At 61.7% G+C, this 57,671-nt stretch carries 47 protein-coding genes and 1 pseudogene (2 of these 48 only partly in view); 26 read left to right on the top strand and 22 right to left on the bottom strand.

Annotated features, from left to right (window positions below; translation table 11 throughout):
• The 3 genes from CLV65_RS08895 to CLV65_RS08960 form a co-directional block, all read left to right on the top strand.
• Positions 1–221 carry the final stretch of a hypothetical protein gene (locus CLV65_RS08895; RefSeq protein WP_211278431.1) on the top strand. Its footprint begins 247 nt before the window's first position, so 221 of the gene's 468 nt are visible here — the last part of the coding sequence; its start codon lies beyond the left edge, outside the window; the stop codon is at positions 219–221.
• A 726-nt stretch (positions 222–947) separates the two neighbouring features.
• Positions 948–1,223 carry a hypothetical protein gene (locus CLV65_RS08965; protein WP_244569182.1) on the top strand — a complete coding sequence of 92 codons (276 nt, stop codon included), beginning with the start codon at positions 948–950 and terminating at the stop codon, positions 1,221–1,223.
• 32 nt (positions 1,224–1,255) lie between these two features.
• On the top strand, positions 1,256–1,483 hold the full coding sequence (locus tag CLV65_RS08960) for a hypothetical protein (RefSeq protein WP_244569180.1): 228 nt from the start codon (positions 1,256–1,258) through the stop codon (positions 1,481–1,483).
• Positions 1,484–2,056: 573 nt separating this feature from the next.
• Here the strand turns inward: CLV65_RS08960 and CLV65_RS01295 are convergent.
• The 3 genes from CLV65_RS01295 to CLV65_RS01285 form a co-directional block, all read right to left on the bottom strand.
• A complete protein-coding gene (locus tag CLV65_RS01295; protein WP_094691596.1) occupies positions 2,057–3,136 on the bottom strand; it encodes a DMT family transporter in 1,080 nt (359 codons plus the stop codon).
• On the bottom strand, positions 3,133–4,926 hold the full coding sequence (locus tag CLV65_RS01290) for a glycosyltransferase (protein ID WP_157847185.1): 1,794 nt from the start codon (positions 4,924–4,926) through the stop codon (positions 3,133–3,135). The genes CLV65_RS01295 and CLV65_RS01290 overlap by 4 nt, the downstream gene beginning before the upstream one ends.
• 181 nt (positions 4,927–5,107) lie before the next feature.
• The gene (locus tag CLV65_RS01285) at positions 5,108–6,265 is read right to left on the bottom strand and encodes a glycoside hydrolase family 5 protein (RefSeq protein WP_157847184.1); all 1,158 of its coding nucleotides are present in this window, start codon (positions 6,263–6,265) and stop codon (positions 5,108–5,110) included.
• Positions 6,266–6,665: 400 nt separating this feature from the next.
• Between CLV65_RS01285 and CLV65_RS01280 the strand changes: the two genes are divergently transcribed.
• On the top strand, positions 6,666–7,235 hold the full coding sequence (locus CLV65_RS01280) for an NAD-dependent epimerase/dehydratase family protein (RefSeq protein ID WP_094691593.1): 570 nt from the start codon (positions 6,666–6,668) through the stop codon (positions 7,233–7,235).
• 153 nt (positions 7,236–7,388) lie between these two features.
• Here the strand turns inward: CLV65_RS01280 and CLV65_RS01275 are convergent, their stop codons facing one another.
• Positions 7,389–7,976 (bottom strand): GNAT family N-acetyltransferase, encoded by a 588-nt coding sequence (locus tag CLV65_RS01275; protein ID WP_157847183.1) that lies wholly within the window; start codon positions 7,974–7,976, stop codon positions 7,389–7,391.
• Positions 7,977–8,161: 185 nt separating this feature from the next.
• Positions 8,162–9,250, bottom strand: a complete 1,089-nt coding sequence (gene asd / locus CLV65_RS01270; protein WP_094691591.1) for an aspartate-semialdehyde dehydrogenase — start codon at positions 9,248–9,250, stop codon at positions 8,162–8,164.
• A 671-nt stretch (positions 9,251–9,921) separates the two neighbouring features.
• Here asd and CLV65_RS01260 point away from each other — a divergent pair.
• The 4 genes from CLV65_RS01260 to nrdF all read left to right on the top strand — a co-directional run bounded on the left by CLV65_RS01260 (position 9,922) and on the right by nrdF (position 14,337).
• On the top strand, positions 9,922–10,200 hold the full coding sequence (locus CLV65_RS01260; protein ID WP_094691589.1) for a glutaredoxin domain-containing protein: 279 nt from the start codon (positions 9,922–9,924) through the stop codon (positions 10,198–10,200).
• Positions 10,197–10,757 (top strand): class Ib ribonucleoside-diphosphate reductase assembly flavoprotein NrdI, encoded by a 561-nt coding sequence (gene nrdI / locus CLV65_RS01255; protein WP_094691588.1) that lies wholly within the window; start codon positions 10,197–10,199, stop codon positions 10,755–10,757. Before CLV65_RS01260 ends, nrdI begins: the two co-directional genes overlap by 4 nt.
• Before the next feature lie 131 nt (positions 10,758–10,888).
• Positions 10,889–13,144, top strand: coding sequence for a class 1b ribonucleoside-diphosphate reductase subunit alpha (gene nrdE, locus CLV65_RS01250; protein WP_094691587.1), 2,256 nt, complete (start codon positions 10,889–10,891; stop codon positions 13,142–13,144).
• Positions 13,145–13,341: 197 nt separating this feature from the next.
• Entirely contained in the window at positions 13,342–14,337 is a 996-nt protein-coding gene (nrdF, locus tag CLV65_RS01245; RefSeq protein WP_094691824.1) for a class 1b ribonucleoside-diphosphate reductase subunit beta, read from the top strand.
• Positions 14,338–14,486: 149 nt separating this feature from the next.
• Here the strand turns inward: nrdF and CLV65_RS09065 are convergent, their stop codons facing one another.
• From CLV65_RS09065 to CLV65_RS01220, 5 genes are all read right to left on the bottom strand, one after another.
• Entirely contained in the window at positions 14,487–15,101 is a 615-nt protein-coding gene (locus CLV65_RS09065) for a type II secretion system protein (RefSeq protein ID WP_094691586.1), read from the bottom strand.
• Positions 15,102–15,495: 394 nt separating this feature from the next.
• Positions 15,496–16,101 (bottom strand): GNAT family N-acetyltransferase, encoded by a 606-nt coding sequence (locus CLV65_RS01235; RefSeq protein ID WP_094691585.1) that lies wholly within the window; start codon positions 16,099–16,101, stop codon positions 15,496–15,498.
• 410 nt (positions 16,102–16,511) lie between these two features.
• The gene (locus CLV65_RS01230; protein WP_094691584.1) at positions 16,512–19,007 is read right to left on the bottom strand and encodes a phosphoketolase; all 2,496 of its coding nucleotides are present in this window, start codon (positions 19,005–19,007) and stop codon (positions 16,512–16,514) included.
• 306 nt (positions 19,008–19,313) lie between these two features.
• Positions 19,314–20,876, bottom strand: coding sequence for a glutamine-hydrolyzing GMP synthase (gene guaA / locus CLV65_RS01225; RefSeq protein ID WP_094691583.1), 1,563 nt, complete (start codon positions 20,874–20,876; stop codon positions 19,314–19,316).
• 230 nt (positions 20,877–21,106) lie between these two features.
• Positions 21,107–22,090, bottom strand: coding sequence for a 3-hydroxyacyl-CoA dehydrogenase family protein (locus CLV65_RS01220; protein ID WP_094691582.1), 984 nt, complete (start codon positions 22,088–22,090; stop codon positions 21,107–21,109).
• 471 nt (positions 22,091–22,561) lie between these two features.
• On the opposite strand from CLV65_RS01220, the gene CLV65_RS01215 reads away from it, so the two are divergent.
• The 6 genes from CLV65_RS01215 to CLV65_RS01185 all read left to right on the top strand — a co-directional run bounded on the left by CLV65_RS01215 (position 22,562) and on the right by CLV65_RS01185 (position 29,763).
• Positions 22,562–23,818: a chloride channel protein gene (locus CLV65_RS01215; protein ID WP_158216105.1), complete on the top strand. Its 1,257-nt coding sequence runs from the start codon at positions 22,562–22,564 to the stop codon at positions 23,816–23,818.
• A gap of 216 nt (positions 23,819–24,034) precedes the next feature.
• Positions 24,035–24,946: an ADP-ribosylglycohydrolase family protein gene (locus tag CLV65_RS01210; RefSeq protein ID WP_094691580.1), complete on the top strand. Its 912-nt coding sequence runs from the start codon at positions 24,035–24,037 to the stop codon at positions 24,944–24,946.
• Between the two features lie 611 nt (positions 24,947–25,557).
• Positions 25,558–27,039, top strand: coding sequence for an APC family permease (locus CLV65_RS01200; protein ID WP_094690975.1), 1,482 nt, complete (start codon positions 25,558–25,560; stop codon positions 27,037–27,039).
• Between the two features lie 45 nt (positions 27,040–27,084).
• Complete coding sequence (locus CLV65_RS01195) at positions 27,085–27,870, top strand: AzlC family ABC transporter permease (protein ID WP_094690976.1); 786 nt, start codon at positions 27,085–27,087, stop codon at positions 27,868–27,870.
• Between the two features lies 1 nt (position 27,871).
• Positions 27,872–28,204 carry a branched-chain amino acid transporter permease gene (locus CLV65_RS01190; RefSeq protein ID WP_094690977.1) on the top strand — a complete coding sequence of 111 codons (333 nt, stop codon included), beginning with the start codon at positions 27,872–27,874 and terminating at the stop codon, positions 28,202–28,204.
• A gap of 98 nt (positions 28,205–28,302) precedes the next feature.
• Positions 28,303–29,763: an MATE family efflux transporter gene (locus CLV65_RS01185; RefSeq protein WP_094690978.1), complete on the top strand. Its 1,461-nt coding sequence runs from the start codon at positions 28,303–28,305 to the stop codon at positions 29,761–29,763.
• Between the two features lie 118 nt (positions 29,764–29,881).
• Here CLV65_RS01185 and CLV65_RS01180 read toward each other — a convergent pair whose 3' ends face one another.
• From CLV65_RS01180 to CLV65_RS01165, 4 genes are all read right to left on the bottom strand, one after another.
• A complete protein-coding gene (locus CLV65_RS01180; protein WP_094690979.1) occupies positions 29,882–30,562 on the bottom strand; it encodes a hypothetical protein in 681 nt (226 codons plus the stop codon).
• 2 nt (positions 30,563–30,564) lie between these two features.
• Positions 30,565–31,251, bottom strand: a complete 687-nt coding sequence (locus CLV65_RS01175; protein ID WP_094690980.1) for an SMI1/KNR4 family protein — start codon at positions 31,249–31,251, stop codon at positions 30,565–30,567.
• A gap of 98 nt (positions 31,252–31,349) precedes the next feature.
• Positions 31,350–32,006 carry an SMI1/KNR4 family protein gene (locus tag CLV65_RS01170; RefSeq protein WP_094690981.1) on the bottom strand — a complete coding sequence of 219 codons (657 nt, stop codon included), beginning with the start codon at positions 32,004–32,006 and terminating at the stop codon, positions 31,350–31,352.
• A gap of 61 nt (positions 32,007–32,067) precedes the next feature.
• Positions 32,068–32,913, bottom strand: a complete 846-nt coding sequence (locus CLV65_RS01165; protein WP_094690982.1) for an SMI1/KNR4 family protein — start codon at positions 32,911–32,913, stop codon at positions 32,068–32,070.
• A 284-nt stretch (positions 32,914–33,197) separates the two neighbouring features.
• On the opposite strand from CLV65_RS01165, the gene CLV65_RS01160 reads away from it, so the two are divergent.
• On the top strand, positions 33,198–33,932 hold the full coding sequence (locus tag CLV65_RS01160) for an HAD family hydrolase (protein ID WP_157847182.1): 735 nt from the start codon (positions 33,198–33,200) through the stop codon (positions 33,930–33,932).
• 143 nt (positions 33,933–34,075) lie between these two features.
• On the opposite strand, the gene CLV65_RS08850 is transcribed toward CLV65_RS01160, so the two are convergent.
• The 7 genes and pseudogenes from CLV65_RS08850 to CLV65_RS01130 all read right to left on the bottom strand — a co-directional run bounded on the left by CLV65_RS08850 (position 34,076) and on the right by CLV65_RS01130 (position 42,861).
• Positions 34,076–34,615, bottom strand: a complete 540-nt coding sequence (locus CLV65_RS08850) for an FMN-binding protein (RefSeq protein ID WP_169713379.1) — start codon at positions 34,613–34,615, stop codon at positions 34,076–34,078.
• A gap of 159 nt (positions 34,616–34,774) precedes the next feature.
• A pseudogene (locus CLV65_RS08845) lies at positions 34,775–35,557 on the bottom strand (ABC transporter ATP-binding protein); the annotation flags it as partial.
• A 330-nt stretch (positions 35,558–35,887) separates the two neighbouring features.
• Entirely contained in the window at positions 35,888–37,234 is a 1,347-nt protein-coding gene (locus CLV65_RS01150) for an ABC transporter permease (RefSeq protein ID WP_094690984.1), read from the bottom strand.
• Positions 37,224–38,531 (bottom strand): ABC transporter permease, encoded by a 1,308-nt coding sequence (locus tag CLV65_RS01145; protein ID WP_094690985.1) that lies wholly within the window; start codon positions 38,529–38,531, stop codon positions 37,224–37,226. Before CLV65_RS01145 ends, CLV65_RS01150 begins: the two co-directional genes overlap by 11 nt.
• Positions 38,532–38,555: 24 nt before the next feature.
• Complete coding sequence (locus CLV65_RS01140; RefSeq protein ID WP_094690986.1) at positions 38,556–39,881, bottom strand: DUF2318 domain-containing protein; 1,326 nt, start codon at positions 39,879–39,881, stop codon at positions 38,556–38,558.
• Positions 39,882–40,091: 210 nt separating this feature from the next.
• Positions 40,092–40,730, bottom strand: coding sequence for an iron transporter (locus CLV65_RS01135; protein WP_094690987.1), 639 nt, complete (start codon positions 40,728–40,730; stop codon positions 40,092–40,094).
• A 115-nt stretch (positions 40,731–40,845) separates the two neighbouring features.
• Positions 40,846–42,861 carry an FTR1 family iron permease gene (locus tag CLV65_RS01130; protein WP_244569118.1) on the bottom strand — a complete coding sequence of 672 codons (2,016 nt, stop codon included), beginning with the start codon at positions 42,859–42,861 and terminating at the stop codon, positions 40,846–40,848.
• A 173-nt stretch (positions 42,862–43,034) separates the two neighbouring features.
• Here CLV65_RS01130 and CLV65_RS01125 point away from each other — a divergent pair, with 173 nt between their 5' ends.
• From CLV65_RS01125 to CLV65_RS01100, 6 genes are all read left to right on the top strand, one after another.
• On the top strand, positions 43,035–44,168 hold the full coding sequence (locus tag CLV65_RS01125) for an FAD:protein FMN transferase (RefSeq protein WP_144441860.1): 1,134 nt from the start codon (positions 43,035–43,037) through the stop codon (positions 44,166–44,168).
• A gap of 252 nt (positions 44,169–44,420) precedes the next feature.
• Positions 44,421–45,155, top strand: a complete 735-nt coding sequence (locus tag CLV65_RS01120) for a GTP pyrophosphokinase (RefSeq protein ID WP_244569119.1) — start codon at positions 44,421–44,423, stop codon at positions 45,153–45,155.
• 1 nt (position 45,156) lies between these two features.
• On the top strand, positions 45,157–45,894 hold the full coding sequence (locus CLV65_RS01115) for a response regulator transcription factor (protein ID WP_094690989.1): 738 nt from the start codon (positions 45,157–45,159) through the stop codon (positions 45,892–45,894).
• Positions 45,891–47,615: a sensor histidine kinase gene (locus CLV65_RS01110; RefSeq protein WP_094690990.1), complete on the top strand. Its 1,725-nt coding sequence runs from the start codon at positions 45,891–45,893 to the stop codon at positions 47,613–47,615. The genes CLV65_RS01115 and CLV65_RS01110 overlap by 4 nt, the downstream gene beginning before the upstream one ends.
• A 178-nt stretch (positions 47,616–47,793) precedes the next feature.
• The gene (pta, locus tag CLV65_RS01105) at positions 47,794–49,467 is read left to right on the top strand and encodes a phosphate acetyltransferase (RefSeq protein ID WP_094690991.1); all 1,674 of its coding nucleotides are present in this window, start codon (positions 47,794–47,796) and stop codon (positions 49,465–49,467) included.
• A gap of 84 nt (positions 49,468–49,551) precedes the next feature.
• Positions 49,552–50,781 (top strand): acetate/propionate family kinase, encoded by a 1,230-nt coding sequence (locus CLV65_RS01100; RefSeq protein WP_094690992.1) that lies wholly within the window; start codon positions 49,552–49,554, stop codon positions 50,779–50,781.
• A gap of 1,412 nt (positions 50,782–52,193) precedes the next feature.
• Here CLV65_RS01100 and CLV65_RS01095 read toward each other — a convergent pair.
• Positions 52,194–53,504, bottom strand: a complete 1,311-nt coding sequence (locus CLV65_RS01095; protein ID WP_158216094.1) for an RNA-guided endonuclease InsQ/TnpB family protein — start codon at positions 53,502–53,504, stop codon at positions 52,194–52,196.
• A gap of 35 nt (positions 53,505–53,539) precedes the next feature.
• On the opposite strand from CLV65_RS01095, the gene tnpA reads away from it, so the two are divergent.
• The 5 genes from tnpA to CLV65_RS01070 form a co-directional block, all read left to right on the top strand.
• Entirely contained in the window at positions 53,540–53,980 is a 441-nt protein-coding gene (tnpA, locus tag CLV65_RS01090; protein ID WP_094690994.1) for an IS200/IS605 family transposase, read from the top strand.
• A gap of 179 nt (positions 53,981–54,159) precedes the next feature.
• The gene (locus CLV65_RS01085; RefSeq protein ID WP_094690995.1) at positions 54,160–54,687 is read left to right on the top strand and encodes a carboxypeptidase-like regulatory domain-containing protein; all 528 of its coding nucleotides are present in this window, start codon (positions 54,160–54,162) and stop codon (positions 54,685–54,687) included.
• Positions 54,688–55,796: 1,109 nt separating this feature from the next.
• On the top strand, positions 55,797–56,642 hold the full coding sequence (locus CLV65_RS01080) for an MptD family putative ECF transporter S component (protein WP_157847181.1): 846 nt from the start codon (positions 55,797–55,799) through the stop codon (positions 56,640–56,642).
• Between the two features lie 75 nt (positions 56,643–56,717).
• Complete coding sequence (locus tag CLV65_RS01075; protein ID WP_094690997.1) at positions 56,718–57,452, top strand: energy-coupling factor transporter transmembrane component T; 735 nt, start codon at positions 56,718–56,720, stop codon at positions 57,450–57,452.
• On the top strand, positions 57,449–57,671 hold the 5' end (the start) of the coding sequence (locus tag CLV65_RS01070) for an ABC transporter ATP-binding protein (protein ID WP_158216095.1). Its footprint extends 1,460 nt past the window's final position; only the first 223 of its 1,683 coding nucleotides appear in the window; the start codon lies at positions 57,449–57,451; its stop codon lies off the right edge, out of view. The genes CLV65_RS01075 and CLV65_RS01070 overlap by 4 nt, the downstream gene beginning before the upstream one ends.

The raw sequence follows: 57,671 nt of genomic DNA, 5'->3' as shown, positions 1-57,671 counted from the left end.
AAGAAAAACCAAGAAGACAGCATGCCAAGCTCTGGCTGAATTCATCTACTGAGTTTGTCATATGCTTCATGGCCGGGGCCACGCGTAAGATACGTGACCCCAGCCACTACGGCATAAAGTGCCCAAGCGCCCATGAAGAAGACCAGGTTTTCCTGCCAGTCCCCGGCGAAAATCTCGTGTGTGTCAGTATCGCGATAGAACGAGTACGTGACGACAAGTAGCAATGCTGCTGCCCCACTTGACAAGAGCCGCATCCACAGTGCTTTCACTCGCGGTTGTGGCCATCGTCGTGGCGGGTCAACTATCAAAAGAACCAGGCCAGTGAGGAACGTTCCATAAAGCGGAAGAACCATCAAAAGAGTGCCAGCTGCGGCGAGTCCCGCGGCGGGGATATAGAAAATCCCGTAGCAGATTCCTATCCATGTCGCGTAGATACGGATCGCGTCCCTGATCGTGTGAGCAGGTGCGCCAGATCGGGCGGAGCTGCCCATGAGCATGTGCCCTACCACCGTGAAGACAATCCAACCGAGACCGAAAGATAGGAGCGTCTCACTCCAGTGTTGGGATCTATAAACTACTTCAAACGCGATGAGCATGGTGGCTGCAAATCCTGCACCCGATGCTCGGATCAGTAATGCTCGCCAAAGTGGCGGCTCCCATGTTGATGGCCGATCAATGACAAAAAGCAGCAGCCCGGCGAAAGGTACAAGCCACAATGGAGTATTCACCGGAGCGACTCCAGCAGTGAAGAGCAGAGAACCGGGCACTATCGCGAAGCCAAGGATGAGCCCTACCCAATATACGTAGGTCCGGACGAATAGTTTTACGAATAGTTTTAAAGACTCAACCATTCACACCTCCCATGGACTCCAGCACCGAAACCATGACGATTCTACGGTGGGGAGGCGAACCATGACCAAAACGGCACCAACGGGGGCAGACGCCGCGTGCGTACAGGCGCGAAGCCCGACCCGTTGGGCGAGAAACTCGCCGCCGGACGCCCTGCCATCCGTCTGGAAGACCCGTTCAACGAACCCTTCGACTTCGCAGGTAATGACATTGGCGACGGTGCGGTGCTTGCCGGGGAGACGATGCCCGAACCATCGGACTATCTGTCGGAGATTCAGCGTAACGGCAAAACGCTTGGCGCTGACCTCGTCTATCGGGAGACGTGGCAGTGGTTTGATCAACGTGGCTGTTCCCAATTGTGGCGCCTCGCCTGATTGAGGCGTATGTGCAGGCGCTTGCCCGGTATATGCAGTGCGAGCAGGTGATTCCCAAGTTCGGCCTGCTCGGCAAACACACCACCACCGGTGCCGCCATCGCCATCCCGTTCGTCGCCACGTCCCAGAGTCTCGGGAAGCAGGCGAAAGTGCATTGGTACGAGATTTACGAGATTGTGCGTGTCACCTGCACCACCGACTACGCGGGCACCACGCCCGGCGACGAGGTGATGGAGCAGCTGCTCAACGCCTGCTCATAACCGCCCCTCATGATCTTCACGTCCGCCCGCGACCGCGCACAACCTCCACCATCGGCGACCGGTTCAGGATTCGCCGAAAACGGAGGTTAGACGGATCAAAAAGGGGTTCCAAACCTCCGTCTTCGGCGACACAACCAACCACTCGCCGAAAATGGAAGTTAAACGGATCAAAAAAGAACCCCAAACTTCCGTCTTCGGCGACATTCGAAACCGCCGCCGAAAACGGAGGATGCACGACACTCCTCCAACATCCAAACCTCCGTCATCGGCGACACAACCAACCACTCGCCGAAAACGGAAGTCAGACGGTCCGCAACCGAGACTCTAACTTCTGTCTTCGGCGACACATTCAGTATTCGCCGAAAACGGAAGTTAGACGGATCAAAAAGGGGTTCCAAACCTCCGTCTTCGGCGACGCATTCAGGATTCGCCGAAGACGGAGATTAGACGACCCCAAAAGGAATCCCAAACCTCCGTCATCGGCGACACACGAACCACTCGCCGAAAATGGAGGTTGGGTTCCACCCGATTGGAATCCACCAGGCTAGGTTCCGCTTGGTGCGACGGGCCGCGCTATAGACGTGCGAGCGTCACGAGCACGATTCCCAGCGCAATCCAGGCGACACCGCCGAGACGCCAGCCGTCAAGCCGCACCTTGGGCGTGCGCAGCAAGCCCAGCCCGTCGATGACCATGCCGCCGGCAAGCTGGCCGAGCATCTCGCAAGCCATGAGCAACCCCACGCCGATCGCCGGCGTGGCGAGAATGGCGGCGATCACGATGACCACGCCATACAACCCGCCCACATACTGCCAGGGGCGTGTGCGCCGCAGCACGCTGCGCGGCGGCACCGGCTTCTCCCCTCGCCTCACGCACCGCACAACCAGCACGACACAGGCAATCACAAGCCCCACCGAAAAATTGACGAACGACGCCTCGAGCGACCCCACGTGCCGCGACAGTGCCGTGTTCGTAGGCGACTGCATGGAACTGACAACACCGGCAACCAGCACAAGCAGCAGGTAGCGCACCGCACGGGCCGCATCGCCGCGCAGTCCCGCCACGTTTCGCGCACTCGCACCATCCTGCCGCGCCTCGCCCGCCGCAGTCTCGCCGGTCGCAACCTTATCTACCGCGGTCTCGCCCGCCGCGATCTTACGAACCGCAGCCTCACTCACCGCAGCCCTACCAACCGCCGCGGCCTTGCCCAGCTTCCACCGGCTCACATACACGAACGCGATGCCCACCGCGACGGCAAGACACCCGGCGGCGCGCAACGGGCTGAAAGGCAGGCGCGCCACGTCGAGCAGCCCCAACGTATCGATGACCATGCCGGCGGTCAGCTGCCCGAACATCACGGCCATGAGCGTAAGCGCCACCCCCAGCACCGGCGTCGCCGCGGACACCGCGAGCACGATGTAGATGCCATACACGCCGCCGAGAAGCTGCCACCACGGTGCATGCGCCGCAAGCGCCAGGTCGCCGGTGCCCGCAAACGCCACGAGCAGCGCCAGCAGCAGCCATCCACCGAGGAAGTTCACGACGCTCGATCGTTCCACTGCGCACAGCACGCCGAGCGATCCGTTGGTGGGTGTCTGCACTGCCATGGCGAGGCCGGCGAGCAGCGCAATGGCAATGGCGAGCGCGGTGTTCATTGTTCGTTCATCTCCCTCTGTTCGCCCACTTCCCTGGCGGCTTCCTCACAGGCTTCTTCGAGCGCTTCCTCAGCCGCCTGTTTCAATGACTTGTGGACGTGGCGTTCCCTGCGGGGCGCCGTGTGCGATTCTCTGTCCGGTTCCTTCGACGACGTGTCGTCCGAGTGCGAATTGCCCGGATGCGAATTGTCGCCCGGATACAAATCACTCAGCCGCACGTCGCCCGGATGCGAATCACCCAGATACATGCCTGCCAAACGAGAACCGTCCGAATGGGAATCACCGGCATAAGAATCACCGGAATGGGTGGCCTTCTGCGCCTTGAGGTTCGCCGCTTCCTTCGCCACGGCGGTTTGCTTGGCGAGTTGCATGGTGGATGATTTGTTCAACGCCTGCGCCAGCGCGGCAAAACCGTCATTGAGCAACCGCTCCGCCGCGGCGCGAGCATCCTGTGCGCTGCTGTATTGCGCGCCGTCGGTCGCATCCGCACGGCGAGCACCCGCGCCTCCACGTTCCGCCGCGACACGGGCACCATCCCCACCCGCACCGCCCGCAGCACCCAGCACCGGTGCGAGCATCGACTCGAAATCCGCAGCGACATGGTCGATACCGGCAGCCACCTGCTCGCCGCGCGGCACACAGAACGATGCCTCGAACCCACCGTCACGCCACTGCAGGTCGATGAGCCCCGACATGTTGAGCCGCTGCAAATCCACCATCGTGGTGGCGCGCGTCTGCTGCAAGAAGTCCGCAAGCGCTGCCATGTCCACCACGCCGGGGCAATAGCGCAGATACGCCATGATGCGCGCCTGCTTGAGGGTCAGGTCATTTTGCTCCGCCACGCGATCGAGGTAGCGGTCGAGCACGCGCTGCGCCCAATACACGCCGAGGAACGGGTTCGGTTGCGCGCCTGCGGGCACGTAGCCGGGCACCCGTTCCCTGCCTAGCTTCGTTGTGCCGGGCATGCCGCCGATTGCCGAATCGTCGGTGGCGAACGACACGAGGTACCGGTAGATATCGGTGCGGCGCCGCTTGTATTCGTCCTCATCGAACACGCTGCGGTAGAAGTCCCGGTAATAGCCGAGCACCGTGCGCTTCATGCGCACCACGTCCGTCAGGTCGGTGTGCGAGACGAGTGAGCCTTCGGTTTTGACGTAGTAGTAGATCGGCGAGCGCAGCACCGCCACCGTGCGCACGTGCAGCACGTATTCGAGGTTGAAGATGAAATCCTCACACCAGTTGAGGGTCTCGTCCATGCGCACGCCATGGTCGCGGATGATGCTGGCGCGATACAGCTTGTTCCAGATGACGCCGTAATAGAAGTCGGCCGGGTCCTTCATCATGAGGTCGGCGTATTCCTGCCGGCTGAGGCTGGTCGCGTCCCCGCCGATCTGCCCTTTGCGCGCCACGTCGTCGCCCACCACGCGGTAGAAGTCGGCGATCACCATGTCGGCGTTGTTTTCGAGCGCGGATCGCACGAGCAGTTTCGTGGCATCCTCGGTGATCCAATCGTCGGCGTCGAGGAATTGGATGTAGGTGCCTTTTGCCTTGCCGAGGGCGAGGTTGCGAGTGGCGGAGACGCCGGAGTTGGGCTTGTGGATGACGGTGACGCGCTGGTCTGCGGCGGCGTAGGCGTCGAGGATGGCGGGCGAATCGTCGGTGCTGCCGTCGTCGACGAGCAGCAGTTCGAAATCCGTGAATTCCTGTCCCAGTATGGAATCGACGCAGCGGCGTATGCCTTTCTCGGCATTGTAGACAGGCACGATGATGCTGACGGTCGGCTGATGCATGGGGTTTCCTTTCCATGGACTGATTTTCATCATAGGCGGCGGGGCGCGCGTATTGGCGACCTGTGCCACACCAGCCCTGCAGGCATCCCTTGCCGGGTCAGGCCGTGCCTGCCTCCCCCCGTGATCAGCCCCGCGCAGGCAGCCTCACAATGAAGCCCCGCAATCAGCCTCCATAAGCCCCCTACAGGTCCGACGGCAGCCATCCGTGCATCATGGCGCGGCGGAAGTCCCAGCATTCCTTCCACATCGCGTCCGGCGCGGTGTGCTGGGATGGCTCGAGCTTCCAGCTCCAATACACCCACCCCGAGCATGCAGCGAAGCATTCCAACTGCATGCGCGTGACAAGGGCGAAGCGCCGCTGCTGCTCGTCATCGAACTCGTCGTCCGTCAGCTCGCCGCGGTCAAGGTCCTTCGCCCAGTCGTTCTCCACGCACCATTCGCCCACGATCACGGGCACATGCCGCTGCATGTCGCGCAGACGGTGGCGTTCAAACGCCAGGATCAGCCGATACGCAAGCGGATTGTGCATCCTCACCGCGCGTTCCGCGGCGGACAGGTAGATGTGGGCGTCCACATACACGTTCGACATATGGTGCTTGGCGAAGAACGTCTTCCAATGCGCCAAGCGGAAACCGTCATGGAACACGATCGCCTTGTCCGGCGGCAGGCACCGGCGCAGCCGCTTGTAGCATGCCAGATAGTATTGCCGCAGGAACCGCAGCGGCACATAGGTGGAGATCGCCGCATCCTTGGGATTGCGCGGCGCATAGCGTTTGCGTGAGGAACGAAACACCGTGTAGCTGATCGGCTCGTTGATCACCTCGATGCCGAACAATCCTTCCCGCGTGCCATACCGACGCGCCAGACCCTCAAGCACTTCGATGGCCTGCTCGACCTTCTGCGGCTTTAGATGCCAGGTGACTTTGCCGATCACGCCAGAGCTGTCGAAGCCGTTTTGCCCGCCGGGCGCGGTGTGCAGGTCGATGAGCAGCTTGAGACCGTATTTCTCGCACCAGTCCATCGCCTTGTCGACGTAACGGTAGCATCCGCCCAGCGGCGGTTTCTTCGACAGCACCGTGTAGGGCACGGGCAGGCGCACGAGGTTCAGCCCCGACTGGGCAATCTGGCGAAAGTCATCCTCGGTGATGTACAGGTCGCGATGATGCTTGATGCGCTGCTGCAGCCACTCGGGATCCGCTTCGCGCGCCAGTTCGTTCTCGTCGTCGGCGGCGAGACCTTCGAACAGGTGCGGCTCCATCCATTTTTCGAGCACCAGCCAGTTGCCCAGGTTCACGCCATGCCATTGACGGGACTGTGACGCCTGCGTCCGCTTCTCCATGGCTGCCCCTTCCCTTCTCGACTTTCGGGCGTATGCCCTCGTGTAGCCCGCCGCTGCGGGTATCTGCGCTGTTGCAGGCACCATGTGCTATCGCGGGCATTGCGCACTCTAGCGGGCACATGCACTGCGTGTGCTTTCTGCCGTGCGCCTTCTGCCTCCATTATGCAACGTTCAACATGCGACACTGCCACATGACACCACCATCACATCACCATGCAACTCCCCTCCCTCAAGCAACGCCTGCCATGCGCCGCCGCCAAACATCCTGCTGTGGAACCGTGCCACCGCGGAACCTGTTGCAAAAATCAGCAATCTGAACCTACAGTTAAGTAATTAAGTAACCCGCTGGTGACAGAGGCGGCGCGATGCAACGATTGCGAATGAGAGACGGGAGGAGATCATGCGCAACATCATCATCTTGGGAGGCAACGGATACGTGGGGCGCGAACTGACTGCGCAATGGCTCGCCCACGATCCGCGCGCAGAATTCTGGATCGTGTGCCGTTCGGGGAAGAATTGCATCAACAACCCGCGCGTGCACGTCATCGAGGCGAACGCCCGCGACGTCAAGACCGTGGAGTCGATGCTCCCGAATGATACGCAATTCGCGGCAATCATTGACCTTGTGGGAGACCAGACGAACATGGCGCGCAACGTGCAGGCAGCCAAAAGCACGCTCGCCCTCGCCAAACGCCACGCAATCCCGCGAATCGGCTATATCGCCGGATGCGCAGGGAACGCACGGTACCGGCGCACGAAACGCTCGATTGTGAAACATCTGCGGGACTACGACCCGAACGTCGTCATCATCAACCCGTCGATAATCTATGGCAAGGACCGCAATGATGCGCTCGTCAGGCTCGTGCCCCTGTTCCGCAGGCTGTCGAGGGTGTGCCCCTGCATGGCGCCGCTCACCGTGGACGATGTGGCGAGCGAGCTGCTCCGCGGCCTCACGCCGCTGGGCAAATGACACACAGACATAAATAACACAGACAGGTGCAGCGATAGGCAGACGCAACACAACGTCAGCACAGTGCCTCGGTACAAAATGGCCGCAGTGTAGAGTGTGGAATCGCTGCCGCGCCTCGCACGCCTCAGTGCAGCGTGACCTGCAGTGCAGCCCTCAGTACAACGTGACGGCGAAGGGCTTGCCCTCCTGCCCTGCCCGCCGCTGGCAATATTGCGGCCACCGGTCGCGGGTCAGGCACATCTGGTGGCGTGCATGGTTGCCGGTGGTCGTGTGCACCCACGGGTCGGTCTGTTCGTAGATGAAGCCCATGCGGGAGAGCACCTTGTTGGCGCGTTCGTTGTCGTCGAAATAGCAGCCCCACACCGCCACGCAGTCAAGCACGTTGAACGCACGGTCGATAATCGCTTCGGAGGCCTCCTCCGCGTAACCGAAACCCCAGAACGGCTCGCCGATCCAGAATCCGATCTCAGGCTCCAGGTCGTCACGGGTGAAGGTGTTGCGGTGGAAGCGCAGCGAGACGCATCCGATGATCATGTAGGTGTCCTTGAGCACCACGGCGTAGGATTCGGGCGCCATGAGCACGTTGCGCAGCACGACGCGGCTTTCGGCAACGCTTCGGTGCGGTGCCCATCCACAGGCCGGGCCCACGGCGGGGTTGCTGGCGAGAAGATAGAGTTCCTGCGCGTCGTCGAGCGTCCACGGCCGCAGGATCAGCCGCTCGGTGTCGAGCACCACATTCATGAGAAACGTTCTCCTTCGTTCCGTTCGTTCCGGTTTATTCCGTTGAAATGATTCCGCAAACATGCCGCACACAACAAGGAACGCCATCGCATCCACAAGTCCCGCTCACCGAAAAGAAAGGAAAACAACAAAGCCGAGCGTGACCCTTATGTGGATGCGATGGCGTCCTTACATCACCATGGTACTTACTTCTTGGTGATGTAACCGATCGCCTTGAGCATCTCGGCGCTTTCGAGAGCGCCGCCGGCGGCACCGCGCAGCGTGTTGTGCGCCAGGCCGACGAACTTCCAGTCGAAGATGGAATCCTCGCGCAGACGGCCGATGGTGATGCCCATGCCGCCTTCGTAATCCACGTCGAGCTTGACCTGCGGACGGTCGGGTTCCGTGCGGTACTGGATGAACTGCTTGGGGGCGTGCGGCAGGCCGAGGCGCTGCGGTTCGCCGGAGAAGTTCACGAGCTTCTCGATGAGCTGCTCCTTCGTGGGCTTCTTGGCGAAGTTCACGAACACCGTGGCGGTGTGGCCGTTGAGCACGGGCACGCGGATGCACTGCGAGGTGATGCGCAGGCCGTTGTCGAGCTTGACGATCTTGCCATCCTCGATGTGGCCGAACACCTTGAGCGGCTCCTGCTCGGACTTCTCCTCTTCACCGGAGATGAAGGGGATGATGTTGCCGATCATCTCAGGCCAGTCCTTGAACGTCTTGCCAGCGCCGGAAATGGCCTGGTAGGTGCTCACGACGACCTCGCGCGGCTCGAATTCCATCCATGCGGCCAGGCACGGGGTGTAGGCCTGGATGGAGCAGTTCGGCTTGACGGCGATGAAACCGCGGGTGGTGCCCAGGCGCTTGCGCTGGTCCTTGATGACCTCGTAGTGCTGCGGGTTGATCTCGGGGATGACCATCGGCACGTCGGGGGTCCAGCGGTGGGCGGAGTTGTTGGAGACGACGGGGGTCTCGGTCTTCGCGTATTCCTCTTCGATGGCGCGGATCTCGTCCTTGCTCATGTTGACGGCGGAGAAGACGAAGTCGACGTCCTTGGCGACGTTCTCGACGTCGGATACGTCCTTGACGACCATGTTCTTGACGAACTCGGGCATCGGGGTCTCCATCTTCCAACGGTCGCCCACCGCCTCCTCGTAGGTCTTGCCCGCGCTGTGGGCGGATGCCGCCACCGTCACCAGCTCGAACCACGGGTGGTTCTCAAGAAGCGTCACGAAACGCTGACCGACCATGCCAGTGGCTCCCAGAACGCCGACCTTCAACTTCTCAGACATGTCAACCTCTCACTTGATGCCGGTCACCCGGCCGCTACGGATGTCTTGGTCATTGCACGAGGTCGCGGCACGCTTTGCACAACGCGCGCAGCACCGCACATTCGTCACCATGATACGTTCACCCGTGGGCAGATTCCACGGAATGCCCGCTTTTCGAACCCTGCTCTGTGGATTGCCGCCACTGACGATGCCGTTGCCCTGGGGCAGAGCGATGACTCATACGGCATACCCTGTCATCAAACCAGTGCGGGATGCAACAACGTCCGGATGTCGAAACAGCCGACACGCCGCACGCATCTCAACCAGCCGCTATCCGACACGTCGCATACATCTCAACCCACCGCTTCTTGCCGCGCCGCAGGAACCTCAACCTGCCGCCGTCCGCCGCGCCGCGAAAGGCACCGCCGCCTCGCGCGCAGCCGCCCCGATACCGCATGGCACCGCCGAATGCAAGCGACTGTCATCTTTATCACACTCCCCCATCGCCTCCCAGTGGCGGCGCAGCAGCCAAAAGCCGTTCTCCTGACTGTAAAACAGCTCACTAGATATGGGCGTGTCTGACTGTCTCACCAACACATCTAGTGCCTTTCGTCCCTCGAAGGGCGGTGTAGCGTGACTATCACCCGCCGCGCAACACCGCGCGACGCCCACCAATCATGCAAGGAGACCACATGGGCATCACCGTGTTCGACAAACCGAACTGCCCGCAGTGCGCCGCGACGGAACGCCGTCTCGCGCAGCTGGGCATCGAATTCGACGTCGTGGACCTGAGCCGCAACCCGCAGACCCTGGCACAGCTTGTTGACGCAGGCTACCGTCAGGCTCCCGTCGTCATCACCCCATATGCGACGTGGTCGGGCCACCGACCGGACCTCATCGATGACCTGGCACAACAACTCGAAGCGCACCGTCTCGAAACCTCCGCCGCGCAGCAAGGACGGCTGGCGTGAACGCCGTCGATGCAGCACCCCGCCAGTCCGCGTCGCCTGCTCCGGTCACGTGTCCTGAGGCGCCGGCGGAGGGCACGCGCATCGGTGCGGTGGTGTATTTTTCGTCAGCCTCAGGCAACACGGCGCGCTTCATCGCCGGTTGTGCCCTGCCCGCTGAGGGAATCGCCGTATACCGCATCCCCCTGCGCCCCGCGGAGGGAACGCTCGAGGTGCGCGAACCCTACGTGATCGTGGTGCCCACGTATGGCGGAGGTGATGCGACGAAGGCCCTGCCCCCGCAGGTGCGGCGTTTTCTCAACGATCGGGCGAACCGCCGGTTCCTGCGCGGCGTCATAGCCTCGGGCAATACGAATTTTGGCGACGCGTACTGCGCTGCGGGAGACATCATCGCCCGCCGCTGCCACGTGCCGTTCCTCTACGGATTCGAGCTGACAGGCACGCCCGAGGACCGGCGCGCGGTGAGAGTCGGGCTGCGTGATTTCTTCCGCTCCGCCCCAACAGAAAGCAAGCGACAAGAAAACACGCACAAAGAGACCACAGGGCGCGAGACCACGTAACCGGCCGAACCGCCCATCCGACTGGAACCATCCGACTGAAACCATCCCGCACCGAAAATCCCATCCCATTCCCCCATTCCATTTTCCCCGTTCCATTCCACCATCCCATCCCCCATCTCAATGGAGAAACCATGACATCAGCACTGCAAACCGCCACAGCAACGCCAACCGAGCCGGCGCACACAGCGGCGAACGCGACGTCCGCGAATGCCGCAACCTCCACCACGACCCCTACGGCGGTTCCCGCCGCGATTCCGCCCGCCACACTGGACTACCATGCGCTCAACGCGCTGCTCAACCTGTATGACGAGCACGGCCGCATCCGGTTCGAAGCCGACACCGAGGCCGTGCGAGCCTACATGCGCACAGCCGTCGAGCCTGCCACGCGCCGCTTCGCCTCCGCCCTCGAACGCCTGCGATTCCTCATCGACAACGACTACTACGACCCGGCCGTCTTCGCCGCCTATTCAGATGAGTTCCTCGATTCGTTCTATGCCCACGCCCACGGCATGGGCTTCGAATTCGAAACCTTCCTCGGAGCGTTCAAATTCTATGCGTCGTATGCGCTCAAGACCTTCGACGGGACGCAGTATCTCGAGGACTTCCCCGAGCGGTGCGCCGCCGTGGCGCTCGCCTTGGCAGGCGGCGACGAACACGCGGCCATGGGTTATCTCGACGCAATGGTGCAGGGTCGATTCCAGCCGGCGACCCCCACGTTCCTCAACCTCGGCAAGGCGCAGCGCGGCGAGGCGGTGAGCTGCTTCCTGCTACGCATGGAAGACAACATGGAGTCCATCTCGCGCGGCATCAACGCTGCGTTGCAATTGTCGAAGCGGGGCGGCGGCGTAGCGCTGCTGCTGACGAACCTGCGCGAGGCGGGCGCGCCGATCAAGCGCATCGAACACCAGTCGAGCGGCGTGGTGCCGGTCATGAAGCTGCTCGAGGATTCATTCAGCTACGCCAACCAGCTGGGCGCACGCCAAGGCGCCGGCGCGGTGTATCTCAACGCACACCATCCGGACATCATGCGCTTCCTCGACACGAAGCGCGAGAACGCGGACGAGAAGATCCGCATCAAGTCGCTGGCACTGGGCGTCGTGATTCCCGACGTGACGTTCGAACTGGCGAAGCGGCGCGAACGCATGGCGTTGTTCAGCCCATACGACGTGGAGCGCGTGTATGGCGTGCCGTTCGCTGACATCTCGGTGACGGAACGCTATGACGAGATGGTGGCGGATGAGCGCATCCGCAAAACGTACATTGACGCGCGCGAATTCTTCATGACGCTGGCGGAACTGCAATTCGAATCAGGCTACCCCTACATGCTGTTCGAAGACACGGTGAACCGCGCGAACCCCATCCACGGGCGGGTGACGATGAGCAACCTGTGCTCCGAGATCCTGCAGGTGCAGGAGCCGAGCACCTACCGGGAGGATCTCAGCTACGAGCATGTGGGACGCGACATCTCATGCAACCTGGGGTCACTCAACATCGCGAAGGCGATGGACGGGGGTCTCGCGGGCAGCGTCGAGACAGCGGTGCGTGCGCTGACCGCGGTGAGCGACACCACCAGGCTGGACTGCGTGCCCTCCGTCCGGCGCGGCAACGAAGAAAGCCATGCCATCGGGCTGGGGCAGATGAACCTGCACGGATTCCTGGGGCGCGAAGGACTGCGCTACGGCAGCGAGGACGCACTGGATTTCACCGACATGTATTTCATGACGGTGGCCTACCATGCCTACCGCACGTCGCATGCCATCGCAGCCGAACGCGGCGTGCGTTTCGCAGGTTTCTCCGACAGCGCGTATGCGAGGCCGGCGGGCGAAGGCAATTACTTTGACCGGTATGTGGACGGCACGTACCGCACCAAGCCGCGCACCGATGCCGTGCGGGCGATCTTCGATCGGCTTGGCGTGGCGATTCCCTCGGCGCAGGACTGGCGCGCCCTGCAAGAGCAGGTGCTGCGCGACGGCATCTACAACGCGTACCTGCAGGCGGTGCCGCCGACCGGGTCGATCTCATACATCAACCATTCGACGAGCTCGATCCACCCCATCGCCGCACGCATCGAGATCCGCAAGGAAGGCAAGACCGGCCGCGTCTACTACCCCGCGCCATACATGACCAACGACAACCTCGGCATGTTCGAGGACGCCTACACGATCGGCTGGAAAGCGATCATCGACACCTACGCCGAAGCCACAAAACACGTGGACCAAGGGCTGTCCCTCACGCTGTTCTTCCCCGACACCGCGACGACGCGCGATCTCAACAAAGCACAGATCTATGCGTGGCGCAAGGGAATCAAAACGCTGTATTACATCCGCATCCGCCAGCAAGCGCTAGAAGGCACGGACGTCGAAGGCTGCGTCAGCTGCATGCTGTGAGACATGCGGTCACCCAATCCCTGCCATCGACAATTCCGTCGCCGAAAACCACATCAGTGAAAACCACATCAGCAATACCCACGTCAGCGAACATCACTCCCAACCGAAGGATCATCATGACCGAAACCACAACAATCCCCACCGCACCCACGCAGGCATCCACGCGCCGCACCGTCCGCATCGCAGACGAAGCGACCATGGCCGCTTCGATCACCCCGGCGCAATACCGCTATCATCATGGCGCCCGCGTGCGCCCGATCAATTGGAACCGCATCATTGACGACAAGGACCTCGAGGTATGGAACCGCCTCGTCGCCAACTTCTGGCTGCCCGAAAAGGTGCCGCTGTCAAACGACACCGCTGACTGGCGAGCCTTGAGCGAACGCGAACGCACCACCACGGTGCGCGTGTTCACCGGCCTCACCTTGCTCGACACCACACAGGCCACCATCGGCGAAATCTGCCAGATCGAACATGCGCGCACCGAGCACGAGCAGGCTGTGTACACGAACATCGCGTTCATGCAATCCATCCACGCACGCTCGTATTCGTCGATTTTCTCCACGCTGTGCTCCAGCGAGCAAATCGATCAGGCGTACCGCTGGGCGGTGGGCAACGACATCCTGCAGGAGCGCGTTGATACCGTGCTCGAGCAGTACGAGAGCGATGACCCGCTCAAGCGCAAGGTCGCCGCGACGCTGCTGTCGTCGCTGCTACTGTATGCGGGGTTCTATCTGCCGTTGCATTTCGCGGCGCGCGGCACGATGATGAACACCGCGGACATGATTCGCCTGATTTTGCGCGACAAAGCGATCCACGGGTATTACTCGGGCTACAAATTCCAGCGCGGCCTCGAGTTGCGCAGCGCCGAGGACCAGCGGATGCTGCGCGATTTCACGAACGGTCTGCTCGACCGTCTCTACGAATTGGAGATCGAGTACTCCGCGGACGTGTATGCAGGCTTTGACTTCATGCCGGATGTGTTTGCGTTCGTGCGATACAACGCCAACAAGGCACTGATGAACCTCGGGTATCCTACGCGGTTTGCCGCGGAGGAGACGCACGTGAGTCCGGAAATCCTTGCAGCGCTCTCACCGTCGGCCAACGAAAACCACGACTTTTTCTCCGGCTCGGGGTCGTCCTACGTCATGGGCAAGGCAGAGGAGACAGACGACGACGATTGGGATTTCTAGGGTGCTGAGCGCGTTTACACAGTGAATGAGCACGGCAGGTCATAAAACGGACGGTGCGCCGGAGCAAACAACTCCAGCGCACCGTCCCTCTACACACTCAAACCCTCTACTCGGATGGGAGAGAGACCATCAAGCCTGCCTCTCCGTCATCATGCGCTGGGCGGACCGTAGTGCTGTTCGATTGGACATTTAGTAAGTGGTGTTTTGTGCCACGGTCTCCTGTGCCCGTTACCAGCGGGATTCCACTGCATCTGCTCTTGGGTAGACGTAGCAGCAGCAATCTTGTCGGGGTTGTCCTCCTTTAGTACTTGACCAGTCGCCGAATCATACACGTAGTAGACACTCAGATTGTTGCTATTGGTCGTATATATCCGGTAGGTGTTGCCAGTTCCAGTTGTTGCGTAGCACATCGACACGCCTGAGGAAAGCGTAACCGTCGTTTGAGTAGGGTTTACTTTGCTGCTGTAGGAATATCTGACGTTGCTCGCTATCTGGTGCTTCTGTGCCCCGGTTCTTGCTGCAACCATGAAATTCGGAGGCAGATTACCGCCGAGTTCAACGCTTGCGTTCTCAATGGAGTCTGCTGCGTGCTTCAAATCGGATTCGGTTGCGCTGTTCCATGCCGCCTTGCGCACATTCAAATATATCGGCACGCTCGCGGCCGCAAGGATGCCGATGATAATCACCACGACAAGCAACTCGACGAGTGTAAAACCGGATTGCCCGCGGCTACGACGTCCCAAAGATCTATATATACCACGCATGGTTTCACCTCTCTTCCCTCTCGTGCGCCCACCATTGGGCGCGCGGAACCACGACATCGGAGTCGCGCTATCTAGCTGGATCGTTCCGATTCGTCTCCTGTCTTCGGCTGCGTTACCAAAGACCTATAAGTTAATTATAAGACCATTTTAACCATTCCGTTACACCCCTGATTTACGCAGCGCCCTGGTCTACGCAACGAAACTGGCCTACGCAACGCTCCGGTCTACGCAACGCCCCCTGATTTACGCAACACCCTGATTTACGCAACACCCTGATTTACGCAACACCCTGATCTACGCAACGAAACCGCATTCCACACACTGCGCGCGCTCAGAAACTGGACGCGCGCCCTTCTGTGGACGCGCGCGTTGTGCTCATTATGCTTCGATCTTCTTATGCTTCAGGCTTGAGCGCACCGACGGTGTTCGCGACCTCAAGGAAAGGACGCACCGCAGGCTGATCCGTCACGTGCTGGCCGATGATGCGCTCCATCCACACCATGTCATACCACGTGCGGAACTTGTAACCGCACTGTTCAAAGCGTCCCACCATGCGGTAGCCGAGCTTATGGTGGAAGTCCACCGATGCGTTGCCCAAGTGCTCATCTGGGTGATTTGTCACGGCGATGCAAGCCTCCATGTTGGTGATTCCCATCGCCTGCAGGCTCTGAAAGAGTGCATTGTGCAGCGCGGTGCCCAAACCGAGGCGGCGCACGTCGTTATCAACGTAAATCGAGGTTTCCACCGCCCAGTCATAAGCGGGACGCGCATGGAAGGGACCAGCGTACGCGTAGCCGAGCAGCGTGCCGTTCGGGGCTTCCGCCACGACCCACGGGTAGAACGACAGCGTGTTGTGGATGCGGGTTGCGAATTCCGAAATGCTCGGCACGTCGTATTCAAAAGTGATGGCGGTGTCGCGCACATAATGAGCATAGATCGCATCAAGCTGGCCGGCGTCGCGCGGGGTGGCGACCCTGATGAAGAAATCCGGTGATGACATGCGTGCGTCCTTCCTCTGGTTCGCTCGGCGGCTGCGGGAGGTTCGAGAGGCTGCGAAGAGTCTCGAGGGGTGCGGAGAGCCTTTCGCAACTGCCCTGTGTCTTTCCACCTTATACCACCGCGGCAAGCAGCACGCGAGTTCTTTCAGCTGAATTTCTAGCACGAAGGTGCACGAGGCACGCACGACCTCACGACCTCACGACCTCACGACCCTCTCAACCTCACGACCCTCACACCCCGAACGACGCATGCGATTCACCAGGCGCACAAGACACACCAGGCGCACAAGACACACAAGACAAACTGAGAGTTTGTAACAGACCTGGGGAACATACGAAAAGGGCTCCCGACGAATCGGGAGCCCTAGATTAGCCAATCAGATGAACTCGATCGGCTGTCGAGCAAGAAACCTTACTCGTTGTCGCCAGCGGTTGCCGCGGTAGCGGTCACAGCGCCAGCAGCCTCGGTCTTGGCCTTGGCCTCGTGCCACACCCAGTCGGTGTACTCCGGCGCATCTTCGCCGTTGTCGCATGCGTACTGGAAGGTGTCGATACGATGCTGCTCGAGGTAAGCGATACGATCGGCGAACTTGTCGGCGTCGATTGCACGCAGAGCCTCAGCTTCGAGCTCGAAGCGGTCGAGGTCGTTCACACGCACCATGTCGAACGGCGTGGTGGTGGAACCCTGCTCCTGGTAGCCGTGCACGATGAAGTTGTCGTGGTTCGGGCGGTTCCAGATGAGGGAACGGATCTCGCGAGCATATGCGTGGTATGCGAACAGAACCGGCTTGTCAGCGGTGAAGAGCTCGGTGAACTCTTCGTCGGAGATGGCCTCGTCGTTGTCCTGAGCGTTCTCGATGGAGAGAAGGTCCACAACGTTGACGACCTTGAACTTGATGCCTTCGGCGTCAAGCTGCTCGGCCGCAGCGAGGGTCTCCTGCACCGGGATGTCACCGCAGGTGGCGAGCACGATGTCGGGCTCTTCGCCGTCCTTGACGTTGGAAGCCCACTTCCACTCGGCAACGCCCTTCTCGAGCTCTGCGCGAGCCTCGTCGAGGGTCAGCCAAGTGGCAGCCGGCTGCTTGCCAGCGATGATGGCGTTGATCTTGTTGGTGGACTTGAAGCAGCGCTCAGCAACAGCGAGCAGCATGTTGGCATCGCACGGGAAGTAGATGCCGATCACGTGGTCGTTGTTGAAGTTCTTGTTGAGCAGGATGTCGATGACACCCGGATCCTGGTGCGAGAAGCCGTTGTGATCCTGACGCCACACGTGAGAGCTCACGAGCAGGTTCATGGAGGCGATCGGCTTGCGCCACGGAATCTCACGCACGGTGGCCTCGAGCCACTTTGCGTGCTGGTTCAGCATGGAGTCGATCACGTGCACGAAGGACTCGTAGGAGCTCCAGATGGCGTGGCGACCGGTGAGGATGTAGCCCTCGACGAAGCCTTCCATCTGATGCTCGGAGAGCTGCTCCGTGACCTGGCCGGTGACAGCCATGTGCTCATCAACGAGGGAGGACAGGTAGCCTGCATCCCACTGCTTGTTGGTGACCTCATAGGCAGCGCCGAGACGGTTGGAAGCGGTCTCGTCAGGTCCGAAGATACGGAAGCTATCCGGGTTGAGCTTGATGATGTCGCGGGTGTAGTAGCCAAGGACGCGCGTAGCTTCCTTGCCGCCCTTCATGCCGCCCCAGCCGTGGCCGAACTTCTTGACCTCGGTGACTTCGTAATCCTCGAGCTTCGGAAGCACGAGATCCTTGCGGATCAGGCCGCCGTTGGCGTTCGGGTTGGCGCCGATGCGCAGGTCGCCCTTAGGCATGAACGAGATGACGTCTTCCTTGATGGAGCCGTCTTCGTTGAAGAGCTCTTCCGGCTTGTAGGACTCGAGCCAGTTCTTGAGAACCTGGAAGTGCTCCTCGGTGTCGCGTGCAGAAGCGAGCGGCACCTGGTGAGCGCGCCAAGAGCCCTCGGTCTTCTTGCCATCGATGAACTTCGGGCAGGTCCAGCCCTTCGGGGTGCGGAAGATGATCATCGGGTAGAACGGACGATCAACGTCGTTCGTCTGCGCGGTGGCCTTGATGTCGCAGATCTCGTCCCAGACGTTCTCGAACAGGTCGGCGAAACGACGGTGGATGGACATGTGGTCCTCATCGTCGAAGCCAGCGACGAACTCGTACGGTTCGTAGCCCATGCCGTGGAAGAACTCGTGGAGCTCTTCGTCGGAGATACGGGAGAGGATGGTCGGGTTGGCGATCTTGTAGCCGTTGAGGTGCAGGATCGGCAGCACGATGCCGTCGGTGCGCGGGTTCACGAGCTTGTTGGACTGCCAGCCGGTGGCCAGAGGGCCGGTCTCGGCTTCGCCGTCGCCGACGATGGCCGGCACGAACAGGCTCGGGTTGTTGAAGACTGCGCCGTAAGCGTGGGACAGAGCGTAGCCGAGCTCGCCACCCTCATGGATGGAGCCCGGGGTCTCCGGTGCGTAGTGGGAAGGAATGCCGCCCGGGTAAGAGAACTGACGGAAGAACTTCGCCAGGCCCTTCTCATCGTTGGTGATGTCCGGACGAATCTCGAAGTAGGTGCCGTCCAGGTAGGACTGTGCGGTGCCGGCAGGGCCGCCGTGGCCCGGGCCCATGATGATCACAGTGTTCTGCTGGTGATCGGCGATGAAACGGTTGATGTGGCCGATGAGGAAGTTCAGGCCAGGGGTGGTGCCCCAGTGACCGACAAGACGATGCTTGACGTCATCGCGGGTGAACGGCTCCCTCATGAGCGGGTTCTTGAGAAGGTAGATCTGACCGATGGACAGGTAGTTGGCAGCGCGCCAATACTTGTCAACGCCTTCGAGAGACTCCTCGGAGACTGCTCGGTTGAGCTTCTTCCAAGGTGTGCCAATAACAGGACTCGTCATATGTACTCCTGTAACTTCCTGCACCGCAGTGCGTTTGCCATTAATTTGTGGGGTCAAGGCGTCCCCGCCTTTTTCCCAACCGCAGTACAGCATACGATGTGCATTCGACTTTTGACGCCTTGCGCGACGCGCCAAAAGCCGCGCCGTTTGTGGAAGTTTCACCATGCGACGGAACCCGCCGCCGCAACGGCGCCCTGCTGCGCCCTCTCATGCACTGCATCGGAAAACACAGGCTGGCGAAAAACAAAAGCCGTGAGACCCTGTGTCCACAGGTCTCACGGCTCGTGTTTTCACGGCTGTTGCCGCTCACTCCCACTCGATGGTTGCCGGCGGCTTGCTCGTCACGTCGAGCACGACACGGTTGATGCCGCGGCACTCGTTCGTGATGCGCGTGGAGATGCGCGACAGCACATCGTAGGGCACGCGGCTCCAATCGGCGGTCATGGCATCTTCGGAGCTGACCGGACGCAGCACGATCGGGTTGCCATAGGTGCGCGCATCACCCTGCACGCCCACGGAATGCACGTCGGCGAGCAGCACGACAGGGCACTGCCAGATGTCGCGGTCAAGACCGGCGGCGGTCAGTTCCTCACGGGCGATGGCGTCGGCGTCACGCAGCAGGTCGAGGCGTTCACGCGTGATTTCGCCGATGATGCGGATGCCCAGGCCGGGGCCGGGGAACGGCTGGCGCCACACGATGGCGTCCGGCAGACCGAGCTTCGTGCCGATGGCGCGCACCTCATCCTTGAACAGCGAGCGCAGCGGCTCGATGAGCTTGAAGTTGAGGTCCTTGGGAAGGCCGCCGACGTTGTGGTGGCTCTTGATGTTGGAGGCACCGTCGCCGCCGCCGGATTCGACGACGTCCGGATACAGCGTGCCTTGCACAAGGAATTTCACTTCCCCGCCTTGCTCGCCGGCCTGTGCCATGACTTCGCGCGTGGATTTCTCGAACGTGCGGATGAATTTCTCACCGATGATCTTGCGCTTGCGCTCGGGTTCGGTGACGCCCTTGAGCGCGGTGAGGAAGTCGTCGGAAGCGTCTTCGGCGATGAGCTTGATGCCGGTGGCTTCGACGAAATCATGCTTGACCTGCTCGGCCTCGCCCTTGCGCAGCATGCCGTGGTCGACGAACACGCAGGTGAGCTGGTCGCCGATGGCCTTGTGCACGAGCGTTGCGGCGACGGCGGAATCCACGCCACCGGACAGGCCGCAGATCACATGGGCGTCGCCCACCTGCTCGCGGATCTTGGCGATCTGCTCGTCGATGATTCCTTCGGTGGACCAGTTGCTTTCGAGGCCGGCGCACTTGTGGATGAAGTTTTCGATGAGCTGCTGGCCAAGCTCGGTGTGGCGCACCTCGGGGTGCCACTGCACGCCGTAGAGCTTGCGGGATTCGTCTGCCATGGCGGCGACCGGCGCGCCCGGCGTGGTGGCCTGCACGGTGAATCCCTGCGGGGCCTTCGTCACGGCGACGCCATGGCTCATCCACACGTTCTGCGTGGCGGGAGAGCCGGCGAGGATGCCGGTTGCGTCGCTGACCGTGGCCTCCGTGTGGCCGTATTCACCCAAGGCCGCGCGGTCGACGGTGCCGCCGAGCGCGTACGCCATTGCCTGGAACCCGTAGCAGATGCCGAGCACCGGCACGCCGGCTTCGAACAGCTTGGGGTCGACCTGCGGCGCGCCGTCTTCGTACACCGAGGACGGGCCGCCCGACAGGATGATGGCGCTGGGGTGCTTCGCGATGACTTCCTCCACCGACTTGGAATGAGGAATCAGCTCGGAGTACACGCCGGTCTCACGCACGCGACGCGCGATGAGCTGGGCGTACTGGGCGCCGTAATCGACAACAAGGACGGGACCTTGGGTCATGTAATGCTCCTTGAACTGTGTTCGATGGGCTGGATTGCACGGTCTGTGCCTCTGGCGCGCACGCCGCGCAGCAGAAAACCCGCGCAGCAGCAAGCCTGTGCCGCCACCCGCTCGCTCCAAGCCGGGCAGAAGCCGGGCAGCCAGACCTCTCGTGCCGATTATCCCCACGGCTTGCGACAACGGCGGGCACGGGGCGGCGGGATGACGAGTGACGGTCAGCGACACAGCTCTCAGTTGTCTTCGCCGTACAGCGCATCATGCACGGCGCGCAACTTGCGGTCGCGCTCGGCGGTCGCCTGGCGGGCCTTGTCGCCGGAGTAATCATAGAAACCCTTGCCGGTCTTGACACCCAGTTCGCCCGCCTCATAATGCTGCTTGAGCAGGGCGGGCACCTCATGGGAATCCTCCAGATCCGGCATGAGGTATTCGCTGACATGCTCGAACACATCGATGCCGCCGAAATCCAGCGTCTCAAGCGGCCCCAGACACGACCAGCGGAAGCCAAGGCCGTATTTCATCACAGCGTCGGCGCCTTCAGGCGAAATGATGCCCTTGCTCACCATCGAGCACACTTCGCGCACCACGGCCAGCTGAATGCGGTTGGCGGCGAAACCAGGCACGTCTTTCTCGACGATCGCCGGCTTCTTGCCAATGGCGAGCGCCAAGTCATAGATGGTGCGGGCGACAGCGGGGTCGGTCGCGTCGTTTTTGATGATTTCGATGAGAGGGATGAGCGTGGGCGGGTTGAACCAGTGCATGCCCAAGAACCTCTGCGGGCCGGCGACGGCCGTGGCGAGCTTGTTGATGGACAGCCCGGAGGTATTGGTGACGATGATGGCATTAGGGCGAGCCAAGGGCGAGGCCTGGCGGTAGAAGGCGAGCTTGGCGTCGATGTCTTCCACAATGCTTTCAACGATGAGGTCGGCGTCTTCGAACGCGTGGTCGGACGCACTGTAGTCAATGGAATCGGCGACTTCGGACGCGATGAGGGTCTTGGCGCGGTCGAGCGCAGGCCAGCGATGATTCCACAACGTGACCTCATAGCCTTTGCGTGCGAAGATCTCGGCTATCGAGTAACCCATCGTGCCGGCGCCCGCCACGGTGATGCGACGGATGGACGCGGCGGAATCCGAGTGCTGTGCGGCAGCTGACTGTGCCTGCGCCACAGGGGAATCACTTGCCTGGGAATCAGTGGGAATGGTCGTCTCGTTCATGGGTGTCTCCTTCCACGAAACGCTTCAGCGCGGCTCCCGCGCCGGCAATCGATGCGACCTTGCATCTGCAGCCATTATAGGTGCCAGCGGCTGCGGAGCAGGGTTCCGAGCCGCCGTGTTTGGACGGAACTCTGCCTGCATGGCTCGCGTCTGCACAGAGCCTTGCATCATACCCCGCTGTCGCCGTATGTACCGTATGCACCGTTGGCTCTTCCTTGATGGTTCCTTAAATAATTCGCGATTCTGCTGGTTCTTTATGATTATGACGAAGGAATCATGGAACTATCCGCGCCAGAGAGATGGCCAGGAAGCGGACAGAGGAGCACTAGACACCGGAGCGGCATCGTGCACAATAACCGAGAGAATGCAACAAGGCCCGACGCCACAAGGCGCGAGCCTGACACAGCACGGCGCGAGCCTGGCACAGCACAGCGCGGACAGAAACCACACAAGCTTGCCCGCAAACGCATCATGGAGGCTGCCGATCGACCGCTGCGCCCTGGCACACTTGCCGGCGTTATCGCGCTCCTGCTTGTGCTCGCATTCCTCGTGGGCGCCGTGGTGGGCATCGGCACTATCGGCACGCTGCGGCTTTCCGAACTGCTGCAACGCCTGCTGTGGGACCGCCTGCGTGACGCACTGCCCTCCGCACTGCTGCGACAAATCAGCCCGGTGGCGCTGGGCGTCGTAGGCGGGGCGCTCATCGGCTTGGCGACACAGCGCTTCGGCTACAGTCTGGACACACTGGGGCAGGTGATCGCCAAGGCCAAGGCGACAGGTACCTACCGGCTGCCGAGCGTCGGCAAGTCGCTGGTGCTGTTTCTGCTGCCGATTGCGTTCGGCGGTGCGGTTGGTCCCGAGGCAGGCGTATGCGGGTTCGTGACCGCGGGCGTGTATGCGGGCATCCACGCATTGCGCCGTTCCGGGCTCGCCGCCGTGCGCAACCCCGATCATGCGCTGAGCGCGGCCATCCGCAGCCTCACAGGGGCGCAGGGGCCGGTGGCGCAAGGTGCCGAGCGCCATCCCTTCACCTATGCATACTCCCGCCCTGCTTCGGGCGTGCTGTGGGTGGTCGCCGCCACCGGATTCGTGCTCGGCATCATGGGCTTCGTCACATGCTTCGGCACCGCCGGTTCCCTGCCCCGCTTTGCGCCGATCGACTACCTGCGCACCAGCACCCGCGACTGGATGTGGGCGCTGGCGGCGCTCGTCATCGGCTACGCGCTGGCGCAGTTCTCGCTGCTGTGCCACGCCGTGAGCGGCACGATCGCCACCGCCATCGGCGAGCAACGCCATGTGACGCGCGCAGTGATTGCCGGCGCGTTCCTTGGACTGCTGGCGATCGGACTCCCCGACGTGCTTTTCTCCGGCCAGACCGGCACCGTGGCGCTGCTGGGCAGCTGGCAGCGATCCACGGCGCTGTTCCTCGCGCTCACCTGCCTGGCGAAGCTCGCGGCGACCGCCGTGTGCGTGGCGGGCGGCTGGATCGGCGGCGAGTTCTTCCCCATGATCTTCTGCGGGGTGAGCGCGGGCTATGCGCTGGCGCTGGCAACCGGCTGCGACCCGATGATCGCGGTGGCATGCATCACCGCAGCCCTCGTGAGCGCCTGCACGCGCAAGCCGGTGATCACGATCGTCGTGCTTGCGCTGTGTTTCCCGCCCACCACACTGCCGCTCGTGGCGATGTGCGCGGTCCTTGCGGCAAAGGCACCGGGGTTGCGGAGATAGGGGATGTAGGCAGTGTAGGGGGCACGTCAATCCTTAAACGGCATCGAAAATGAGCATATCCAACTTTTTATAAAAAAGCCCTGAACAGGACATGATGATGGCATGTCCACGGACGGGGACGGAAAGCAACGCCGATCTGCTTTCATCATGACAAGCCACTGTATAATGAAGTAATACAGTGGCATCATCTTAGATTGGGGAGATAAGGAGAGGTTTATGGTTTCATTCACATCAAATGACAGCATTGCGAAGGCGCTCATTCTCGGAGGGGCTGTCGGCGATGCATACGGAGCACCGTTCGAAGGTTTCAAACGTGGAAAGTTCACCCCTTCGTTCACCCCTTCATGGACAAGCGCCGCCATCACCGGAGGCGGTCTTATCGGACGCGCGCCGAAAGGGACGTGGACCGATGACACAAGCATGACCCTTGCGACAATCGCAAGCCTGAAGGACAATGATGGCAATGTGAACACCGCCGACATGTTTTCCAAATACGCGGAATGGGTCAATGACGGGGCATATACCATCGATGGTGTATGCGCGGATTGCGGGGGAACGACATGGCGCGCCATCGTCCAAAAGCATGGATGCGATGACGAGCATAGCAACGGCAATGGTTCCCTCATGCGAATCGCCCCGCTTGCGTTGACCGATGCGACCGATGATGAGATCATGCGCATCAGCGCAACAACGCATGCCCATCCCGTTTCGATGCATGCATGCGTGCAATGGGTCCATGCGCTGAGGCTTGTCATCAGCGGGATGGATGCCGCCGGTGCGTTCGCCGAATCCGCCCGTTACATGCGTGCGAACGGCATGGGATCCGTATCGGAACGGTTCGCCCACATCGGGGATTATGACAAAAGCGAAATCAGCGGAAAAGGCTATGTTGTAAGCACGATGGAAGCCGCTGCATGGTCTGTCATCAATGCCGACAGCTATGAGCAATCCGCGTTCAACGCATGCTCGCTTGGCGATGACACGGACACCGTGGCATGCATCGCAGGAAGCGTCGCCGGGGTGATCCATGGAATCGGCGGAACAAACGGCATCCCGGAACAGTGGATCCAGGATCTACGAGGCATGGAGCTTATCAACACTGCCATCAATGAAATCGAATCATTATGATGACAGCCAATGCAATCATCATCATCATTCCCCTTCTGTGAAACAGGCTGAACATGCCGGCGAAAAACGCAATGGCGGTCATGAAAACACGCATCCTGGCATGCTTGTTTTCATGACCGCCATTGACAGCCGTTCGGATGGAAGGTTTCCGTTCATGTTTCCTGTTTTGTTTTTCGTGAACAGGCCCTCAATGAGCCGATGGTTTCCAAGCATTCCCAGCAGATAGCGTGAACCAGTATATCGAAACCACCAGTGATTTCCCCAACTACACTGTCACCAATCACAATTCGCCGCAATTCACACCCAAGACTTCAGGTCATGCACTGAATAGCAGACGCCACTTACGACTCCGCCCACCGCTCACCATCCACCCCACTCCACCCACCACTTGCCGCAGCGCGGACGGTGTGCCGCGAGCGTCCCGTGACACTGCTAAAAAAGGTACGGACTCATCTCTTATATAAGGTGCGGCAATCCTTATATAGCGCCCCACGCCCAGCGCGCCCGCGCGCCCAGCGCGCCCGCGCGCCCAGCGCGCCCAGCGCCACGCACGCCCCGCGCCACGCGCGCCGCACCCGACAAACAGCAAACCGTCCAGAAAGCAGACACACATGGCATCGAAACTGCTGCGTAAGAAAACCGTGGAGGAGCTCACCGCCTCCGCCACCCCGCTGAAACGCACAATGAAGACCTTCGACCTGACGATGCTCGGCATCGGGGCAATCATCGGCACGGGCATCTTCGTGCTCACTGGCAAGGGCGCGCTCACCGCGGGACCGGCGCTGTCGATCTCGTTCCTGCTTGCCGCGGTGTGCTGCGGTTTCGCCGGCCTGTGCTACGCAGAGTTCGCGTCAATGGTGCCCGTCTCCGGCTCGGCATACTCCTATTCATATGTGGCGTTCGGCGAGCTGATCGCCTTCGTCATCGGCTGGGACCTCATCTTGGAATACGCGTTGCAGGCCGCCACGGTGTCCGCCGGATGGTCCGGGTATTTCAACAAGCTGCTCGAAGGCTTCGGAATCCACCTGCCTGTCGAACTCACCGCCGCCTATGGCACCACTCCTGGCGTCACGACGTACTTCAACCTGCCCGGCTTCATCGTGGTGCTCATCATCACGTGGGTGCTCGCCGTGGGCATCAACCAGACGAAGCGCACGAACGACATCATGGTCATGATTAAGCTGGCCATCATCATCCTGTTCATCGTGTGCACGGTGTGGTATGTGAACCCGGCGAACTGGAAGCCGTTCTCCCCTTACGGCATCTACACGTTCCAGCCCGGCTCGTCCAAGCCAATGGGCATCATCCCCGCCGCTTCGATCGTGTTCTTCAGCTTCATCGGCTTCGACGCGGTCTCGTCGTCCGCCGAAGAGACGGTGAACCCCAACAAGACGCTGCCACGCGGCATCATCTACTCGCTGGTCATCTCCACGGTGCTCTACATCGCGATGACGCTCATCATGACCGGCATCGTCAAGTACCCCGATTTCGCTAACTTCGTGGACGCTCCGGTGGCGGGCGTGATCCTGGCGACCGGCCTCAACTGGCTGGCGTTCATCGTGAACCTGGGCGCTCTCATCGGCATGACGACCGTCATGCTCGTGCAGCTGTATGGCCAGACGCGCATCTGCTATGCGATGAGCCGCGACGGACTGTTCCCCAAGTTCTTCGGCGAGGTCGACGACAAGCACCACACGCCGTGGAAGGGCACGTGGTTCTTCGGCCTGCTCACCGCCATTGCCGGTGGCCTCATCAACATCAACATCCTGTTCGAGCTGGTCAACATCGGCACGCTCTCCGCGTTCATCATCGTCTCCGCCGGCGTGCTGTGGATGCGCCACACGCAGCCTGACGCGCACCGCGGCTTCCGCGCACCGGGCGTGCCGGTTACGCCGATCCTGGCGATCATCTTCTGCGCCGTGCTCATCGCCGGCCTCACCTGGCAGACGTGGGTGCGTTTCGTCATATGGTTCGCCATCGGTTTGTGCGTATACTTCGGCTACAGCCGTCGCCATTCCAAGCTGAATGGACGCCCTGAGCCGGCCGTCGCCGACATCGAATCAGGCAAAGGCCCCGAACCGCTCGTGGACTAAATCCGTGGACTGAACCACGGCAAACCCAAACCCAAGAAGGTGCACATGACCCAGCGAACGCATAGTCGAGCTTCGCGCGCATTGCAAGCGTGCTTCCCCTTCACCATCCCGGTGATGGCCGGCTATGTGTTCCTGGGCATCACCTACGGCATCCTCATGACGAGCTCCGGCATGCCCGTGTGGCTGCCGCCTCTGACCGGCGCCCTCATCTACACGGGTTCGATGGAGTTCCTGTTGGTGCAGATTCTGGCGTCGGCGTTCAATCCGCTGTCCGCTTTCGTCACGGCGCTCATGGTGGGCGCGCGGCATCTGTTCTACGGCATCGCCATGCTCGGCAGGTACCGCGACACCGGCCGCAAGAAGCCTTACCTGATTTTCAGCACCACCGATGAGACATTCGCCGTGAATTATTCCGCCTCCATCCCCGCGGATGTGGACCACGGCTGGTTCTACCTGTGGGTTTCAGCGCTCGACCAGTGCTATTGGGTCGCCGGCACCGCCATCGGCGCGGTGTGCGGGTCCATGCTCACCTTCAACACGAAGGGGCTGGATTTCGTGATGACGACGATGTTCGCCGTCATATTCCTCAACCAATGGCTCACCAGCACCGCCGAAGCGAAAAAACATGGAATCTACGGTTTTCTGCGCTCCCATGCGGCAGAATGCATTGGCCTGCTCGGTTCCCTCGCCTGTCTGCTGGTGTTTGGACCGGATAATTTCATCGTGCCAAGCATGATCACGATCCTCGTGCTGCTCACAGCGCTGCGCGGCCCCATCGAACGCAACCTGCCGGTCGTCGAAAAGCAGCCGGCCCCGGAAAGGCAGGATTGACATGGATCCGCTTCACATCGCCATCACGATCGGCGTGGTGATTCTCGCCACCGTGCTCGACCGTTTCATTCCTTACATCCTGTTCCCATCCGGCAAGCCGATTCCCGCCTACGTGCAATACCTTGGTCGCGTGCTGGGACCGGCGGTGTTCGGCCTGCTCGTCATCTACTGCCTGCGCAACGTGAACCTGCTGGCATGGCCTTACGGCATCCCTGAGGCGATTGCGCTGCTCATCGTGTGGGCAAGCTACCTGTGGAAGCGCAACATGATGGTGTCGATGGCGGCGGGAACCATTCTCTACATGGTGCTCGTGCAAACCGTTTTCGTCGCCTGACGGCACTGCTATGCGGCGCTGTCTGACGGCTGCGTCTCAACCGCACTGTTTCCACAACCTTTCAATGCACTGTTCCCGCTGATTTCCGAGGCTCCACTATGAGCAACAACGCACTGCCTGACTCCACGCCTTCTGCGCCCTCCACGCCCTCCGCGCCCTCCGCGCCCTCCGCAGCCTCCGCAGCCGAGGTGAACGCAAGCTTCCGGCGCGAACTGCGCCGCATCGCACTGCCGGTCACCTTGCAATACCTGCTGCAATCCTCCTTCAGCGTCATCGACCAAGTCATGATCGGCCAGCTGGGCACGGTGAGCGTGGCGGCGATCGGCATCGCGGCAAGTTTCGTGGGATTGTACAACACGCTCGTGTTTTCGGTGGCGGGTGCGGCGAGCATCATCATGGCTCAGTCGACGGCCAAGGGTGATGCGCGGCAATCCGGTCAGGCCTTCTACACGAGCCTCGCCGCAATGAGCGCGCTCGCCGTGATGTGCGCTGCGGCGTGCATCGCCAGCCCCACGCGCATCATGGGGCTGTATTCGACCGATCCGGCGACCATCGCCACAGCCGCGCCATACATCCGCATCTACGCGCTGGGATTCATTCCCCAAGTGGTTGAAAACATCATCGCCGTGTATCTGCGGTGCACGGACGCCGCCAAAGTGCCGCTGTACGCCGGCATCGCCGCAGCGGTGGCGAACACGGCGCTCAACTTCGTGCTGATTTTCGGCACGCCGGTCACACTAGCGCTCGGCGTGCGCGGTGCGGCATGGGCGTCGACGACATCGCAATGCGTGGCGTGCGCGGGCGTGCTGTGGTATTTCGCACGCCGACGCAATGCCGGCCGCCCACGGGCACACGAGAGCATGGCACACGACAGCACGCAGTGGGGTCTCACCCCGGCGCTGTACCGCACGCGCAGCGAACTGGGGATGTTCGGCTCCGTGCTCGCACCCATGGTCGCGGGCGACTTCCTGTGGCAGCTGGGCAACAACGTGTATGCCTCCGTCTACGGTCATCTGAGCACGGACGCCATGGCCGCCATGACCCTCATCAACCCCATGACCACGCTGGTGTTCGGTGCATTGGCGGGACTGGCGCAGGCAGCGCTGCTCATGGTGGGGCGCAAGCTGGGCGCAGGCGATGAGAACGGCGCCTATGCCACGGCGCGCCGACTACTGCGAGACGGCTTCGTGGCGGCGATCGTCATCGCCGGTGCAGTGGTGGCGCTGCGGGGCGCATACGTGCGTATCTTCCAAGTGGACGACTCCGTGCGCGCCATCACACAGCAGATTCTCGTGGTGTTCGCCATCATGTTCCCGCTGCGCGTGGCGAACATGATCATGAGCAGCGGCGTGCTGCGCAGCGGCGGCAAGACCGGCTACATCATGGCCGTCAGCCTGCTGGGCACATGGTGCGTGGGCGTGCCGCTCGCACTGCTTTCCGGTTTCGCATGGCACTGGTCTGTCGTGGGCGTCTATGCGATGATCTCGCAGGAAGAAACCGCGAAAACGCTTATCTCGCTCCCCCTGTTCCGCTCCCGCCGCTGGATGAAGCAGCTGTGAGCGGCGCTACTTGTGATATGACCCCACGCAGCGAAGCGGGTGCATCTTCATTCTGAGGCACCCGCTTGCACCAAGGCACCCGCTTGTACCAAGGAGCAGACCGCCCCAACCGTTACTCTCAGTCCTGCGGTACGCGGCGCAGCACGCCGTAGGCATCCACCTCAAGCTTCCCGTCCTCGACCCGTTGCTTCAGGTCTTCCAAAGTGCGTTCAATCCACTCGGCAGTGGTGCCGATCGGGCGATAGCCGGTGTACTCCTCCTCTTCCAACACCTGAGAGTCCTTGGCGGACGGATCCTTGCAGTCAATCAGGTAGAACGGCCTGTCATCGTCGAGCATGAAGCTCACATCCCATAGACGAGGCGGGCGGGCGAAATCCATGTCGTCGAGATCGACATACCTCGCGCCTGTTTCCGCGTCATACGACTCCACCAGTTCAAGCTCCGGCACACCGCACATGCCAGCCGCAGAAGACACTGCATACGCCGTGACGCGCTCGGTCGCCTGCATCGCAGCACGAAGCGAAGGGAACTGGTAAATGAAGAAGAATCCCACTTCCGCCTGGTTGTTGTAGCAATAGCTCGCTTGCATTGGCGGGCAGACACGCGCCAATCCCTCTCCGTCATGCCACGTCCACACCGCCAGGGCATCTTCGGAAAGCGTCACGTCCCAGCCATGGGCGATGCGCTGCGCTTCCGATTCGTCCAGGCCCGGTTCCAATCGCCGCGGCAGCATGCTCCCAATCGAATCAAGATACGTCGTGTAGGCATCCAATGCCTTGCGCACTTCATCAAAAGCCATCGTTATTCCTCCCCATCGAGCTTCTTGAGCAAATCCTTGACTTCCTGTTCCCCTGAATGGCCCGGCAATCCCCAGTACTGGTCCTCGCGCAGCTGACCGTCCGGATAGACCTTCCAGTAGCCCATTTGCACATACCGGGTCCACGACCGAACCATCTGGGCGAACGGAATGGTATGTATGGAATCCACCCCATAGCCATCGCCAAAATAGGTCAAATAGCCATCGCCGTAATAGGTCAATGTGTCCCCAGGTACCGGAGCATCTTTCAATGCATCAGGGTTCTGCTTTGTGCAGTGCAAAGAGATGTGAGGCTCGCCCCACAGCGTTGCGACAGGAAGTGAATAGACGTCGATGACGCTCTCTGGATCTGCCTTCCGGGACTCATCCTTCAGCACCGGGTTCTTGAGCGCGATGTCAAGTGCATCGCCGAGTGAAGGGAACGACAGGCTCGCCACGATGCCCGCATCGCCGCACCAGCTGTTCGTGCTGCTTTCCGCGGAGGCATCGCCATCATGCCACATCCACAATGCCAGCGCATCCTCCGTCAGGAACAGTCCCCTCTTCTCGGCGGCGTGGAGGGCATCTTCGCGCGTAAGCCCCGGACGAAGCCGGCGCACCACATCCGCTCCATACTCTTGCAATACATCCTGATATTCACGCAATTCCTGCGTTGTCTCTTGGAAACTCATGTTTTGCTCCTTTGCATAGCAATCCCGTAAATCTCAATATTGTCGAATCCGAAGCAAACGGATGGAAGCGACGTGAATGGACAGTGAACAGCGCTATCTCAGCCCTGTGGCACGCAGCGCAACACGCCATATGAATCCACCTCAAGCTCTCCGTCCGACACTTGGCTCCTCAGGTCTTCGAGATGCCGCTCAATCACCTGAGCCACACCCAGACCGCACGGATCAGAAAAACCAAACTCCGTTGTCTTCCGACACAGGGCGTCGAGATCTCCACGGTCCCTACAATCCACCGTGTACACCGGGTGTCCGCGATCCACCATGAACGGCACATCCCATAAGCGTGCCGGCGCGCCAGGCCCGTCCAGATCGACATACGAGACGAAATCCTTGCCTATGTCCTCGAGCATCAACGACTGCGGGTCCCCCGTCGAGGCAGCTTCCGCCACCTCACAATACGAGGCGGCGTACTCCGCGACCCGGAAAGCCACTTTCAACGACGGAAACCGCAGAGTATTGAAGAAACCACCCCGACCACCCAGACACAACGCCGGAAAATCAGCCGCGGCACCTTCCCCATCATGCCATGTCCAAATCGCCAGCGCATCCTCCGGGAGCGTCAGACCGAGTCCATGGGCGGCTTCCTGCGCCTGTGCCTCACTGAGTCCCGGCCTCAGCCGACGTGGAGAAGGGCACCCAATCGAATCCAAATACGCTGCATATGCATCCAGCGCCTTGCGTACATCACCAAATGACATTGCTATTCCTCACGTCCCAATCTCATGTTTGTGCCATCCATTCGGTTCCGCATTGCAGTCCTCATGCTCCATCGCTCTGCTTGCGGCGCTTTAACACATGCTCCCTCTCGAACTCATCGAGGTATCCGGCATACCTCTTAAATCCTGCTCTGAAACGCTCGTTGGCTTCTCGAGTGTATACTCCGTTCTTCGTCTCGAATTTGAACGGTGCGAACTTCTCTTTGACCTCCTGTTCCCCATCGTGACCAGACAGACCCCAGTACTGATTCGTCCTCAACTGGCCGTCGGGATAGACAAGCCAGTACCCCGACTTCACATTGTGGAGCCACTCGAGCAACATGTCAGTGAATATCCATCGGTGGGTATCCCGCAAGTCCCTATCTACGGAACCAAGATAGATTCCAAACTCAATCATGGACGCTTTTTCAGGTCTGATGCACTGCAACGAGATTACCGGCTCGCCCATGAGGGTCGCCACGGGAAGGAAGAACTGAGATATCTCCCGCGCTGACTTCGCTATAACCTCCGGGGCGGCGTCCAAAGGCGGAAGCATGTCCATCCCATTCAAATCAGCCCAATGACGGTATGCATCCCCGGATTGTACCCTGCGCGCGAGCGTAAGCGCATCCGCGAGCGACGGGAAGGAAAGGCCTGCGGCAATCCCCGGAAGGCCATGCCAACCGTTCGCCTCCGAATCCGCCAACGCGTCACCGTCATGCCACATCCACAACGCCAACGCATCGTCATCGAGGAACACGCCGTTGCGTTCCGCCACTCGTTCCGCCTCCTCACGTGTCAGACCGGGACGCAACCTGCGTACCACATCGGCGTCATGTTCCACAAGCAATTCCTCATACTTACCCAATGCGAACGTCGCAAAAGGAAACTCAAATTCGCTGCTAGGCATTAACCATCACACTCCTTCGCACAATCCGCCGGTGGGAATCGACATCTTCGACAGTGTCTTGGAAACGGGAAGCACAATGAATTGGTAGCCTCCCTTTATAGCAATCCCATCAGCTTCAGTATAGGTCGGTTCGGGGCAGAGTCAAGAAACAAAAGCGACATTCCAGTAAAGAGAAGGGAAAACAACAGGAGCGGAATCTGGCAAGTGTGGAATGGCGTCCACATGGCAAGCGGATGAATGCCGACAGACCCATCTTGTTCGTGCGTGTTGGCATAATGAAGCGCGTGAATTCGAACGAAACCCTGACTTTTGCACAAACCGACCTTGAATCCGAGGAGGGCACCCGCCTGCCCGCCGCGGTGTTCTGGGACATGGACGGCACGCTCATCGACTCCGAGCCCTACTGGGCCGATGGCGAGCGCTATGTGATCGAGAAGCACGGCGGCCAGTGGAACGACGATGTGCCGCTTCGCGCGCGCGGCCAGTCCACGCCTCGCCTGCTGGAGATCTTGAAGGAATACATCAGCGAGCCGGTGGATACCGAGGTGCTGCGCTGCGAGATCATCGGCTATGTGATCGGCCGCGAGAAGGAAACCCCGTGCTGGACGACCGGCTCGCTGGAGCTGCTGCGCAAGCTCGCCGCCGCCGGCATCCCGAATGTCATTGTCTCCGCTTCCCCGCGCGCCATGGTGCGCAACATGGTGGAGCAGGCTCCCGAGGGCGCATTCGTCGGCTATGTGTGTGGCGAGGATGGCCTTGCCGCCAAGCCGGACCCGGCACCGTACCTTCGTGCCGCTGAGATCGTGAACGCCAACCCGCAGGACTGCCTCGTGTTCGAGGATTCCAAGGTGGGCTTGGAGTCTGGCGGCGCCAGCGGCGCAACGGTGGTCGCCATCACGGGTTTCACCCCGGAGGGCGTGGTGTTCGATGGTCCGCAGGTGACCAATATCAAGGACTACACCGGCCTTGAGCTGGACGATTTGGCGAACTTCATGGAGCTGGGCTCCATCGAACGCTAGTTGCCGCAGCCAATATGCAATAGGCTGCCTTCGCTTGGATTTGGGCGGAGGCAGCCTTTTTGTTTGCCTTTACTTGCCTGTATGTGATCGGTATTTAACCGGTCTGCCCGTTCCGGTCTGCCTGTTGATTCATTGGCGCCGGCTCACTCCCCGGTGCCGGAGACATCGGTTCGGGCGGCGCTGGCTTCCTGCCGTATCACGTCGAGGGCGGCGTTGAAAGCGTCGGAGGTCCAGGACGCGCCGGCAACCTTGTCCACGGACAGATCCTTGAGGGGCTTGCCTTTCACCACGCCTCCGATCGCGGCGATGAAGTCATCCTGATGGCCTTCCGACACGGATGTGAAGGCATGCCCCACCACCTGCACGTCCGTCACCTGGCTGGCGGCGACGGTGATTGACACGTCGATGCTGTCTTCCCCCACGGGTCCGTACGTGGCGCTGGACTTGTAAGTGCCGTCGGCGTAATCGCCAGTGTCGGCGGTGGTGGCGGCCGAACCCGAGGCGCTGGCGGCGTTGGGAGTGGACTTCCAGCCGGCGGAATCATCGGAACCGTTGCCTGATGAGGATTCCTCACTGCCCGCATACTCGTCGTCGGCAGGCACCGCCTTTGGTTCGCCGCATCCGGCAAGCGAGGGAACGCCCAAGGCAATCACCGCGCCAAGGGCTGCGACTGCCTTGCGCATCGGCGTTTTCGACGGCGCCTTTGACACAGTGCTTGACGCAGCGCTTGACACAGCCTCTGACGCAGCCTCTGACGGAATCGTGGAGTCAACCGCGCGGTCATCCAGTGCATCATCGCCAACCGCATCATCGCCAACCGCATCATCGCCGAGCGCATTGCTGCCGCCGGTCTTCGCGGCTTTCGTCGGATCATCGAATCCTTCGGGTATCGACGCGGCACCGGGTTCATGCGCACCGCTGTATGCCGGACGCCCGCCCATGGCTTCATACCGCCGCTTCGCCTCGTCATCATTCCACTTCTCGCCGGCGAGCACACCATGGTTGAGCATGATCTCACGCTGCGCGCAGGATGCGACGAGCGCATCATGCGTGACCACAATGATTGTGGTGCCTTGCTCATGCAGTTCGCGGAAGAGCCTGAGCACGATCTTCTCATTCGCCTCGTCCAGATTGCCGGTGGGTTCATCCGCCAGGATGATCTGCGGGCAGTTGATGAGGGCGCGGGCGATGCACACGCGCTGCTGCTCGCCGCCGGACAGCTGGCTGGGAAGATGCTTGGCACGGTCGGCCAGCCCCACCTTGCGCAGCGCGTCCATCGCCTGCTTCTCATCGACCACCGAATGGTAGTACTGCGCGACCATCACGTTTTCAAGCGCCGTGAGATACGGCACGAGGTAGAACTTCTGGAACACAAGCCCGACGACGTTCTTGCGCACCTGCGCCATCTGCGACTCGCCCATGTCGGCAAGCTGCCGTCCCTCGATGGTGACGGTGCCGGACGTGGGGGCGTCCATGCAACCGATGATGTTCATCAGCGTCGTCTTGCCTGAGCCGGACGAACCGACGATGGCGAGCCACTGGCCGCGTGGCACGGTGAGGCTCAGATCATCGACGGCGCGCAGGCTGCCGTAGACCTTCGACACGTGGTCGAGGCGCAGCACCATGCCGTCGGCCGCCTGGGCGGATTCCTGTCGGACGGTTTTCTGCTGGGCGGATTGCTGTCGGACGGATTGCGTCGTCGTGTCCGTCTTGCTTGAAACCGCGAGCGCATCCGCGCGGGACGCCGCTTTCTTTCTCCACATCATGATTGCTCCTGTCGCTCCTTGCCGATCGCCCATCGCCCCATGGAATCGATGGGGCGATCGCGCCTGTTGGTTGTTCCTTATTGGATGTCGTATTGGGTTGCAGTGTTGGGTTGCCGTTCTTCCGCGTCGCGCCCTGAGCCACGTAGCGCCACAGACCACGCAGCGCTACAGGTCACTCAGCGCTATAAGTCACTCTTCGCGCAGCACCACCGCCGGATCGATGCGCGACGCCCGGTGCACGGGCCCGACGGACGCCACCACCGTCACCGCCACGGTCACCGCAGCCGACGCCAGCGCCAGCACCCAGTGGAATCCCACGGACTTGCCGAAGACCTGGGTGGCGAGCACGGTGGCGACCGCATAGCCGACGGCGATGCCGAGCACCGATCCTGCGAGCCCATACAGCGCGGATTGGGCGTAGAACTCGCGGGCAATCGACTGCGCGGAGGCGCCCAATGCCTTGCGCAGGCCGATTTCGTTGCGCCGCTGCGAGACGATCGATGTGACGGTCGTCGCCACGCCGATGAGGGTGAGCACGAGCACGACGAGCGACACGATCCAAAACAGCGTGTTGAGCATCGTGATGATGCGCTGGTTCGCGGCGGAGATGCGGCTCACCTTCTGCGCGGTCACATGCCATTGCGCCGAATGCGCGTTGATGGACGAGACCAACGCATCGAGGCCGTCGGCGTCAAGGCTGGAGGCGAACTCCACGGCGTCGGCGCCGCGCTCGGTGCCGCTCAGCTGCTCGACGAGCGCCATGTCGGCGTAGATCATCGAATCCTCTTCGCCGCCGGTGTCGATGATGCCGCACACGCGGAACGATTCGCCACTGGTATCCATGATGTCGCTGGACGCATGCGACGCCGCGGACGATGAGGCAGAAGCCGAGGCAGAGGCAGAATCCGAGGCCTGCGAGGCGGAATCCGAATCATCGTCGGAATCGCCTCGGTATGACATCGTCAGCGACGAGCCGACCTGCAGGTTCATCGCATCCGCGATGTCACGGCCCACCATGATGTTCTTGGTGTCCCCGGATGCCGGCCAATCCCCTTCCACCGTCCAATGCTGGTCAAGCACACGGGTGTCGGCGGGGTTCATGCCGGCGATGATGTACGAAGCCGCATGCACGCGCACGTTCTCATAGCGGTATTCGGCGTGATTCTCCTGCCCGGCGGCATCCACCGCAGCGATCACCTCGTTGAGCGTGGCGGAATCCATGCCCTGCGCATCCGACACCGTGCTGGACGAAGCAGCGCCCTCCGATGCGCCTGCCGACAAGGTGCTCGACGCGGTACTCGACACTGCGGTGCTCGACACCACGAGGTTCGCGCCATACGAGCGGAATTCCTCCGACATCTGCCGCGGCACCTCCAGGCACACCACGGTGAGGCAAAACAGCGTCGCGGCGCCCACGAGCGACGCCAGCACCGCCATCACCGCGCGCGAGCGCCGGCGGAACATCGCGCCCCACAGCATGGTGAAAAACATGCGGCGGTTCGCGGCATTGCTGTTGTTGTTGCTATCACCTGTCATGAAGCACCTCCGCGGGATGAAGCTTGAGAATGGACGCCAGCGACGCAAGAGAGGCGACGAGCACGGCGACGGTGAGCAGCACAGCCACCAGCACGAACACCATCGGCCGCATGGAAATCGACGTGCCGAACACCACGTGCCCGATCAGCTGCGCCATCGCCGACCCCACGCCGGCGCCCACCACGGCGCCGATGAGCGACACTGCGGCGGTCTCGCCTAGCACGAGGCGGCACACCTCGCCGTTGCGAGCGCCCACCGCCTTGAGCAATGCCAGTTGGGCGGAGCGTTCCGCGATGGAGGCTGCCATGAGGTTGGCGACGGCGATGACGGCGGCGATGAGCGTGAGCACGGTCATGACGATCATGACGGCTTGTGTCTTGCTCAGCACCGTGCCTTCGAGCGCCTGCACCTGCCGCACTTGTTTGGCGACGGCGCCGGGGATCACTTCTTCGATCTGGTAGGCGATGGACGAGGCGTAGGCGGTGCAATACCAGGTTTCCCAGTCTTCTTGCGATAGTCCCAGCGGGTCCTTGGCGGCGCGGCGGGCGAGGTCGTTGTCGGGGGTGGTGAGCGCCTTGACTTCGATTTCGTCGATGTCGTCGGTCAGGCCGCTCACGTCCTGCACGATGGCCGATGGCACGTAGAGGGCTGTGTCGTCATCGTCGCCGGATTCGTAGATGCCGGTGATGGTGAGCGTGCGGGAGGGGTGGGTGGAGTCGGCGCCGTCCGCCAGGGTGAGGGTGTCGCCGACGCTGACGCCCAGTTGTTGGGCGAGCGTGGAGCCGACCATCGTTTCGTCGGCGTCGTCGGACGCCCACTGCCCGGTCACCTTCCACCAGCTGCGCATGTCCTTGACGCCGGTGGTGGTGGATTCGCCGGTGGAGGATTGCACGGTCTTGTGGAACCATGTGCCTACGGTCTCCGTGTCGTGCGCGGTTTTCCCTGTGGAGGTGGTGACCTCGAGATGGCGGTGGAGTTCGGGGGCAAACGCCGTGATGTTATAGGACCAGAAGATGGTCTTGATCTTGCTGGCGTCGCTTTCGTGGAGGAATTCGGTGGAGTCCGTCGAGCCGGCGGTGGAACCGTACAGGTTCGAGACAACCGCCTGCGACTTGGGTTGGACGACGATGTTGCTGCCGTATGTGGACAGTTCGGCGTTGAGCTTGTCACCGACGTCGAACACGACGCCGAGCATCGTCACCGACACGGCCGCCGACAGGCATACCGTGAGCGCGATGAGCGCACGCCGTCCCATCTGGTGGTGCAGCGACTGCCTGATCATTCTTAGGAAGAACATGCGAGTCTCCTTGGTGCGCCGCGGTCAGCGGAAGTTGCTCGACAGCGCGTCGAGCGTGGATGCCTGGATGGTGATGGCGCCGTCGCCGGACGTGTAGTCGAATGGGATGGGGTTGCATCCGCCGCTGAATCCGATGGTCGCCAGGTTGATGGCGACGCCGCAGCGTTTGCAGATGATCTTGCCGTCCTTTTCGTAGTAGCCGGCGTCACCGCAGTTGGCGCAGGCGTCCAGGCCGATTCCGTAGGCGGAGCCGTTTTTCTTGATGATGATGAAGCGCATGACGGTGCCGTCGGCGGCGGTGTATTTGAAGCGGTGCAGGTGGCCGTCGGAGACCTGCGCGTAGGTGATGGTGATGGTGCCGTCGCTCATCGAATACGCTTCCGGCGGGGATAGTGTGATGGTTTCTTGCGTCTTGGCGACGCCGTATGTGAGGGTGACGGTGATGCCGACCACCATGACGAGGCTCCAGATGGCGGCGGCGATGGCATGGCGGCGGTATTTGAGGCGCATGCGCACGACGGCGGCGTTGGGCTCGCTGTCCATGGCGTAGACGACGGGCATGCCGGGCAGGAACCGGAAGTCCCGGCCGGAGATGGGCGCGGTGGGTTTCATGCGCATGCCGTAGACGATGCTCATCACGATGAGCACGAGGAACACCGCTGCCTCGCCGATGGTGAACCATGTGGAATGGTTGACCAGTTGCACGAGCACCCGGAACGACGTGCCGCGCAGGCGGATGCGGCGCACGGATTGGAGCACCTTGGCAAGGTCGACCGCATGCTCGGCGAGCACGAGGGCTTCGAGCAGCAGCGCCACGAGCACGAAGCTCCATCTGGGCAGCGTGCCGCGCATCGTGCGAAATATCGCGGCGGCAATGACCGACAGGGCGATGCCCAGCACGAAGCCGAGCGCGCGCAGCAGCATCTCGGAGGTGAACACCGGTTCGCCGGGAACAATGAAGTTCGTCAGCTGCAGCACCACGCCGGGCAGCGCGCGGAACGCCATCATGGCGATTGCGCATGCCGCCGCCGCGTTGCACAGCGCATACCTGCGCGTGCCGGGGCGTGCGGCGGCGCCGGCGATGATGGCGGCGAACCCCAGCAGGTCACACACCACGCAGGCGATGAGCGTAGGCACGTTCACGGCGGTGCGCTGGGTGATGATGCCCGTGCCGCGCAATGCCGCGAAGACGATCGCCGCCGTGATGCCCAGGACCAGTCCCCCGGTGCGCAGCCGGGCGCTGCGCGCCTTGACGACGCCCTCCCCTTCGGGCAGCAGGACGGACATGACCATGACAACGAGCGCCGTGGCCAGCGTGCCTTCGCAGGCTTGGATGAATTGGACGAGCATGAAGTGCCTTCCCTGATGCGGCGCGTGGCGCGCACGGCCGTGTTCGTTGCTTTCTCACGCCTCGAGCCCCGTGGAAGTCACAGCTCTTCCGCGGGGCTTGAGGCACAGGCTTTCGTGAATGGGGCTACCGGCTGCCGCCGGGTCGCCTTGCCATCCAACGGGGTTTCTTATTCAACTGGGCTTGCAACTGGGCTTACCGTTCGACCGGACTTACCATTCGACCGGCGTGTAGTTCCAATCGGTCCAGCTGACCACAATCGGATCGGTCCAGAAGTGGCCGGTCACGCCGGTCTCGGAATCGGTGTGGAGCATCCAACCGTTCTCGGCGGGCGAATGGATCGTCAGCTTGAGCGTGTAGCTGCCCGCCTGGTCGAGCTTGACATTGCCGCCATAGTGCGGACCGTCGGAGGCGTTCATCTGCATGAACGTGCCGGACGTCGCGGTGGAGCCGTCGGCGTTGTTGATGATCTCGTATTCGATCGTGCAGTCAGGCACGAAGTCGCCGGTGGCGTAACCCAGGTTGTTGTCGGCGAGGGCGTGCACGTCCGCCTCGAGGTGGAAGCTCGCCTCAGCGGCGGACAGGCCCATGCCGGAAGGCTCCATGTCGACGGGCTGGAAGTACACGGCGCCGATGTTGAGCGGGCCGGACTGGACGTCGTCGCCGATCGGGATCTCTTCAAAGCCGGCGGAATCGCTCGACGAATCGGACGACGAGCTGGATGCGGAATCAGAAGCGGATGCCGTGGATGCCGCCGAGCTCGAGGAAGCCGAGGACGTGCCGCAGGCGGCGGTTCCCAGCGTCATGATGAGCGCAAGCGCCGCGAGCGATGCCATGTGCTTCTTGTTCATCTGTTTCTTTCTCCTTGTGTGGGGTTAGTGGTGTGAATGGAAACGGTGAGCGACGAATCGCCACCACGTCTTGAGTTCTTCAGCGCCGTCAGCGCTGCCAGTACTTTCAGCACCTTCACTGAAGGGCGCTATCGGCCGCCTCGGCGTCCTTCGCCGGCTGCACGGATTCCTCGGCAGGCTGCCCGGACTCTTTTGCAGGTTCCGCGGATTCATCCGCAATCTGCTCGGGTCCCTTCGCAGGCTGTGTGGTTTCCTCGGTGCGGCGAGCGGCCTCCTCGCGGCGGCGCTTAACGGTCGAAACCGTGAACAGCACTGCGACGATCACCAGCATGACCGCTTGGAACGCCACGGTCTGCACGTAGGGGTAGATGCCGAGGAAGTCGTTCGTAGGCCATGTAGGCATGAACGTGCCGTCGAACACATCCGCCTCGATCAGCTCATGCAAGCCGCCGCCTGCGAACACGACGACCATGAGCGCCATGAACAGGCTGGTGATGAAGAAGAACGGGCCAATCGGAATCTTCACCGACGTGAAGCGGATGAGCAGGAACACGATGACAAGCACCACGGCCGCCGCGATGGCGCCATGCCAGATCTGCGACTCACTGCCCGCCGCCATGCCCAGCAACGCCTGATAGAACAGCACGGTCTCGGCGCCTTCGCGGAACACCGCGAGGAACGACAGCAGCGCCAGCGACAGCACGCTTCCGGCGGCGACGCTCGCCTCCGTCTTCGTGCGCACGTAACGGTTCCACGATTCGACCGACGACTTGGAGAGCATCCAGTTGCCGGTGAACAGCAACATGAGCATTGCCGCGAGCGCCGTCCATCCTTCCACGAGCTCCTGGTTGGCGCCGGACGCGCCGTAGACGACGTTGAGCACGACCGCCATGATTCCCGACGCCGCCAAGCCCAGCAGGATGCCCAGGTAGATGAACTTCACCGCGGGCTTGTTGCCGGTCTTGATGAGGTAGGCGATGATGGCGGCGACCACGAGAATCGCCTCGAGGCCTTCGCGCAGGAGGATGAGGAACGCCTGGCCGAACGACGAGTTGAAGAATTTCTTGACGGGGTTGACGTTCGATGCGGCGCCGCCGTCGAGGATCCCCGCGTCCTCGGTGAGCATGGACTTGAGCTGTTCGACGTCCTGCTCGGTCTGCGTGAGGCTGGCGCCGGTGGTGCCGACCATGTCTTTGCGGCAGGTCTTGAACTGGTTTTCGACGAGGGAGACGCGGGCGCCGCTGATGGCGTTCATCACGGTTTTCTCGAAGCCAAGCTTCTCGTAATACTGGTAGTACGCGGTGTTCACGAGGTCGGAGCCCGCGCGGCCGTCACCGGCCTGCGTCTTGGCGATCGCCTGGTCGAGGATGTCGGTCATTTCGGCTGCCACGTCGCTCCACGTGCGGTCACCGCGCCCTTCGTTGACGCGTTTCTTGTTGGCGTCGAGAGTCTGGCGTTCGGATTGGATCTGCGTGGTGCGCTGGGAGGCGTAGGTGCGCGGGTCGGCGACGGAGGAATCGGCGTCGAGGGCGGCGGCGCTGGCGTTGACGGACGCTTCGAGGGCGGCGCGCTGGGCTGCGAGGTCGGTGTCCGCGCCATCCTTGAGCGTCAGCTGGGTGAACGCGGTGAATGCAGCGCTTTGCTGCGCGTAGGCGTCCGGGTCCTTGATGGAGATCGCGTTGGCGAGGTTGGATGCGACGTAGACCTGGTTGTTGGCGCGCTGGGCGGCGGAACGTGCACCCGCCTTGTCGCCGTTCGTATAGTCGGAGACGGCTTCGTCCAGCTGGTCGGCCACTCGCCCGGCGATCTGGGTCCACGAGTCCGCGTCCGTAGCCTCTGTGTAAATGGTGCTGGCGCTTGCCGAATCCGACGAGGATGCGGATTGGGTTGACGAGGAAGAACTGCTGGTGTCTGCCATTGCGAGATCTGCGGCGGGAACAACGAACGCTGCCATGCACATGAGGGCAAGCACCAGCAGTGAGTGGAAGAAACGCATCCAAGGCTTCACATATGCGAGGCGCGGTCCAGGCACCGCTCCGGCGGCCGGGGGTGTGACGAAAGGTCCCCGATGTGCCGAAGGCTGCGGCTGCTGCCGTGCCGTGGACTGTTCTGGCATGATGTGCATGGACATGCCGTGCGCCTCGCTTTCCGTTGTGCGTTTCCGAGAATGAAATTTACGGAAGGCGAAAATGAAAAAACAGTCTTGTTTTTCAAATTTTTCCGTCATACAATCACGCGCACGAACGCGGGCGCACTCCCCTGCGCCACCCTTCGACCGCCCGTCATCACAAGGAGACGAAACCGTTGCAATCACAGCCTTTGAGCACGCGCCTGCCGTTCATCACGACCATGCCGAAGGCAGTGGGGACCGGCATCATCATCCAGTCCGGGGAGCCTTTCGACGAGGAACTGGAGCGTTCACTATGTGAGACGGTCTCGAATTTTGAATCGGCATTCAGCAGATTTTCCGCCACGTCGAAGGTGGGCATGATAGCTCGCAGTGACTTCGGAGGCATCGGCGGCAGCAGCTGTGATATCGCCGGCAGCGTCGGTGGCATCGATGGCATCGGCGGCAACGCCGTGACAACGGCAGAACGTGGCAAGGCGCGCATGATCGCATTCCCCGAATATGCCGCCGCGCTGTTCGACATCTACGACACCTTCCATGCCGCCACCGGCGGGGCGTTCGACCCATGCGTCGCCTCCGACCTCGTGCGGCTGGGCTACGGCCCCGACCTTGCCATTGGTGCACACGCGAATTCTGCGGGCGCAATCTCCATGGGTTCCCCGGGTTCGGCGAGCGCCACGGGTCCCACGGGTTCCGCTGGTCCCACAGGCTTCACAAACCCCTCGGGTTTCAGGGACTCCGCAACGGCCGCGCCGCGCTGGGGACGCGACGTGACGCACGAGGGCCCCGTGCTCATCCTGCTCGGGACGGCAGTGAACGGCGTGAGCCTTGACTTCGGCGCGGCGGGCAAAGGGTTCCTCGTCGACCTGCTGTCCCGGCAGATTGCAGGGCGGATGCCCGGATGCGATTATGTGATCGACGCCGGCGGCGACATGTACACCACCGTGGACATCACCGTGGCGATGGAAAGCCCGTGGGACGACACCGAGGCCGTCGGCGTGGTGCAGCTGCCAGCCGGCAGCGCGCTGTGCGCAAGCTCCCCCAGCCGGCGCCATTGGACGGTCGGCGACAGCCTGCAGCAGGTCCATCACCTTCTGGACGCCCTCACCGGCGAGCCCGTGCGCACCGTCGCCGCGAGCTGGTGCATGGTGCCCGGCGGGAGCACCGACTGGCCGACGGGCTGGTGCGACGCCCAGTCCACCGCCGCATTCCTGGGACTGACGCACGGGTTCCCCTTTGCGCGCATCATGAGCGACGGCAGCGCACAGGTCTCGCCCCGCTTCCCTGCCCGGCTCCACTACCAAAACTGATTCAACGCCTGATCCGGCACCTGCCCGGACTCCCAATCCAACACCTGACCCGACGCCCAATCCAACAGCCAAACCAACCGCCAAACCAACCGCCATCCCCGCGCCCGACTTGACACCCGACCTGTCACCCGACCGACGGTGACCTCACGTTGTGACCGACCGGTGCGGCACACGCGGTAATAATGGTGGTATTGCGCAGGCATCGGCATCGCCGGCCCGCGCGCACGTCTTCGACCAGCCCAAGGAGGCAGCATGACCGATTTCCATTCATCAGGCGCACCGGGACCTGTCGCACCCCAAGCGCCCTCGGGCAGCGTCTACGGCAGCTACGCCGCCTACCTGCCGCGCGTCATGGACATGCTCGTCACACACATCGAGGATTTCGACCGGGCGACGCGCCAACGCACAGGCGAAGGCGCCTACGAGCATTTCAACCATCGCATCAAGTCGGAATCGAGCATGCGTGAGAAATGCGAGCGCAAGGGGCTTCCCGCCACGCCGGTCTCCGCCTTGCATGACATCCACGACGCCATCGGCTGCCGCATCGTGTGCAGTTTCGTCGACGACATCTACGCGCTGGTGCGCCACATCCGCACGCGCCCGGAGTTCGAGGTGATCGAAGAGAAGGATTACGTGCGCCACCCCAAGCCGAACGGCTACCGCAGCTATCACATGATCGTCTCAATCGCCACGCCGTTCCCCGACCCCACGGGGGCGACGCCCGGCCACTATCCCGCCGAGATCCAGCTGCGCACGATCGCCATGGATTCGTGGGCGGCGTTGGAGCACCAGGTCAAATACAAGAAGGACTTGGGGGCGGCGAACGTGCAGATCGTTACGGCGGAGCTCAAGCGCTGCGCCGATGAACTGGCGTCATGCGACCTGCAGATGCAGACGATCCGCAACCTGATTGCCGAAGACAACGGCGGCATGGATGACGGCATGGATGACGACGGCGCGGCGGCGCGCCAGCCCAAGGAGGCATGACATGAGAATTCTCATTGCAGAGGACGAGCAGGAACTGGCACGCGCCGAAGCCACAATTCTCAAGCTCAACGGATATGACGTGGACGTGGCGCAGGACGGCGCGGAGGCCGTGGACCGGGTGAAGTCCGCCAATTATGACGTGATCGTGCTCGACGTGATGATGCCGCGCGTGGATGGCATCGAGGCGTTGCGGCAGATTCGCGGCATGGGGGTCACCACGCCCGTCATCATGCTCACCGCCAAGGCGGAGGTGGATGACCGCGTCACCGGGCTTGACGCGGGCGCCGACGACTACCTGACCAAGCCGTTCGCCATGAAGGAGCTACTGGCTCGCATCCGTTCGCAAGCGCGGCGCGCCACGAGCTTCACCCCCACGCAGCTCAATTTCGCCGGTCTCACGCTCGACGTGAGCGAGCAGCAGATCAGTTCGGAAAACACGATGCGGCTTTCCGCGCGCGAGACGAAACTGCTTGAGCTGCTCATGCTCAACCCCGACAAGGAGTTGTCCACGCAGACAATATTCGAGCATGTGTGGGCGGATGACCCGCAGGCGACAAGCGAACTGGTGTATGTGTATGTGTCGTATCTGCGTTCCAAGCTCGCCGCCGTGAGTGGCAGCGTCGCGATCGCCGGCGAGCGCGGCGGCAGCTACCGTCTGGTACAGACCGACGATGCGAGCGGTACAAGCGGAGCGGACGGCGACGGCGCGCTCTCCTCAGGCAAGGACGGGCGCTCATGAGCGCGTGGAGCGTGCGCCGCGCCAAGCGCAGGGAGCGCGTGAGCCGGCGCATCGAGGACGAGGAGAAGCTGGGCAACACCGAAATCGGCAGGCTGCGCCATCGTTTCATCCGCATCGCGATGATCGCCATTTCGGTGATCCTGCTTTTCATACTCATCATCATCAACGGCACGATGGGCGTAATCATCAACATCAATCTCAACCGCTCCCTGATACGCATCGCCGGCGAGCAGCCCGACGGCTACTACACGCAGGCGGACGAGGGTGCGCTGCAATCGCTGGGCGCGCAGCTCATGCCCAACGTGCGCATCACGTCGGTGGATTACTACGTGCTGACCGTCGACCCCAACGGCACGGTGCTGAGCACCGACGCGCACACGATGTCGGAGTTGACTGCCGTGCAGGAGGCCGACATGGTCTCCCTGACCGTGCTGCACAATCCCACCCTCGAGCCAGGGCGCACGGTGAAGTTCTCGTATGCCGGTGAAAGCTATGCCGCCCGGGTGGTCGACAAGGAGGCGCAGACGCAGGCGAAGGCCGAAGCCAGCGCAGGAGCCTCCGCGTCAGCCTCGTCGGCGGCATCAGCGTCGTCATCATCGGAATCATCTCCTTCGGCGTCAGCATCATCATCCTCTGAATCGTCCTCGGCATCGGCGTCGGAGCCGGCAGCGGGGTCATCGTCATCCTCGACCTCGGTGTCTGCCGCGCCGTCGCAGTCATCCTCATCATCACCGTCAGCCGCGTCATCCTCGCAAACCTCGTCAGCCGCGTCATCGCAGTCATCACCGTCATCACCATCAACGCGGTCATCGCGGTCATCCGCCTCCGAATCGGCCTCCCCCGCGCCCTCGCCCACCTCGAGCGCCTACAACGCCGACAACGACGCATCCGTCCAGGACGGCACGATTGACATCGTGTTCCTCAACTACACGGAGGTTCACAACTGGCAGCGTCAGTTGCTCGACATGTCGGTCATCATCGCGTTCCTCTCGGTGTTCGTCTTCTGGCTTGTCGTGGTGAGCCTGTCGCGCCGCGCCGTGGAGCCCAGCATCAAGACGCTCCAGACGCAGAAGCGGTTCATCACCAACGCCTCGCACGAGCTCAAGACGCCTGTCTCCATCATCAGCGCAGACGCCGAGGTACTCGAGGCGGTGAACGGCGAGAACGAGTGGACCCGCAGCATCATCAACCAGTCCAAGCGCCTCAATGACCTGATTTCGGCGCTGGTGAGCCTGACCAAGGCCGAGGAGAACGAGAAATTCCATCTGGCGGACGTCGACATGACCCAGCTGGCGACGAAAGCGGCGCAGGACTTCGCGCCCGTCATCCAGCAAGCCGGCAAGACGCTGCAGACACACATCCAGGATGATGTGCACGCGCAGGCCGAGCTGCGTTCCATCACCGAGGTGCTCAACATACTGCTTGACAACAGCGCCAAGTATTGCGATGACGGGGGCATGGTCGACATCACCCTCGCGCCCCGCCAGGGCATACGCGGCGGCGTGGCGCTCACCGTTTCGAACGACTACAAGGATGGCGCCGGACAGGACTACAGCCGCTTCTTCGAACGCTTCTACCGGGCGGACGAATCGCACAACTCCGGCAAGCAGGGGTTCGGCATCGGCTTGGCGATGGCGCAGGAGCTCGTCACGCGCATGAACGGCACAGTGGACGCGTCCTGGCATGACGGGCGCATCAGCTTCACCGTGAACCTGCGCTGACCCGCGGCGCTGCGCAGGGCATCCGAACCCGCGCAGCGGCGTCGAAATTCAAGCGGAAACGCAGCATGAGGGCGCGTCACGCTACGAAACTGAAACGTCAACGCTTAGAATGTAGAGCAGACCGGCGCAGACGCCGTCACCACCAGTCCTCACAGCAATTCCTCACAAGGAGAGCACCATGAGCGTCATCAGCGTGTTCATCGCAAGTCCAGAAGGCGGCAACGGCCGCAACGTCGTGGCAAACGGCGTGGCGAGCGTCCTTTCGCACAGCTACAAGACGCAGATCTACCGCCCCGCCACCGACCCGGGCGAAAAATTCACCGCCGTGCTGCTGCGCACCGCCGGATCCAAGATCTCGGCGAAGCAGGCCACCGCGACGACCTCCGACGCGGTGCGCGCCAACCAGACGCTGGCGCGCGGCGACGTGGCGCGCGGCTACCACACGTTCTGCGACGCGACGCAACCCGAAGCGTGCGTGCTCGTGGGACGCGACGCCTCCCGCATCGCCGAACCCGAGGCTGCGGTCATGGACGCGCGCTTCGCGGCGGACACGCAGTCGGTCGTCATGCTCGCCGTGTGCACGCTGCAGCGCGACGCCGGGCAGCTGCGCGCCACCGTGCTCGCCTACCGCGACCTGTATGCCCGCAACGGCGTGCCCCTCGCCGGGGTGTTCGTCACCGGCTGCAAACCCAACAAGGAGGCGCAGAGCCTCGACGTCCTTTCCGACCTCAAGGTGCCGGTGTGGACGCTGCCGCCAATGGATTGCACGAACGACGAGGAAGCCGCCTGCAGCCTGCCGGTCTTCCACGACCATGCCCCGGCACACGAAGTGCTCGCCGCCTGCCAGGCCAAGCGTGACCTGCCCGTGACGCCATACTTCTTCCAAAACGACCTCATCGCCCGCGCCCGCCGCCACCACAGCACCATCGTGGTTCCCGAAAGCCTGGAGCCGCGCATGCTGCGCGCCGCCAACTACCTGCTCGAACGCGACGTGGTCGACATCCTCTTCGTCGGCGAACGCGACGAAATCCTTGCCGCCGGCGCCGACATGGGACTGGAGCATCTGGAGATGGCCAAGTTCCACTCCCTCCACGACGAGCGCCTGCTCGTGCCGATGGTGGACGAGCTCGTGCGCCTGCGCAGCAAGAAAGGCATGACGGAGCAGAAGGCGCGCGAAACGCTCAAGGACCCCACGTATTTCGGCACGATGCTCGTGCAGCTCGACCAGGCGGACGGCTTGGTCTCCGGTTCCATCAACTCCACCGCCAACACCGTGCGCCCCGCGCTGCAGGTGATCAAGACAGCCCCGGGCGCCTCGATGGTCTCCGGCGCGTTCCTCATGTGCCTGCCCACGCATGTGGCGGTGTTCGCCGACTGCGCCATCACGCCCAACCCCACCGCCGAGCAGCTGGCGGACATCGCCCTGCAGTCCGCCGCCACGGCACGCGCCTTCGGCATCGATCCGCGCGTGGGCATGCTCTCCTACTCCACCCTCGGCTCAGGCAAGGGACCGGACGTGGACCTGGTGACCGAAGCCACCCGGATCGTGCATGAAAAGGAGCCCGACCTCGCCGCCGTGGGCCCCATCCAGTTCGACGCCGCATGGTCGCCCGACGTTGCGGCGACGAAGGCACCGGGCAACGACGTGGCGGGGCATGTGAACGTGTTCGTGTTCCCCGACCTGTCGGCGGGCAACATCGGATACAAGGCCGTGCAACGCTCCTCGGGCGCCGTCGCCATCGGCCCGGTGCTCCAAGGCCTGCGCCGGCCGGTCAACGACCTGTCGCGTGGCGCGACCGTGCCGGACATCATCAACACCATCGCGCTCACCGCGGTGTGCGCGCACCAGTGAACGCCGCCGCCCCTGTACCGTGCGCGGGGTAACCTAACACGTGGAAAGCACCATTTCCCAATAATCTGATGGAGGAATCCAACAATGGCGAAAACCGCTCTTGTCATCAACTCGGGCTCCAGCTCGATCAAGTACCAGCTCGTAGACCTTGATTCCCAGGAGGGCATCGTCTCCGGCCTCGTCGAGAAGATCGGCGAAGCGGGCGACGGCCACTACGTGTACAAGTACAACGGCGAGAAGCATGAGCTCGAGGAGCCGATCCCGGATCACGAGACCGGTCTCAAGCGCGTCCTCGGCTTCTTCAAGGAATTCGGCCCCGACCTCAAGAACGCCGGCATCGTTGCCGTCGGCCACCGCGTGGTCCAGGGCGGATCCGTGTTCCCCAAGCCCGCTTTCGTCAACGCCAAGACCATCCAGCAGGTCAAGGACCTCGCCGTCCTCGCCCCGCTGCACAACGGCCCGGAGGCCATCGGCGCCGAAGTCATGCTCAAGCTCCTGCCGGACGTGCCGCAGGCATTCGTATTCGACAGCTCCTACTTCTTCCAGCTTCCTGAGGAAGCCAGCACCTACGCTCTCAACAAGCAGGTCGCCGAGGAGTATCACATCCGCCGCTACGGCGCCCACGGCACCTCCCACGAGTACGTGGGCGGCCTCGTGCCCGCTCTCATCGGCAAGCCTGCCGAAGGCCTCAAGCAGATCGTGCTGCACGTGGGCAACGGCGCTTCCGCTTCCGCCCAGATCTCGGGCAAGCCGATCGACACCTCCATGGGCCTGACCCCGCTCGAGGGTCTCGTGATGGGCGGCCGCACCGGCGACATCGACCCGGCCGCGGTGTTCCACCTCATCCGCAACGCACACATGGACGTTGACCAGCTCGACGAGCTGTTCAACAAGAAGTCCGGCCTCGCCGGCCTGTGCGGCCACTCCGACATGCGCGAAGTGCACGCCCTCGTGGCGGAAGGCGACAAGGACGCCAAGCTCGCCCTCGACGTGTACGTGCACCGCATCATCAAGTACATCGGCGACTTCACCGCTCAGATGGGCGGCGTGGACGCCATCACCTTCACCGCTGGCGTGGGTGAGAACGACGACATCGTGCGCAAGATGGTGTGCGACCGCCTCGCTCCGTTCGGCGTGAAGATCGACGAAGAGAAGAACGCAACCCGTTCCAAGGATCCTCGCATCATCTCCACCCCGGATTCCTCCGTGTTCATCTGCGTGATCCCGACGAACGAAGAGCTCGCCATCGCGCAGAAGGTCACCGCCCTGGCCGAGGCCGGCGTGGACTCCTACGGCAACAAGGTCGGCGAGTAGGTCGAAGGCACGGTCGCGGTAGGCCGCTGGCCGTGGCCGCAGACCGCAGACCGCAGACCGCTGGCCGTGAGACCACAGTTTGCTGGTCGACGTGGTTTTCAGCGTCCGACGACGTTGAAAACCACAAATGATTCGGCAGCACCGAACGAACTCAAGGGGCCGGTTCCCTCCACGGGACCGGCCCCTTTTGTATACCCCATGATTCCCGTCAGCGCATCGCGCAGGCATGGCGCAGGCACGGCACAGGCAAACGAAATGATACGGTTCGTCGCCGAAAACGGAGGACACAACCTCCTAGAACAGGTTCCAAACTTCCGTCTTCGGCGACATATCAATGGGTCGCCGAAGACGGAAGTTAACCGGCCGATCCAACCCCGCCAAACCTCCACCATCGGCGACACCACCAACCACTCGCCGAAGACGGAAGATACAGACTCTTAAATAAGATTCCTAACCTCCACCATCGGCGACACATCCATGGGTCGCCGAAGACGGAAGTTAACAGACCAATCCGACCCCGCCAAACCTCCACCATCGGCGACACCACCAACCACTTGCCGAAGACGGAGGTTACAACCCCACGAACGGCACCCCAAACCTCCACCATCGGCGACACACCAACCCACTCGCCGAAAACGGAAGATACAACCCCACGAACGGCACCTCAAACCTCCACAATCGGCGACACATCCATGGGTCGCCGATTGTGGAGGTTACAGGCCCGAAGCAGAGGCAGCTCCTCTACAAGCGGAATTGCATGAACCAAACAAACCCATACCATCCCGCGAACAGATACGAATCCCCACTTCCCGTATTCCTCTCTCCTCATCCTATAGGAGTTCGGACTCCGCTACCGGCGTATTTTTCTTTCAACGAGATGGGAGAAATCTTCAATGTACCGCGTCTCTTGTTGGACAGTACGAATCATCTCATTGTCACTGCAGCCCACTGTCTGCATGGCGGGAAAGGCCATAATTGGTCCCAGAACGGCGTGTTTATTCCTGCATACGCTCCCGGGAAGAATAACGTCGGATATCCTGTCAGGACGCAGCGGGTCTTCACTGATTGGATCTCATCCGGTACAGCCACACTTGCCAACATCAAGAACGACGTAGGGTTTGCGACTGTCATCGACATGCCTTCGTCATTATCTTTGAGTCAGTTCGGTTCTTATCATGTAGGACACAGTGGACTCACCACATTCTCAGCACATATCACAGGTTTTCCTCATGATCCGGGTAACAATAAAATCAAGTACTCATATGATGCCACTACACATTTTGTACTCGGCCATACGGATACCAGTGAACCTCCTCGCCCTTACGGGCGAGGCTTCCAATTCTTCGGCAGAGATGATTGCCTAGGAGTTGGCTACACGGCCTTGATGTCGGGTCGCGCCCCGGTTCCGGGGATTACTCCATGCTCGGCACCGTCTTCGGTTGGAAGATCGGCGTGGCCCGGAGATATTTGACACGAATCGGTTTGTCCATGTCTATCGGCGTGTAAGCGCCGTGCTGTGCGCGCATCAGAATGTTGATTGCGCCTACCGCGTCACGGTTGCAGGTGAAACCGCAATTATGGCAGTGGTATCCACGCCCATTGGGGTGGTTGCGTGTTTGGCACGCCGGGCAGGTCTTGGACGACCAAGCCTCGTTGATGTGTCCGACCGTGCTGCCGGTCTTGTGTTCGAGCAAAGTCCCTTGTTTGCCGCGTGACCATTGGGACAACCTGCGGCGTTGGTTCTTGGTGTTTTTGATGCGCTTGGCCTCGTCCTTGCGGGTGTTCTTCTCGATGTCGCGCACGTCTCCCGCGACGATGCGCCCGGCGTCATGTGCCTGTATGAAGTCCGCGACCTTGCGTGTGGTCTGGTGGTTGGCGTTGTGCAGGGCGGAATCGGTCATGGCCTCAATGCGCTTGCGTTTCGCGTTGAGCTTGTGCCAACGCTTCGAGCCTTTGACGCAGCGTGACAGTTTTTCCTGAAGCGTGGCGATGCGAGTGTTCCTGTAGTGTTTGATGGCGCGGGCGTGACGCCCGTTGATCACCAGCACGTCGTAGGAGTTCTCGGTCTCGATGGCGACGGTCATCGGGTTGATGATGCCCTCGTCTATCGCGGCGATGATGTTCGGATTGCCCTGTGGCGGTTTCGGGGTCGGCACGCTGACATGGAGGCTCCACTTGCGGGCGTTGTGGTTCCAGCACAGTTGCATGGAACCCCAGCGTTCAGGCGGAAGAATCTCGCCGGTCTTCGGGTCCGCAATCTCGGGGAGGGGAAGTGTGATGCGCTTGTGGCCTTTGCCGAAACTCAGAGCGATGTGCTGCCTGTCCGGTGTCACTCGCCAGCCGAAGCCGGCGGAGAACTCCAGAGGTCGATAGTTCTTCTCCCGATGTGGCGCTCTGGCGTTGTTGTCACCGGAGTCGCGGTTCGAGCGGTATGTCGAAATGGCGTCCATCAAGTCACTGAGGATTAGCTGCACCGTGTGCGCATGGAGGCCGTCACGGAGGTCGGGGCGTTGTTCATAAAGGAAGTGCCGCATCTCCTTTTCGGTGGGGTCGGTCTTGTTTTCTTTCCAATACTCTTGAATCGAAGCAAGGAAGAAATTCCATAGCGACGCCGCATTGTGGCACGCCTCATGGGCACGGCGATAGTCGGCGCCGGAGAGACGGATGGGCACGACGGCAACCCTCCATGTCTCACTGTCTTTGGTTCTGGCGCTTCTTTTCATGACTCTCATTCTATCACATGGTCTATGATTGTGCTATGGCTGAAATCACACATGATTGGCATACCGGTAGGCATGTGGTCTATGAATTGCATGCCCATATTGTCCTCGTCACCAAATACCGCCGCGAGGTGATGTCCCCAAGAGTGACGAAACTGCTGGGCGACACGTTCCGGGAGGTCTGCGAACACTTCGAGTGCGAACTTGAGGAGTTCGAGACCGACAAGGACCATGCGCATCTCCTCGTGGCCTACCCACCGAAAGTCCAGCTCAGCAAGCTCGTCATGAGTCTGAAGACCAACAGCAGCAAAAGAGTCCATGAGCAGGACTGGCAGGAAGTCCGAGCGGCCTTGTGGGGCGGCCACTTCTGGTCGCCAAGCTACTGCATTGTGAGCTGCGGCGGAGCACCGCTGGAAATTATCAAACGATATATACAAGACCAGCAGAAGCCAAACAGAAAGTATGCGCGGCGGTCTTGACCCCTCCCTCACGGGAAGAGATTGCGACCGCAATTGTTCAATCCGAAACCATCGTTGGCAATACAGGTTGGTTAAACGGAGTATCCTCAATGTCAAATGGTAAGCAGGACTTTAGTCCTCGGTTTACCGATCGCATCTATAACTTGTACACAACCGCACTTGCAGACAGGTGATTCCCGATGCACCAGCACACACACAACCGCCACGGTCACATCACGAGCATCGTCATCGCCGTCGTGCTCGCCATCGCCGTCGCAATCGGCGCAGCGTATTGCACATGGTTTCACAATCTCAACGACCGCATGCCGTGGACGCGGGTGTATCACACGGATGTGCTCATCACAGTGACGGGTCGCAGCGGCAAGCCAATCTCGGGCTGCGACGTCATGGTCACGCCTCAGCGCCACGAGCCCAGAAGCTCGGTAAGGGAATACACCTACACGAACACCGACGGCACCGCGCGCATCGACGGGGTGAGTTCCGGCCAGGCGAATGTGACGGTAAGCTGTCTGCAACGCACAGCAGATAGGCAGTGCGACGCTGGATACGATTCATGCCTGTCGGCGGATTCCCTTACGCAGGCGAACAACAGGGCGGCAACCGCCGATGGCGATGTGACGAATCATACGATTCCCGTGATTATCGGCAGCGAATCCCCACAGATGGTGACCGTGCCACTCGGCGAATGGTCCGATGAGTCCATCTGACCTCGGTAGGCGTCTGCGAAGCACGGCGCACCGAGCACCACCGCGCACTCACTACCGCAGCGCGTCGAGGATCTGCTGATGCAGCAGCCCGTTGGTCGCCAGACCGATGACCGATGGCCGCAGACCGATGGTCGTGAGGCCACAGTTTGCTGATCGACGGAGGTTTCAGCGTCCGACGACGTTGAAACCCACAAACGATTCGGCAGCACCGAACGAACTCAAGGGACCGGTTCCCTCCACGGGACCGGCCACTTTTGTTATACTCACCGATTCTCATCGGCGCATCGCGCAGGCATGGCGCAGGCAAGCGAGACGGTATGTTCATCGCCGAAAACGGAGGATACAACCTCCTAGAACAGGTTCCAAACTTCCGTCTTCGGCAACATATCAATGGGTCGCCGAAGACGGAAGTTAACAGACCAATCCGACCCCGCCAAACCTCCACTATCGGCGACACATCCATGGGTCGCCGAAGACGGAAGCTAACAGACCAATCCAACCCCACCAAACCTCCGCCATCGGCGAAACCCAAAACCGTCGCCGAAAACGGAGGATACAGACCCCTAGAAAAGATTCCTAACCTCCACTATCGGCGACCAATACAATAATCGCCGAAAACGGAAGTTACAGGCACCGAAGCAAGGTCCCAAACCTCCACCATCGGCGACACACAAAACCGTCGCCGAAAACGGAGGATACAGATTCCTATAGGGATTCCTAACATCCGCCATCGGCGACCCCACATCGCAGGGGATGACCAAGCGGACTGAGCACAGCACTGTCCCGCTTGGCGAGGGGCATGATAAAAGGATTCGGCACAGAAATTAGTAAGGGAATTCCCTGGTGCTGTATGGCTGGCTTGAAGGCTGAGCACGGTGGATTCCCAGATGTGTGCCCGGGGGCGAAGGGCAGGCGTGATTTTGTGATTTTTTTCGCGCGAACTAGTGACATTCCTCTCGATTGCCGCTAACCTGTGTGGCGACGACACCAACCGGATGCACCAGGAGACCTGGCGCGCGGCATTGCATGCAGCCGGCACGGCATCAGACATCCAGGATTCGGACAGGTGGCGCACCAGCACCCTTATTCGCCACAAGGCCGGAGGAAGCATGAGCACCATCGACAACCCCAATCAAACCACATCGCAATCCCCCACATCGCAATCCCAAACAGCGCAATCCTTCACAGGGCAATCACTGGCATTACACGACACAACAGCAACCGCCGACCCTGCTGCAACCAAGCCTGCTGCAACCAAGCCCACTACCACCACCGCAGCCACCGCTGGCACGTCTCGCCGTAACCGTTTGCAGACGCGCGACCTTATCTCCGTCGGCGTGTACACCGTGCTGTATCTGGTGGTCATTTCAATCGGCGCGCTCATCACGCATCTCATCCCCGTGGGCATGCCATTCACCGGCTTCATCTGCGGACTGCTGGGCACCACTCCCCTCATGCTGCTCATGGCCAAGACGCCGCGTTTCGGAGCGATCAGCATCATGGGCTGCCTCCTTGCCGTGCTGATGGGCGGGGTGCATGGCAACTATTACACGGTCGCCACGTCCATCATTGCCGCGGTAATCGCCGATGTCATCGCCACGCGTGCCGCCACCACCGCCAACGCCACAAACACCAGCACCGCCACCACAACTCCAAACACCACCGCCACAACCCCCAACCACCGCAAGCGCCGCACAGGCACCACGCTCGCCACAGCAGCCGTATTCAACCTGTGGAACATCGGCATGTTCCTGCCGTTCTACATCGGCCGATCCTCATACCTGCAGCAACTCGCCGCAAGCAGGGGCGCCGAATATGCGAACCGCTTGGCAGGGCTGTTCCCCGCATGGACGCTTCCCGTGGTCCTTGTGCTCGGCATCGTCGGCGGCGTGCTCGGCGCACTGATCGGATTCGGACTGCTGCGCCGCCACTTCCAGCGCGCAGGGCTCGTCTGACCCATCCGTCTGACCCAACGCCTGCCCCCTCATCAAGGCTCACCCAACCCATCACCCAACCAATCGGATGCATCCATGCATATGAGTTCCCTCGCCCAGCGCGGCCCGCTTCACTGCGATCCCCGCACCAAGCTCGCATTCACCCTCACCGTCGGATGCTTCTGCCTCACGTCCGCCGGCGGCACTGCACCCGCAATGCAGTGGGTGCGTTGGTTGCTTTCCGCCGCGGCATTCGTGCTGCTGGCCTGCTCGGGACGTGTGCGGCAGGCGCTGTGCATGGCAGTGTTCGCCGGCATGTGCATCGGCGTGGCGCGTCTGGCGGTGACCTGGCAAGGATCATTCGCGTGGCTGTCCACGATGTCGGTTGCGATGTGGATGCAGATGCTGCCCAGCGGCGTCGCCGCGTATTGGCTGATGGCGACAACCACGGCGAGCGAGCTGACCACCGCATTGCAACGGTGGCACGTGCCGCAGGCGATCACCATACCGCTGGCGGTGATATTCCGGTTCTTCCCCACCGCCACGCAGGAGCAGCGCGCGATTCGCGACGCGATGCGCATGCGCGGCGTGCGCGTGCGGGGCCGCAAGGCGAGGCTCATGCTGGAATACCGGATTGTGCCGCTGGTGGCGAATGTGGTGCGCATCGGCGATGAACTCACCCAGGCCGCGTTGACGCGAGGGCTTGGCGAGCGCCGCGACCGCACGAGCATCGCCAAGGTCGGTTTCGGTGCGTTCGACATACTGATGTTCGCTGGCTGCGCCGCATGCTATGCCCTGTGGGCGCTCACTGCCGCGGGGGTGGTGCGATGACACGCGCGGCAGTGCAACTGGACCATGCTTCGTTCCATTACGCAACGGGACGTGAGGGATTGCACGAGACCACCCTCGCCTTGCCTGCCGGGCAAGTGGTCGTGTTGTGCGGGGCATCAGGATGCGGGAAGACGACGCTCACGCGGCTGATCAACGGGCTGGCACCCCAATACTTCCCCGGCGCTCTCACCGGCACGGTCACGGTCGGCGGAACGGACA

It is taken from the genome of Pseudoscardovia suis, assembly GCF_002797875.1.
GTDB lineage: Bacteria > Actinomycetota > Actinomycetes > Actinomycetales > Bifidobacteriaceae > Pseudoscardovia > Pseudoscardovia suis.
This window is presented reverse-complemented; position numbering and strand designations above follow the sequence as displayed.

Coding starts and splice junctions, on each gene's coding strand:
- CLV65_RS01285 (WP_157847184.1), bottom strand. CDS start 6,265: ATGGAGAAGCGGACGCAGGCGTCACAGTCCCGTCAATGGCATGGCGTG.
- nrdF (WP_094691824.1), top strand. CDS start 13,342: ATGGCCGCTTCGATCACCCCGGCGCAATACCGCTATCATCATGGCGCC.
- CLV65_RS01150 (WP_094690984.1), bottom strand. CDS start 37,234: ATGACAGGTGATAGCAACAACAACAGCAATGCCGCGAACCGCCGCATG.
- CLV65_RS01200 (WP_094690975.1), top strand. CDS start 25,558: ATGGCATCGAAACTGCTGCGTAAGAAAACCGTGGAGGAGCTCACCGCC.
- CLV65_RS01175 (WP_094690980.1), bottom strand. CDS start 31,251: ATGAGTTTCCAAGAGACAACGCAGGAATTGCGTGAATATCAGGATGTA.
- tnpA (WP_094690994.1), top strand. CDS start 53,540: ATGGCTGAAATCACACATGATTGGCATACCGGTAGGCATGTGGTCTAT.
- CLV65_RS01170 (WP_094690981.1), bottom strand. CDS start 32,006: ATGTCATTTGGTGATGTACGCAAGGCGCTGGATGCATATGCAGCGTAT.
- CLV65_RS01135 (WP_094690987.1), bottom strand. CDS start 40,730: ATGAACAAGAAGCACATGGCATCGCTCGCGGCGCTTGCGCTCATCATG.
- guaA (WP_094691583.1), bottom strand. CDS start 20,876: ATGACCCAAGGTCCCGTCCTTGTTGTCGATTACGGCGCCCAGTACGCC.
- pta (WP_094690991.1), top strand. CDS start 47,794: ATGAGCGTCATCAGCGTGTTCATCGCAAGTCCAGAAGGCGGCAACGGC.
- CLV65_RS01190 (WP_094690977.1), top strand. CDS start 27,872: ATGGATCCGCTTCACATCGCCATCACGATCGGCGTGGTGATTCTCGCC.
- CLV65_RS01260 (WP_094691589.1), top strand. CDS start 9,922: ATGGGCATCACCGTGTTCGACAAACCGAACTGCCCGCAGTGCGCCGCG.
- CLV65_RS08850 (WP_169713379.1), bottom strand. CDS start 34,615: ATGCGCAAGGCAGTCGCAGCCCTTGGCGCGGTGATTGCCTTGGGCGTT.
- CLV65_RS08960 (WP_244569180.1), top strand. CDS start 1,256: ATGCAGTGCGAGCAGGTGATTCCCAAGTTCGGCCTGCTCGGCAAACAC.
- CLV65_RS01185 (WP_094690978.1), top strand. CDS start 28,303: ATGAGCAACAACGCACTGCCTGACTCCACGCCTTCTGCGCCCTCCACG.
- CLV65_RS01095 (WP_158216094.1), bottom strand. CDS start 53,504: ATGAAAAGAAGCGCCAGAACCAAAGACAGTGAGACATGGAGGGTTGCC.
- CLV65_RS01220 (WP_094691582.1), bottom strand. CDS start 22,090: ATGAACGAGACGACCATTCCCACTGATTCCCAGGCAAGTGATTCCCCT.
- CLV65_RS01145 (WP_094690985.1), bottom strand. CDS start 38,531: ATGTTCTTCCTAAGAATGATCAGGCAGTCGCTGCACCACCAGATGGGA.
- CLV65_RS01080 (WP_157847181.1), top strand. CDS start 55,797: ATGAGCACCATCGACAACCCCAATCAAACCACATCGCAATCCCCCACA.
- CLV65_RS09065 (WP_094691586.1), bottom strand. CDS start 15,101: ATGCGTGGTATATATAGATCTTTGGGACGTCGTAGCCGCGGGCAATCC.
- CLV65_RS01210 (WP_094691580.1), top strand. CDS start 24,035: ATGGTTTCATTCACATCAAATGACAGCATTGCGAAGGCGCTCATTCTC.
- CLV65_RS01115 (WP_094690989.1), top strand. CDS start 45,157: ATGAGAATTCTCATTGCAGAGGACGAGCAGGAACTGGCACGCGCCGAA.
- CLV65_RS01075 (WP_094690997.1), top strand. CDS start 56,718: ATGCATATGAGTTCCCTCGCCCAGCGCGGCCCGCTTCACTGCGATCCC.
- CLV65_RS01275 (WP_157847183.1), bottom strand. CDS start 7,976: ATGAATGTGGTGCTCGACACCGAGCGGCTGATCCTGCGGCCGTGGACG.
- CLV65_RS01110 (WP_094690990.1), top strand. CDS start 45,891: ATGAGCGCGTGGAGCGTGCGCCGCGCCAAGCGCAGGGAGCGCGTGAGC.
- CLV65_RS01085 (WP_094690995.1), top strand. CDS start 54,160: ATGCACCAGCACACACACAACCGCCACGGTCACATCACGAGCATCGTC.
- asd (WP_094691591.1), bottom strand. CDS start 9,250: ATGTCTGAGAAGTTGAAGGTCGGCGTTCTGGGAGCCACTGGCATGGTC.
- nrdE (WP_094691587.1), top strand. CDS start 10,889: ATGACATCAGCACTGCAAACCGCCACAGCAACGCCAACCGAGCCGGCG.
- CLV65_RS01130 (WP_244569118.1), bottom strand. CDS start 42,861: ATGTCCATGCACATCATGCCAGAACAGTCCACGGCACGGCAGCAGCCG.
- CLV65_RS01195 (WP_094690976.1), top strand. CDS start 27,085: ATGACCCAGCGAACGCATAGTCGAGCTTCGCGCGCATTGCAAGCGTGC.
- CLV65_RS01180 (WP_094690979.1), bottom strand. CDS start 30,562: ATGGCTTTTGATGAAGTGCGCAAGGCATTGGATGCCTACACGACGTAT.
- CLV65_RS01165 (WP_094690982.1), bottom strand. CDS start 32,913: ATGCCTAGCAGCGAATTTGAGTTTCCTTTTGCGACGTTCGCATTGGGT.
- CLV65_RS01295 (WP_094691596.1), bottom strand. CDS start 3,136: ATGAACACCGCGCTCGCCATTGCCATTGCGCTGCTCGCCGGCCTCGCC.
- CLV65_RS01215 (WP_158216105.1), top strand. CDS start 22,562: ATGGAGGCTGCCGATCGACCGCTGCGCCCTGGCACACTTGCCGGCGTT.
- CLV65_RS01235 (WP_094691585.1), bottom strand. CDS start 16,101: ATGTCATCACCGGATTTCTTCATCAGGGTCGCCACCCCGCGCGACGCC.
- CLV65_RS01230 (WP_094691584.1), bottom strand. CDS start 19,007: ATGACGAGTCCTGTTATTGGCACACCTTGGAAGAAGCTCAACCGAGCA.
- CLV65_RS01100 (WP_094690992.1), top strand. CDS start 49,552: ATGGCGAAAACCGCTCTTGTCATCAACTCGGGCTCCAGCTCGATCAAG.
- CLV65_RS01120 (WP_244569119.1), top strand. CDS start 44,421: ATGACCGATTTCCATTCATCAGGCGCACCGGGACCTGTCGCACCCCAA.
- CLV65_RS01140 (WP_094690986.1), bottom strand. CDS start 39,881: ATGCTCGTCCAATTCATCCAAGCCTGCGAAGGCACGCTGGCCACGGCG.
- CLV65_RS01290 (WP_157847185.1), bottom strand. CDS start 4,926: ATGCATCAGCCGACCGTCAGCATCATCGTGCCTGTCTACAATGCCGAG.
- CLV65_RS01280 (WP_094691593.1), top strand. CDS start 6,666: ATGCGCAACATCATCATCTTGGGAGGCAACGGATACGTGGGGCGCGAA.